The sequence below is a fragment of the Arenibacter catalasegens genome, assembly GCF_002909235.1.
GTDB classification, from domain to species: domain Bacteria; phylum Bacteroidota; class Bacteroidia; order Flavobacteriales; family Flavobacteriaceae; genus Arenibacter; species Arenibacter catalasegens.
Genome location: NZ_PHQQ01000026.1, coordinates 57,672 through 102,906, shown reverse-complemented (window position 1 = coordinate 102,906; position 45,235 = coordinate 57,672). Strand labels below are relative to the sequence as shown.

Sequence of the window (45,235 nt, the reverse complement as noted above, 5' to 3'; positions counted from 1 at the left end):
TGAACTCAAAGGAAATAGTCTTAGAAAAAAACTGTAATATTGTCATGTCTTATCTTTTGTAAACCAAAATAGCAAGAGGGGTCAACATCACTAGAATGGGGGGTCAGTATCTATAGAATATCCAATCACACAACGATTTTCTGGACTATTTATATTGAGAGGCACTTCATCTGCGGATAATGCCATAAAAATACGCTGTGTGCTAATTCGTTTGAGCGCATTTGCCAATGTACTTTTTACACCTGCGGTCTGCCGTTCAGAATCTTTTCCACTAATAAACGCATCTGCCATCGCTCGCGACGTAGTATTTGTCTCCAAAAACTTAATAAGGCTGTCGGTGTCCAGATATTGATAAACAGCTATTAAATGTGGTAAGGTGCAGAATTGAGAATAATCGGTTTTCAATTTCCAAATCAAGCCGCCAATCAAACCTTCCGCCGCATCATTAAAGAATTTGGTTGTTCCAGTCGTTCCAGATTCCCTTTGCTCTAAAAGGTTTTCGATTAGCACCCTTGAAACCTCGTTTACGCTTTCTTCATTCTCTAAATAGCGCGGTGCAATAGGATTTACTCGATGTATAATTCTATCAAAGGAAATGACCTTAAATGGGATATCGCGATCCTTGAAAAGTGGATATGCCATTTCAGTCAATTCAAAATCTTTGTAATCGTGAATAATCCCACAAAAGTTTTCTCTCCGGAAGTGTTTCAGGAAACCATAGACAACACTTTCAGTCTTTCCACTACCAGCAGAACCTATGACCGATGCGCCACGTTTAATATTATCCAATTTGAAGTTTCCTTTGGTGGTAGTGAAATTGACCTGATATTTACTATTGCCATTTTTAGGTTTTTCGGTTTTATGCAAAAAAACATACAGTCCTATATTATTTAATGTGAGAGGACAGACCAAATAGAGTGCTATTAAATTTAGTTGTGTATGTTCGTTTAGATAAAGCACGAGGACACCAAGCATCAGAAAATTGATTAGGAAGGCATATCTGTTTATCCGAAACATTCCATAGAAAACCGTACTGGTTAAACCAATAATTAAAAGAACCGTTAAGAGATTGTCTAACTGCATAATTTAGATTCCTATGGAACTTGATTTAATGGCCACTTCTGCACCACGTCGTAGCCTGTTAATTATTTTCATTGCCAATTGTGCTTGCGTAACTGGAATACTTGGCAGCATCGGAATGCCCGATTTGCCCATTATTTTGAACGCCAATGCTTTTTCGTTAGTGGGTAATTTCATCAATGATGCAAAATAGATTTTTGGGTTTTTGATAAAATCTTTCCTTGCCTTATAGGTCTCAGCAAAATTTCTTTGGTAGCCGAAAGTTTTATCAAAGGTTTTTTCGGCACTCTGAAAAAAATTATCACGGTCAAAACCACGTTTTACTTTATTACCGTGCATCTCCACTTCCGAAGCTTTGTGTTTACTCCCTGGCGAAAGGCTGAATGTATTGGATGCATCCTTTCGACTCACGATAATATGAATATGACTTTGATTTCCCGCCTTTGGCATTCCTTGAACAATACGTTTGCCATTTTGTTGGTGTGGTGCTTCACGTTCCAATTTTGCCATTTCCTTTTGTTTGGGTTTTATATTCCCTTTTAGTGTTCCACTTTCTATTTTACGGATGTCATTTTTGAGCTGAAGTATTTTTGTGGCGTAGGGTTGGTTTTCTTTAATCTGAAAGTCCGTTCCTTTAAAGGTTCGTTGATGTTCAATTTTCGCATAATATTTTATATCATCGATGGTAATAGGACGACCATTAATTTCCCGATTGAAAGATGCTACATAATCCTTCATCAGCTCACGAGTGTATTTTTTTAAATCTTCGCTGCTGTTTTGTAATCTGTTTAATTCATATTTTGAAGGACTGACCGTAATGGAATAAAACTTCGGTTCGGTCTTCTTCAATTTCGCACCATTTCCATCGATATCTTTTACCACTTCTTCGGCTGAAATCTCATCGCCATATTGATTGAAAAAGTGTTCCATTTGTTCCTGTTCCAAACCTCGGTTTTCTTTCTCTAGATAACCCACAAAATCCGCTGAACTTTGTGAGTAAGTACCTCCTGATTTTTGAGGTGTAATTGTGATATACATAGCTCAAAAATTTAAAGTTCGTTGTTGTGATTTTGCTTTTCTCTGAATCTCACTTTCTTCTTTTCTTCTACAAATTTCTTCTCTAAAATCAAAGGTTTCTTTGTTGGTGTTTCCGTTTGAAAAAGTGATTCTATCATTGCGACCGTCGGCTTGGTTTGGGTCTTTTCCATATCTCGCATTATAGCGATTACTGCATTGATACGTTTCTTAATAGAAGCTTCGATTGTCCGACCAGTCGGACCCAATTTTTCCTTTGGCGATATCTCGTTGTAGAAGAAAAAATCGAGCATCGTTGCCATCGCCTCAGTATGTGATTTGAAGTGTGTTCTTGAAAATTCCTGAAAACGTTTTGCTGTTTTCTTTTTGAATCTAATTCCGATAAATGAGTCCATAATTCGCCGATTTGTCGCAAAATCTTCTCTAAAAATGGGCGTTTCCAGCCCGTTTGTCGCAAATAGTTGATTGTAAGGAAATTAAAATATTTTCAAATGACTGATAATCAGTTGTTTGAACACGAAAAGGAATCCGAAACATCGCGCAGCGTGTTACCCTCTTGCTATTCCTTTTCGTTCGCCACAGGCGAACAAAAATCCATACAATCCAGCTCAAAAAGCTGATTGCCATTTTAGGAAAATAATTTTCCGATATGTTATTTTTCGATGTGTATGGTTATCGGCGAAAGTCGAAAAGTGGATAACCTTACTTTAATTTGTGTGCTGTATTTCCAGCGAAATAAAGATACGTTTTTTTATTGACTTGAGATTATCTCAACACAAAAGCACCTCCAAAATTTAGAGGTGCTTATTTCTTATTTCAAAAAAAATTAGATATTGAAAATGAATTTATAAGAGTATAAATTTCGCATCGCTTCTTCTTCAATCATCGTTTCAAAACAAGTGTAATTTTCGGTTACGTATTTGCGAATACTATCGCCAAATTTCCGTTCAACGTCTATTTTAGAATTTTCTAAAAGTCGGTTTTGAGCTTCTTCGCTCAGGTCCGTAAAATTGAGATATACCATAGCTTTAGATTTTAGTATTCGCTTGGTAACATCAGCGTATTATTTACAAAAAATAACCTTAGTTCATCAAGCGGAAAATCGGTTACTCTATATCCCTGTTTTTCGAGAATATTATCGTTCCCATCGGTATAAATAATTTCAGCTTCATAACCTGTATAATCCTGTTTTTCTTTGGACAATCTTCTAAAATCTATGGTTACAAATTCGCTTCTATTTATCAAACTTTTTGCAATTACGGAAGTGTCCGTAATTAGCCAAAAACATTCTGCGACCTCGGATAAATATTTAAGTCCGTCCGTAAATCGGGTTCGTAATAATGGGATTTGATAGAACATTTCCGTACCGTGAAAATGTTGTAATCCTTCTTTAATTTCGTTAACTTGTGCTTTCATTGTGAATATATTTAATGTGTGAATAATGAAAAAAAGAGGGCGCATCTTTAGACGGTTACGCCCTCTTTAATTTTTGAATCCTACTTATCGTTTTTACTACCAAGTAATAGGATTTCATTTGCTTCAACCTCTGTTACATAGCGTTCATTGCCATCATCGGTTGTATAGGTTCGGGTTTTAAGTTTCCCTGTAACACCTAGTTCTTTACCCTTGCTTACAAATTTTTCTATAATTTCAGCAGTCTTGCCCCAAGCAACTACAGTATGCCAATTGGTGTCCGTTTGTTTTTCGCCTTTGGCATCTTTGTAATACTCGTTTGTAGCCAATGAAAAGCGTGCTACTTTTTTACCGCTTTCAAGGTTTGTAATGGTTGGCTCTTGTCCAACGTTTCCGATTAACTGTACGTGATTTTTTAAAGTACCCATAATAAAATATTTAAGAATTAATTAAAATCTATCTGAACCATTCAGACAGTTTGCGTATATTTTTTTTGAAGTGATTTACTTATTATATCTTGAGCGTTTTCCTTTTTTGTTTTTTTTGGTGCCGCTTCCTTTTTGATGTTTTTGTAAGATTTCATAAGATTCATTTTAGATTTACTTCCCATAGCGCCCTCGCTGTTACCTTTTTTTGTTGCTGATACATTTTCAATATTTGGAATTGAGAAGGACTTATAAATAGTGAAGCGCAGCGAGAACGGTTTATGCAGTCCGTTCAACTTCAAAATGTTGGTATTTTGCTGTCGAAAAAAGGGTATAACGGCGAGGGTGCAGATGTAAGTCTAAAGGCTTTTGTGAAATACAAAAACATAGGAAGCGGTACCAAATGAATAATGGAATTCAGATTTGGCGGACGCTATTCACAGTTTTGGCTCTGTAATGAAGTGTTCCGTTCCAGCGAAGCGGATCGGGTTAGCGGAATGGAAAGCCAAAAATGGGGATTGTGTCCAAGACCTTTCCAGGGAAGCTCTTTTTCCGAAATGTAGTTTTTCGCGAAATGCAGGGGAATGTGCTTACCGGATTATGAAAATGGATTACTCTCGTTTAGTAGAGTGTTAAGCGGACTTGACTTTAAAGGTGTAGATTAAGAATGAAGCGATTCTGCCATTTTCTGGCAGGTTCAGCGCAATTGAAATCGGAAGCTTTGAAGTTGTGTCCAAGATTTCTAAAGTGAAGCGTATTTAACGAAATGAAGTTTTTTGCGTAATGTAGGGAAATGTGCTGAGCGGTTTGGAAAGTACGGGCATAGTATTCAAACCCTGTCCTATAAATGGAAGCTTAGCAATACTTTCACCAAACCCTTTTATTTCATAGTCTTAAACGATTATATAAAGGTTTACAAAAAAACATTTTTAGTGGTTCACTTTAACCGTTTTTTGCACTCAAGCAAGACAACTGGAATATATACGCATGTTGCCACTACCAGCTTTAAAAAAATAAAAAATCCTCTCGATTTTTAAAAATTTATATAACTTATGTAATATATATTTTATATTCGGTGCATATAGAACATATGTTCTAAATGCAATTCTTGGCAGTAATTTAAGAAAATGACCGAAATGAATAAAATTTTAGAAATAATAGAGAAAACTAAAAAAACAGACTCGACTTCGCGTTGGCTAGAAGGATATCCTGAAAGCCAATGGAAATTATTATGTAGTTTAGAAAATGGTTGTTTTTTGGAAAACGAGGAAGAAATTGCGTTTTTTACTACAGACAATCAAAAAATAGGGTTAACTAAAAATTTTATAACAGAACGGACAAGAGAAAAAGCTGTTTATGGTTCAATGGGAACGGTAACCATAGAAAAAAACCTAATTGAAAAAGACATTTTTAAAATTACTGACAGAGTTGGTAATTATTTAAAAATTAGAGTAGAGCCGATGTTCAATAGTGGAGATTTAAACGAACAGGTTTATTATACTCAAACATTCACAAAAAAACAACTTGCTTTGATTTCAGATGGTTTTGTAAATAATTGGTTTATTCCAAGACATTCAATTGGTAAATCTTATATAAGGAGTCTTTCTTCTAATGAATACAAATTGTATTTTGAAAGTATAGGTTTATTACAATCAAAATTGGGAGGTTATAAATTTAGCGGAGTAATTGCAAACGGTGGTCAATATCACAATTGGTTAGAAATAATGGATTTATTAAAGACAACTAAAGAGGAGAAAGGGCTTTCAATGGATTTTATTGAAAATTTGGAAGAATATAACCATCACAATTACATATGAAATTATTGAACCTATTAATACACAGCCACGCTACTATAATTCCCAAAATCAGTTGAAAATATGAATGATTTTAAACAAGAATGTAAAAATTGTGGTTTTGCAATAGATGAATTCGACGATGGTTGTAAAGAATGTGGTTATTCAGTAGAATATCAACGCTCATTCGATTTAGAAAAGTTTAAATCTTTGGTAAACCTAAACAAATCGAAATCAACAGATAAAGGATTTGACTTAAACAACGATTTACCAACAAAAATTCAGGAATTTCAAGTACTAAGTGGAATGGACACGACTATGGACATTACCAATCAAAGGGTATTGGTCTTTGAATTAGGTGTTGTAACAAGAAAAAGCATTGGTAATCCCGATATGGGTTTAGAGCAGTATAGTGCAAGTTTGACCAACCTTACAAAGTACATTGTAGCTCACGAATCATCATTAGGAATGTATATTTTAGAAAATTTCCAAAACGGAAGTTTTGTTAAATTAAACCTAAATGAATTTAGTGCTCAAAAGCATGGTGCTGAAACCGTTTACTTTCATCTATCAGTTCCTACTAAAATCGAGTTTCTATAACTATATGGATATAAATAAATCTTTAGAAATTTTTACCTTAAAAAATGAACACATATTTAATATCGCTGAAATTGAATGGTGGTTATTAAAATACAAGGAAGCTTATCATAAGTGCAAAAGAGATTATAAAAATTTATGTTCTTGTTTTGGAGATTTGCCCTGTTGTTGTGTATTCAATTCCCCCGAAAGTAAATTTATTGACTTTTATAACGAATTAGACAAAATTACAGAAGTACACAAATTTGAAGATTATGCAAAAAGAGAATTAATTAAATACAAAAATATAAGTTCCAACAAACCCGAAGTAAAAAAATGGCTTGTAAAAAATGAAAATATAGCTAGTAAGGTTTTAGCATGTTTTTTATTCGATTATTTAGATTATTCAGAAGATGAAAATGACATTTTGCATTTATTGGCTTATAGAAACCGTAAAAAAAAATTAGAGATTTTTGTTGAACGAGCAGACTTTATCCACTTAATAGAATATAAGGAACTATTTGATGACCTATATTATGTAAAAGAGCTTTATCCCGAAGGTCTAAAACGAATTCAAGATGAAATAGAAAAATTGCCTAAAGAATAAACATAATGGTAAGGACGGACATAGTATACCACCCCCGCCGGATTAAAGTGAGAATAGCAATATTTATTGCAAACCCTTTTATAGCATAGTCTGAAACGATTTTTAAATGGTTCAAAAAAATCCATTTTCAGTGGTTCACTTTGACCGTTTTTTGCATTCTAATAGGTTTTTTAAGTCAGTTGGCATTCAATAGTATTAAAATGCTTTCGCAAGCGATGCATATCATCACTCACCTTGCGCTCAATAACTTTCGCATAAATTTGAGTAGTAGCTATCTTTGAATGCCCCAATAATTTTGAAACGGTTTCTATAGGCATCCCGTTACTTAGGGTGACCGTTGTGGCAAAAGTATGCCTGGCGATATGAAAAGTGAGATTCTTTTCTATACCGCATACGTCTGCTATTTCCTTTAGATAAGAATTCAATTTCTGGTTTGATATTTTGGGAAATACTCTGCCTTGTAAAATCGCTTTTTGGTTATCCTTATACTTATCTATGATATCCAAAGCTTTTGGCAATAAAGGAATATGAATAGGCTTGGTTGTTTTTTCACGATTATAATAAATCCATAGTTCCCCATCAATACCAATTCGAATATTCTCAGCGCTTAGATTGATAGCATCGATATAACTCAAACTCGTATAGCAACTAAAGACAAACAAATCCCTTACCAATTGTAATCTTGGAATAGTGAAGTTCTTTTTCTCTATTTCCTGAAGTTCTAATAGACTTAAAAAGCCACGTTCAGTCTTAATTCGTTTCGCCTTAAAATTAATGAAAGGGTCGCGTTCCATCCAATCCAATTTACGTGATAGGTTAATTAGTTTTCTAAAGCGTTCTATATGCTTCATAACTGTATTGTTTCCCATACGTCTTTGATGGTCCTGAGGAATATAACCTCTCAAAAACTTCTCAAACTTTATGATAAAGTCATAATCCAGATCCCTCAACTGTATATCTGGACTCTTATAAGCTTTTGAGAGAAACCTAGAAATATAGCGCTGTGTTGTAAAATAGTTCTTTTGAGTTCCCCATTTTAACTTGCCCTTCATATCCTCATTATGATAGCTAATTATGTCCAAGACCGAACGGTTAATTGCATCCAAACCAAGAAACCTTGCTTTAATCGACCGCGCAGTTATCTGCTTATGTTCTGACTTTAAGTCTTGATAGGCTTGAAATAACTGATTATAAGTTTCGTCTAGATAGGTATTAAGGATACGTGATTTTTGTCCTGTGCCCTTTGCCCTATTTCTGTCACTATCCCAGTTGGTTATTGAAACTTTGCGATTTAAACTGATGGCAGCCCTATTTCCGTTTACGGTAATCCGCGCGTAAAGTGATGCCTCACTGTTCTTTGTTCTAGATAAGTTTACCCAAAACAGAATACTGAATGAAGAAGATGTTTTCATAATTTCGTCTTTTTGTTAACATTAAATGTTGTTATCAGACGAAAGTCAAATCACTTAAAGATACATTTATTTAGCCTACGTCAATGAATTTTAACAATTCGGTCAACACTTTTCTAAAAATTAATTTGTTAACCGAATTGTTGACGTGTTCTTTGGATATAATTGTTTTTTTTTGATATCCCTAAAAACATAAAAACCTGTTAATCATAAGATTAACAGGTTTTTAGTATGGATTGATATCCAATTTCGTCGGGATGACAGGATTTGAACCTGCGACCACACGGCCCCCAGCCGTGTACGCTACCGGACTGCGCCACATCCCGAAAATTACTTTTCGTCGAGATATCGTTTGATACCTCTTTTCTTTATCTTTCTTTCCAACTGCACCGCCTCGGTTCGATCGGCACAGGGATAAATCTTTATCAAAATCCAAGGTCTGCCCTTGGATGGATACTTTTTACCACCATTATTGTGGGTAACAAGCCGTTTTTCAACATTGTTCGTATGACCCACATAATACCTGTCGGCCGTTTCACTAAACAATATGTAAACTACATAATCCATTATTTCAAGCGACCATCACGCCCAGGGCGTGATACCCTACCGAGCCTGTCCCGCTCCTTTGCGGGAACTGCGCCACATCCCGAAAATTACTTTTCGTCAAGATATCGTTTGATACCTCTTTTCTTTATCCTTCTTTCCAACTGCACCGCCTCGGTTCTATCGGTACAGGTATAGACTCTTTTCAAAATCCAAGGTCTGCCCTTGGAAGTATACTTTTTACCACCATTATTGTGAGTAACAAGCCGTTTTTCAATATTGTTCGTCTGACCCACATAATACCTGTTGGCCGTTTCACTGAACAATATGTAAACTACATAATCCATTATTTCAAGCGACCATCACGCCCAGGGCGTGATACGCTACCGGTCTGTCCCGCTCCTTTGCGGGAACTAATCCACATCCCGAAAATTACTTTTCGTCGAGATATCGTTTGATACCTCTTTTCTTTATCCTTCTTTCCAACTGTACCGCCTCGGTTCGATAGGTACAGGGATAAACTCTTTTCAAAATCCAAGGTCTGCCCTTGGAAGTATACTTTTTACCACCATTATTGTGAGTAACAAGCCGTTTTTCAATATTGTTAGTCTGGCCCACATAATACCTGTCGGACGTCTCACTGAACAATATGTAAACTACATAATCCATTATTTCAAGCGACCATCACGCCCCGGGCGTGATACGCTACCGGTATGTCCCGCTCCTTTGCGGGAACTGCGCCACATCCCGAAAATGAGATTGCAAAAATAGGAAAGATCAAACAATTTAACCCTAACCTTTGTCAAAAAATTGAAACTTTTTTATACCGACCCTATAATACAATTTGTAAGGAATGATATTCCCTATTCTTCATCAATGCATAAGGCTGTAACAATCAAAATACGTTAGAAAAATTTGCAAAGTATTAAACGGTTGGTCAATTGAAAAATAAATCCTAATTTGAAAACTTTAATTCATATTCTAATCAATCCAATTAAAATAGTAAAATCTACCTATGATGCTTAAACGATTAATCACTTGCTTTTTCTTGACAAGCACTACCGTTTCCATTGGTCAAATCACTGATGACAACCTTATACGATTACAATACAAGGATACCACCTCCACCAAGGATCTTGCTGTGGGACTCTGGGCCAATCCCTTACCCATGGATTATGATCAGGATGGAGATCTAGATTTGGTTATTTCGTGTACAGACGTTCCATTTAATGGCACATTTTTGTTTAAAAACTCATCCAAAGACGAACAAGGCAACCCAATATTTGATACCCCCATTAAAATTGGTGACGGCATGCGGAATGTTTCCATCTCCTATGTGGAGGGGGAGGCTAGGGTTTTAGGAGTTGGTTTGGAATACGACAACTTTAGAAGATATGGATATACAAGGCCAGAAGGACTGTACCAGGCATCCGAGCTAATTGATCTTTATAAAGAACGTTTTAGCGATTGGAAATACGTTGATTATGACAATGACGGGGATATGGACCTCATCGTAGGAATAGATGATTGGAGTGAGTATGGTTGGGACAATGCCTTTAACGACAAAGGGGAATGGACCAACGGAGACCTTCGGGGATACCTTTATTTATTGACCAACGACAACGGAAAATATAGAAATGATGGGAAAATTCTAGCTGGCAACCAACCTATAGACGTTTATGGCAATACTACGCCCAATATGGCCGATTTTGATGGTGATGGTGATCTGGATATTATCTGCGGGGAATTCATTGATCGCTTTAGCTACTTCGAGAATACAGGAACTCGCGAAAACCCCATTTATGCCAAAGGAAGATTTCTTGAAAATAATAATGGAATCCTAAAAATGGATCTGGAAATGATGAGGCCGGTGGCACTTGATTGGAACAATGATTCTAAGATCGACCTTGTAGTTGGCGATGAAGACGGAAGGGTAGTATTTATTGAAAATACAGGGACAGTCACTAACAAAATGCCTGTATTTAAATCGCCCGAATATATCCAACAGAGAAGTCAAAATCTAAAATTCGGTGCTTTAGTTACTCCCTTTAGTATTGATTGGGACGATGATGGTGACGAAGATCTGATCTGTGGAAATTCAGCCGGCTATATTGGTTTCATAGAAAATCTTCATGGAGGCGATACTCCGGAATGGAAAGAACCCATCTATCTGGAAGCCGATGGTGAAGTAATGCGTATTATGGCAGGCAACAGCGGCTCCATTCAAGGCCCGGCCGAAAGTAAGTGGGGCTATACGACCCTGACTGTCGCGGATTGGGATGGGGATGGATTAAAGGATATTCTGTTGAATTCCATATTTGGCAAAGTGCAATGGTATAAAAACACAGGGGCAAAAGGTGATCCCAAACTAACTAAAATGGGAGGTGTTAAAGTAGCTTGGGAGAAAAACAAAGTTCCAAAACCAAAATGGAACTGGTGGAATCCAGAAAAAGACGAATTGGCCACACAATGGAGAACTACACCTTATGCAATAGACTGGAACAAAGATGGCCTTATGGATTTGGTAATGTTAGATCACGAAGGATATTTGGCGTTTTTTGAGCGATTTAAAAAGCGGGGCAAGCTTTATCTAAAACCAGGACAACGTATCTTCAAAAATGCCGATGGGGAAATCGGCAACGACCTATTACGTTTAAACGAGCGTGAAGCAGGTGGTAGTGGTCGAAGGAAAATAGAGTTTACCGATTGGGACAGCGATGGGGACCTTGATCTCTTGGCCAACAGCGAAAATATTGAATGGTACGAGAATTTAGGGGAAACTAACGGAATCACTGTTTTCAAGAAAAAAGGAAATCTGGTCAAAACCAAACTTGCAGGGCACACCACTAGCCCAACCATGGTTGACTGGGATAAGGATGGCAAGCCAAATTTATTGATCGGAGCCGAAGACGGACATTTTTATTATTTAAAGGATTAAGGACTTTTCAAATCTCAAAGGAAAGTGGGGTCTGTAGGATTTCTTATTTCTTTAACTTAATTTGTAGACATCACTAATTAATATAGGGGTAACCAAAGCAGAATGAAACGTTTATTACTATCCTTTTTTATGCTGCTGTTTATATTGATGGCATGTAAGAATAAATCGACATCAGAGGGAATCTCCCTTTTTAACGGGAAAACATTTTCTGGTTGGGAGGGAGATACTATTTCTACTTGGAGGATTAAAGATGGAACTATCATAGGTGGTTCTTTGGATAATACCGTCCCTCATAATGATTTCCTATGCACAAAGCGTCCGTATGCCAATTTCATACTTAAACTAAAGATAAAATTAATGGGGAAGGAAGGATTTATCAATTCCGGAATTCAATTTAGAAGTAAAAGGTTAATGGATCCATCCTACGAAATGACAGGCTATCAAGCAGATTGGGGAGAAAATTATTGGGCCAGTCTATATGATGAATCCCGAAGAAACAAAACCTTGATGGCTCCAGACTCACTAAAAATACAACGCTGGATAAAAATTGACGATTGGAACGATTATGAAATTAGGGCCGAAAATCGGAACATACGTCTTTACATCAATGGCAACTTAACAGTTGACTATACCGAAGAAGACATAACTATACCGCAATCCGGCTTGATAGGGCTTCAGATCCATGGTAACGGAAAGGCCCAGGTTGCCTTTAAAGATATATTTATAGAAGAATTAAACTAACTGTTTCAACATAACCAGGGCCTATGACCAATCCTCGTTTACTTTCCCATACTTTTTTACTACTGCTATTTATTGTTTTTTCGAGCTGCCGAACAAGTAACAAAAAAGAGGCCTCGGAACTTGCGGGAAAAGACACCACGATCATTGATCAAGACTATGCACTTGAAGCTACCATGTTGGGGTATTTCGCCAATGATGGAACCCGTAATCCAACCCTTCGGGCCAACCCTGGAGATCGTGTACGTATTACAATTACCAATGGTGAGACCATGACACATGATATTGCCATGGAGAAATTGGGAATAAAGAGTGGCACCCTATTGGAAAAGGGATCCAGTACGAGTATCACCTTCCTAGCAATGGAAAATGACACCTATTTCTGCACGGTTCCAGGACATCGTGCGGCGGGCATGGTGGGGAAATTTGAGATCGTGGAGGGAGACCTATCGGGACCATCCATTACAGGAGTTCTACCCACAAAAAATGGAAAACCGCTGAACCTCGGCTTTGAAACCGGTTCACTTCAAGATTGGACGGCCACCGGAAATGCTTTTAAAAATCCTATCTATAAACAAGACCCTTCCCCAGTACATGAGACTGATGCCCAAATTTCCTTTGATGGCAACTACTTTCTAACCAGTGGAGGCACCACTAATTATAAACTCACGGGTACTTTAATTTCTGTACCTTTCAAGGTAACCCATCCCTATGCTTCCTTTAAGATATCGGGTGGTGCATTGGCCGACACGCGTGTGGAAATAAAGCTCACCGAAACCGATCAAGTCATCTATAGTTCCACTGGACAAGGCAGGGCAACGCTGCAACCCGTAGTGATAGATCTTAAACCTTATTTACAAAAGGATATATTTATTCGTATTATTGATGACGAAACCGGTATCTCACAAATTCCATATATAAAGGATGATAAATGGGCACATATAAATTTTGATGACTTCCGGTTCTACCCCACTCGACCCTTTTTTCCCAATGAATTAAATAAGGATGACATTATTGTACTGCCTCCATTGGACCCTATAATCAATTCAGGCCTTTCAGGGAAAGAAGCAGCAAAGGCTATGACTTTGCCCGACGACTTTAAAATAACCTTGGCCGCCTCGGAACCAGATGTAGTTCGCCCAATAAGCTTTACCATGGATGCTCGCGGTCGACTTTGGGTCGTTGAAGCACACACCTACCCTACTCCCGCCCCTGAAGGACAGGGAAAAGATCGTATTCTCATTTTTGAGGATACCAATGGTGACGGAACTTTAGATAAGAGAAAGGTTTTTACTGAAGGCCTAAATCTGGTTAGCGGAATAGAAATAGGCATGGGAGGTGTATGGTTGGGGGCTGCCCCGTATTTGTTATATATTCCAATCGATACTGAAAAAGACAAGCCATCGGGACCACCTCAAAAATTACTGGATGGTTGGGGATTGGATGATACCCATGAGGTAATAAACAATCTGCGCTGGGGACCAGATGGATGGCTTTATGGCGTACAAGGAGTTTTCACCCATTCCAATGTAGGCAAGCCCGGAGTTTCTGACAAACAAAGAACTAAAATCAACGCAGGCGTCTGGCGCTATCACCCAACGAGACATGAGTTTGAAGTATTTGCCGAAGGAAGCAGCAATCCTTGGGGAATTGATTTTAATGACTACGGTCATCCGTTTATCACGGTTTGCGTAATTCCACATCTATACCACGTTATCCAAGGGGCCAGATACCAACGTCAGGCAGGGAATCATTTTAATCCCTATACCTATGATGATATTAAAACCATTGGGGACCATGTACATTGGTTGGGCGACCGTGGGCCTCATGCCGGTAATTTTAGGTCAGCGGCAGCTGGTGGGGGTCATGCCCATGCAGGCGCAATGATTTATTTGGGCGGAAATTCATGGCCCAAAGAATATCGGAATACCATCTTTATGAACAACATCAATGGATCTAAACTTAACAATGATCAACTTACTAGATCCGGGTCTGGATATGTCGGCTCCCACAATAAGGATTTTCTAGCCATGAACGATTCCTGGTCCCAATGGCTCAACTTCAAATATGACCCCAGTGGATCTGTATTTGCAATAGATTGGTACGACCAGAATCAATGTCACAGTTCCAACCCAGATGTGCATGATAAGACTTTGGGACGGATATTTAAGATCAGCCATAAAAATGATCAGTGGGTTAAGGTTGATTTGCAAAAAGCATCCGACCTGGAACTCGTCAACTACCAATTGCATCCCAACGAATTTTATGTGAGACAGGCTAGGACAATCTTACAAGAGCGAGGAGGTAATCCTGAAGTACATACTGCGCTTAAAGCTATTCTAGCCAATAATGAAGACGTAACCAGAAAACTACGAGCGCTATGGACCTTACACGTTACCCAAGGGCTAAACGAAAAAGAACTATATGATTTACTGAGCAACAACAATGAATATATTAGAAGTTGGGCTATACAATTGTTGACCGAGGATAAGAAGGTATCACCAACCACCTTAGAAAAGTTTGTAGGGATGGCCAAAAAAGATCCATCACCTTTGGTAAGGCTCTACCTAGCCTCTGGAATGCTTCGTTTGGCACCCGCAAAGCGCTGGGACGTTTTGGAGGCACTAGTTCAGAAAACGGAAGATTTAACAGACCACAATATCCCATTAATGTTATGGTACGCTACCGAACCCTTAATTCCCCTGGACCCTGACCGTGCGCTCCAATTGGCCGGAAAAACCAAAATCCCTAATATTCTAACGTATACGCTTCAAAGGATTGGCGCATTGAAAACCGCAGCATCCAAAAATTTATTAAAAAAGTACCATGGTCAACTAGACCCAGAGCAATCAGAGGAAGCTAGGTTACAATTAGTGCTCGTCGAAAAACTATTGAGTGAATAATAACCTAACATTGGCATTTATAAAAGTGTTAATTTTAATACCATAACAAAACCAAAAAATGAAAACGGGAATTAAAAATACTATTGGACAAGTTTTTTGTGGTCTTTTGATATATTTCGGTAGCCTCCAAACCTCCATTGGGCAGAGTAAAACCAACGAGAATTTTAAAAAAACAGTGCTCACAAGGGATTTTATTTCAGAAGGAGTTGCTGTTGGTGACTTAAACAAGGACGGTTTGATGGATATTGTAGCAGGCTATTATTGGTTCGAAGCACCTTCATGGAAGAGACACGAAATGGCACCATCCCGAACCTTTAACCCATGGAAGGAATACTGTGAATCTTTCTTGAACCTGAGTATGGATGTAAATTTGGACGGATGGCATGATGTAATCATAATAGACTATCCTGGAAAACCAGGTTTTTGGTTTGAAAACCCTAAAAACAAATCTGGAGATTGGAAGAAGCATATCATTGCGGACGGAATGGGTATTTCCAATGAATCGCCAGGTTTTGTAGATATTGATGGGGATGGTAGGTTGGATATACTCTGCGGAGATGTGGATAAAAATCAAATTGTTTGGCTACAGGCTCCCTTGAACCCGGGGGAAACCCAATGGAAGCGTTTTCCGATCAGCACTGAAAATGTGCCGGGAACGGAGCGGTTTTCCCATGGTATTGGCTTGGGAGATGTTAATAATGATGGTGTAGATGATGTAATGATTGCTGAAGGTTGGTTTGAAGGAAAAGCTGACAAAACCATTGGAAATTGGCAATTTCACAGCACAAATCTAAGCGATCCCTGCTCCCATATGCAGGTGCTGGATATAAATAATGATGGTAAAAACGATGTGGTCACTGCCTCGGCCCACGCATTGGGAATATGGTGGCACGAACAGCTAGATGGGCTAAACTTTAATACGAACCTAATTAGCAATACCACTTCCCAAACGCATTCAACTATTATGACGGACATCAATGGAGATGGTAGCAAGGAATTAATTACAGGCAAACGCTACTTGGCCCATAATGGCAACGATGCGGGGGACAGTGATGCGCCAATTCTTCTTTATATTGAATTTACTCCCGGCAAAAAACCTTATTTCAAAGAACATATTATCGACCACGATTCGGGTGCAGGCCTTAATATTGTGGTGGAAGATATGAACAAAGACCAGAAACCTGATATCGTGATTGCTAACAAAAATGGAGTCTTTCTTTTTGAGAATAAAATGAGGGATTAACCAACTGCAATCATCCCAGAAATGAACAGTATCGTTGATCAATAGCAAAATATATCAACTACAAGTTTACAACATAATGCAGAGGTTTGGACTGGGATTACCAATGATATTTATAGGTTCTAAAATCCAAAAATAAATACATCTCAATTTATTTTTATTTTATTAGCGGGGTTCGACCTATAAGCCATCCCGTAACAAGCTTTCGCCTAAAAGCCAGGATCAAGGTGGATATGGATCTATGGCGCGCCGTTCTATATTAAAACTTCTTAAATCGAATTGTCCGGCAGACTCTGCTACCATAATAAAAGCCCGATACTATAACTGTATCGGGCTTTATTAAAACAAAATTAAAACTAACTCAATTCCTTAGTTTACGTCCCAAAACAATTTGGTAGTCAAATTATCCTCAGAACTTACCGTATTATAATTATCAGTGTTATAAACACGCTCGCTATTTGGGTAAATCCAACGGTTAGGTGGCAATGTCTGTTCGTTAGCGTTATCAGGTTGAAATGAGAATTGAGGCAAATTCAATCTTCTTTGCTCAGCCCAGCTATCAGGCAATTGAAGAACGCTAAAATGTATCCATTTTTCAGTTGCAATCAAGGACAATTTTTCCGCAGCCGTTGTAGCGTTATCCCAATTTACATCGGCACTACCAATATAAGCCTGTACTTCTGCATCATTGGTAGGAACTAGATCAATAGAGGTTCCATCTGCACTTAATTCACGTAGGTCATAATAGAATTCCGTAGATTTTTCAATGGCGTCCTCATAACTAGCTTTAGCCATCGCGTCATTACTGGCCTTTAGATAATACTCGGCCTTATGTAGACTTACTTCAGCTGCAGTAAACAAAAGTCCGGGGAAATATTCATTTCTACTTAAGGTTGAACGGTTATATCTGGATAGAGTTCCTCCAGCTACCAATGTAGTTTGTACATTCTCGCTTAGTAAAGGATCTAAACCTAAATAGGTACCACCAGCTTCCTCTCCTGGTTCGTACATAGCTCTCAATCTAGGATCCGCATTATCCAACATATGATCGATCATTGCCTTTCCGGCCAAGTTGCCATCCCAATCTTCCAAACCACCCCTGAAGCCTTTGGAGTGAATAGGGGTATCCAAACTAACAACATCTATTTGAACGTTTTCAAGATTGGTCTCCACCAAAGGATATTGTCCTGGATTTGCCAAAATAGCACTAATCTCGGACTGCGCTCTAGATTGAAACTCCGAAACTCCAGAAACTCTGGTCAACATTCTTAATCTAAGTGAATTACAATACTTTTTCCAAGTAGCTATATCACCACCGTTAACAAAATCCTGAGTCTTAAAACCAATCATGATTCCAGGACTAACGTTAATGCTGTTCAATTCATCAGAAAAACCTTTTAAGCCATCCAACATGGTAGTATATATACTTTCGGCAGTATCATAAGCTGGTAATGAAGCCAAATAATCACCTCCATTTTGACTTAATCTACCCGCATCAGAGAAAGGAATATCACCATGCAGGTCAACTACCCTTTGGGTATGATCATAAAGGTAAATAGTAGCTGTAAGCATATACACCCTTAAATCAGCTTGATCCTCTGAAGAAAGATTATTGTAAATTTTCTCCAACTCCCTGTATTGCGACAAGAAATCATAGTAATTTCCCCATCGCCCACCAATACCGGCTTCACCGGGAACATATTGGTTTGAAGCGTTCACCCAACCCACTGCTTGGGTATATCGTGTTAATGTAGTTCTTAGAACTACAAAATAGTTCCAATAGGCTGGAAGAACATATTCCCTATTCGCAACGAACATTCCAGCAAATTGCTTTTCTACTGTAGCTGTCGATACTTTGGAAGGGTTTGCGTAATTCTCACTAAAATCTGCCTCAGTACACCCGCTGATGACCGTAGCCATAACAATACTGAGCATTATCGATAATTTTTTCATGAAATATCTTTTTAAATATTCTTATTTATATTATTATAAACTAGCTCTTACCATTAGACCGAAAGAACGAGTAGAAGGGTTGGTACCAACGTTATTAACGTTTTGGAACCATCTAGAGCCAGCTGTTGTCTGTTCTCCATCCATATCCTTAATTGTTCTGTACAGATAAAACAAGTTTCTACCAAAAACAGAAAACTGTAATTTACTAAGTCCGATCTTCTCCAATACTTTTGTCGGCATTTTATACCCTATGGATAATTCCCTCATTTTAAAATACGTATTCTCCTTTATATATAGTTCATATCGAGTGTTAGGACTATACTGAGGTCCACCCCAGTTATAAACCGTCCAATAATAATCAGCAGAAGAAGCTATTTGATCGTTAGGTTGACCATCATTGGTAACCCCTTCCAATAAAATACCATCATGGTATACTACCTCTCCGCCTGGACCAGCAGTTGCACTAGGAGTAGTCTGAATTCTTGTACCACTAACGTCCTCATAATAGCTAAGACCGCCATGTTCAGTATCCATGTAATTTAAGCTTTCCTCAGTAAGACCACGACTGATCATCCAATTCAACGCCGTTGGCATTACGTGACCACCAATACGGCCATCAACAAGTGCATCCAAAGTAATGTTCTTATAACTAAAGGAGTTCATTACACCACCTGTCCATTTGGGCATGGCATTACCGAATTTTTCCATATTATCAGCATCAACCTTATATAATCCATTAGGATCAACAATTCTTCTACCTTGGGAATCCGTAGCAACCGGATGCGCGTAAAGATCTCCCATGGGTTGTCCTACCAACGACTTCAACTGTGCAGCATTCCCGTCATAATCGGCATGCAATAATTCATCCAATCCTGGTGCCAATTTCTCAACTTTGTTTTCGTTCTTTGCAACGTTTACGATGATATCCCATCTAAAAGATCCAGTGTCTACAGGAGTACCTGACAAACCTAACTCATAACCTTTGTTCCTAAGTGTACCGATATTGGTAAGCACTGAATTTGCCCCTGAGCTACTTGGAAGCGTCAAAGGAAGAATCTGATCAACTACTTGGGCATTATAGTAGGAAGCATCAAGACCTAGCCTACCCTGAAAAAATTTAAGCTCCATACCAAATTCATACTCATGTTTCTCTTCAGGTCTAATCCCGTCATTTCCAAAACTGGAAGGTATAGTGGTATACAATACAGGGTTACCACCTTGAGAACCTAACGTATTCTGGTTATAAGCAATGTTGGCTCCATAAATATCAGGGTAGTTACCCACAATACCCCAAGATCCGCGAATTTTAAAATAGTTCATAAATAGTGGAAGATCAAAAGCCTCTGATAGCACAAAACTCGAGTTTACCGATGGGTACACAAAGCTATTGTTGTTTGGGTTCATCGTGGAAGTCTTATCCTTACGAATTGTACCCTCTACGTAGAAATATCCTTTGTAATCCAAATTCATAGTACCCAATATGGCATCTTTTACAATAGAGCTACGACTACTACCGGAATTAGGTGTGTTTACGGATGCAGAAATGTCGAACCAATTTTCTACACTTAGTCCACCATTTGTTCCTCTGCTTAAGTTAGACTCGTTTTGTTTGGTGGCATTGTAACCTGCCATCATGGCCAGCGTCAAATCTGTAGTAATTGGAGTTTCATATCTTAACAACAATTCACCGTACAATACATTGAAATTATCATTGCTCATACTAAACCCACCAGAATTACCAAAAGCCAAAGGTCTTTCTGTAGAACTACTGGCCTCAGTTTTTCTATTGGTGAAGTCACTAGAAATTCTTCCTCTTAGGTTTAGCCCCTTAGTAACGTCCCAGGTATTGGTAATAGTACCAATTACTCTATTGCTCTGTTCTTCCAACATATTCTCCTTTACCCTCCAAATAAAGTCTCCAATATCTCCTCTAAATCCAGGATATATAATGTTTTCCTCCGGAGTTAAACTCTGATCAGTTCCTTGAACATAACGATACCCTTTACTTGTTTTATATCTGTTCAAATACCAGTCGCCATGATCCCATCTGGTCATCATACCTCCAAAGTTATTGGTCAATCGGTCTACCGAATAAGGTCTATTGAAGACAGATTGATTAACATAATTCACGATTACATCTGTAGAAAAATCCTTTGCCCATTTGAATGTTGTATTCAAATTAAATACATTTTTTTTCTCCTCAGCACCTAAACTTATACCTTGATTATCCTGACGGGTATAAGAAAATCTTAAATTGGAATTGTCGGTCACATTGGTAATGGACATGTTAACACTGGTGTTGTGAGCTGTGTTGAATAGTCCAGAATAATTATCCTGTTGTGCTTCATAAGGCCTTACTATTCCATCCCAACCTATGGTTGGTTTACCGTCAAACTTAGGTCCAAAGTTAATACTATACCCCAATACACCCCTTGTTTCGGCAGTACCATTCCCATCTACATCATGATATATAAATCCTTCGGCATCCTGTCCGCCATTAGAAACGTTCAATGGAGCACCTGGCCCCCTTACGTTTTGATATCTTGGAAGATATGCCACTTTGTCAAAGCTATAAGAAGAACTTAAATCTACTTTCATTCCCTTCTTACTATTTTTACCGCTCTTTGTAGTAATCAATATAACTCCGTTCACCGCTTCAGAACCGTAAAGTGCTGCTGCAGATGCACCTTTAAGAATGGAAATGTTATCTATATCCTCTGGGTTAATATCCAAAAGACCATTACCTCTTAAACGTTGGTCTCCCCAATAATTATTGTTGGAAACTTCACCGTCCCTAATGGGCACACCGTCCAAAATAATTAACGGCTGACTTCTACCTGTAATAGAGGCTACACCTCTTATAGTTATGTTAGAGGCACTGGTAGACCCACCAGGAGTAGTGTTTATACTAACACCGGGAGCCTTTCCATACAATGCTGTTGCAAAGTTAGGTGTTGCCGTTTCGGTCAAAGCTTCTGCACTAATAGTCGCAGTAGCATAACCTAGGGACTTCTTTTCCCTTGTAATACCCAAACCAGTTACAACAACTTCTCCTAATTGCTCAGCATCCTCTGCAAGAACAACTTTAATAGAAGTTTGTGCACCCACTGCAACTTCTTTTTTGGTAAATCCTAAAGAAGACAGCACCAAAGTGGCATTGTTGGAAACTTTAATGGAAAAGTTTCCATCAAAATCTGTTGAGGTACCGTTTGTAGTACCTTTTTCTACCACGTTTACACCTGGCAGTGGAGTACCCAAATCATCGGAAACTGTCCCGGAAACAGTCTTGGTCTGAGCCGTCATTCCCTGTACTAAGAGAAATGCACTCAATAATAAATAGTAATGAAATTTTTTAATCATCCTAAGAATTTTTAGTTAGTTAATTAGAAGTTTACAGGGGGTTACCCTAATGTTAATTAATTACTAAATTTTCGCTTTCTTGGTAAGGAAAAGAAATTAATTCGACTAACAACTTTACGTAAAAGTCAAATGACTAACTATCAACTATGATTGTAAAATAAAAACCATACAAAATTGAATTATTTTGTATGGTTTTTATTTCTAGAGAATGTGCTATCCATATTAATTCACTCTACAAATTAAATGGACGCAAAAATTTATTTGTAGCGTATTTTCCATGACCTCTACCTTACCCCTCTAACCGTTCTCAGTCTCATTGAAGAATAGGACTTGACTTTGGATCATTTTTAACCCTCTCAATAATTTCACATAGATTGGAATGAGTAGTCTAGCCAATATTGTTAAAACAAAAAAAGGGCTGACCCATAAGATCAACCCTTTTTTCAACTAGCTTAATAATAATTAACTCTTAGGTCCTTCTCCGTAATTTGGATTACTAGCATCAAACCAAATTCTTTGCGTATTTAAAATACTTGGATCATTGGTACCTGTAGTAAATCCTTGCTCCTCTATGGATTTTTTTGCATTTGCAAAATTAACATTATCCTCTGTAGGAGTTCCAATCTCAAAACGTCTTGGAATCGTCAAGGGAGCACCTGCAGCCAAGAAAGGCTCCCGGGCCAAAACAGAACTACCAACCATAGGAATACCAGAGCGTCTAACAGTCGTATAGGTATCATGCGGGGTAATTGCAAAATTAACATACTGTTGAATATACACTTTTTCCAAACCTTTGGTGGAAAGATCGTAATCTGGCTGTGCCAACAAATCAGCAATTTCATTAGCCTTCAATTTGGTAGATGCCGTTGCTGCCATTGCCTCGTCTTGATAAACCGGGTCGTTTTCATAGTAATATGTACCCGAATTTTTAGCAAGAATATCCATTCTTTGAATAGATAACTCAACTCCTCGGTTAAAATATGCCTGAGCACTTCCTGGAACATTTGCTCCTAACAATTTAAATTCTGCCAAATAAAGGTTGGTTTCAGCTGATGAACCTAATATTACTTCTAATGCAGGATGGTTGCCGTTTTTTTGAATTAAACGCCCACCCGGACTTGTTGGGTAAGTAAAGTCGATTCCGGTACGCGTGTTCTTTTCAGCAAAAGAAGAAGTTGAAGTATACGATTTTTCCACACCACCTAAGGTAATTCTATTCCTTGATGCTTGTTGAAAATAATCATCATAAGCACCGTCCTGTTGCTTATCCGGTGAAACTGGAGCTCCATGATACCTTACCCAAGGTTCTCCTGGGCCAGACCAACTCTCAAAATTCCCACTACCGTTGAATACCACGTATTGTTCCACATAACTTGGAAGTTCTCTTCCGGCATCAATAAAGGCCTGAACAACCTCCGCATTAAAATCATTTTTATCGAACAAAAATCGTACTCTAGGATCCTTATTATCCCGTAAGAAATCTACAAGGTTTAATCCACCTGTACCTGGCTGTGTACCATTACCTGTTCCCCTGTAGTTTATTCCTCTTTTATATATAAAATCCTCGTCCAACGCATTCATAATACCAGCAGATGAATTAGCTACTTCTCCTGCAATACTTAATGCCTTGCTTCTGTCCGCATTTACAAGCCTAGCAGCAATCCTTAACTTTAAAAGATTACAAAATTTAGCCCATTTGCCATAATCGCCATTATAAACAATGTCTTGACTAGCTAAGCTAAATTGTTCTGAAGCCGTTAAATCTGCAATTGCGCCATCCAATTCTGCCAACCAAGTAGTAAACAAAAGTGCTTGTTGATCGTAAACAGGTGTAATTAATGGTGGTGAAGTATAAGGTGCCAAACCGGCTTCAGTATACACCATAGACCCTGTATAATCTGTTTGGGTCAACGCTGTTGCTACTTGAGTAGCAAATGTGATTCCTTTAATTGCCCGCATCGTGACCTTTTCCTCTTCAGGCAATGCGTCTATTTTGGCCCTAATATCCTTGGCGTTCGGAATTATACCATATACATTCTGTGACCCACCTTGGGCAGCCATTTCCACAAAAGTTTCAGGGTTACCTACTCCAGTGCCGGTAATCTGACTCCAAGGATATACATAATCAAAATTGGTATAAAACCAAATTACGTAATCATTGGTGTACATATCATTTATCACCTTGGCTGTCGAGTATCTAAGATCTGGTTCAGAGAGCGTAGATGGATCACTGTTCAACTTAGCAAACTCCTCCTTATCGCAACCTACGATAAAGACTGCCAAGAGAATTAAAATTATTTTATATGTTTCTTTCATCTTTATAATTATTTATTATTAAAAGTCAATAGCAATTGAAAAAGTGTAGCTAGCCATATATGGACTAAAAGAACGCTCACGGAAAGAATCCGAACTAGTGGTTCCCCTGAAACTTTCTGGATTGATATCGTTTGGCAAGGAGTTATACAAATACACAACATTTCTAGCATTTATGCCCAAATATACATTTCTAGCTCCCATTTTACTTGCAGCCATTTTTGGTAAATTATACCCCAAAGATATATTTCTTAATGCAATATATTTAACCTCAGAAAACCAGTCATCGTTAACTACACCGTTACCCCAGGAGTTTCGACGATAGTTATAATAACTTGCATGGGTTGGTTCTACATGTCCAGCATCGAATGCTTCTTGGTATGTCATTCCCCCAACATCAACAGATGTTCCACTTGGAGCCGTTACCATTTGGCCTTCGGCAAATACCCCATCGGGTATAACACCATCACTAAACTGTGTCCCCTGTACATCATCATATCCAGATGCCCATGATAAACCACCATGTTCCGGATCTCTACCACGTAATGACCTTTCAGTATAACCATAAGAGGTACCATATCTACTAGAATAAGAAGCCATATGACCTCCATAACGAGCATCCAACAATACGGACATATTAAAGTTTCCTATGTTAAATTCATTATTCCAAGATCCCTCGAAATCTGCCTGTGCCTTTCCAACTTTTTCAGGAACACCGCTTCTTTCATAATAAGCACCTCTTCTTGAATCTACCCAAATCAACTGATTTTTACCATTATTAGGGTGGTTTGGATCAGTGGATTCAAATTTCTTAGGGGCGCTATCCGAATATAATACGCCATATTCGCCACCTTCAAAAGCAACAGATCCCACGCGGAAATTACCGTAGCCAATGTCTCCACCTAAGCTCTTGTATTCTCCAAAATCTGGGTGAACCTCACTTATCTTTGTGGTATTGTCCCAATAATTGAAGGTCGTATTCCAACTAAAATTATTGCTTTTTATAGGTGTTCCAGTAACTGATACTTCCAAACCTGTATTGGTCAAAGTACCAATGTTAGTAAGGAGATTATTGTACCCAGATTCACTTGGCAATGGAACATTACCAATTTGCTCCGAAATAGTTTCATCATAATAAGCCACATCGATCCCTAAACGATTATTAAAGAAGCGTACATCCGCACCAATCTCATAGGAATCTTTTAGTTCAGGCTTAATACTTCTGTCTACTAAAGTAGTATTCACGGTGTTCGTGTAAACAAAATTTCCTCCGTTATCTATATTTCCCTGGCCATAACCTCTATTGATAGTGTATGGACTGGTATCAGAACCAACCTGTGCCCACGAAGCACGCAACTTACCAAATGTAAACCAATTAGATGTTCCAATGGCTTCACTAAACACCCAAGAACTGGATACAGAAGGATAGAAGTAAGAATTATTACCCGTACCATCTGTGTACACCAAGGCAGAAGACCAGTCATTACGCCCGGTAACATCTAAAAACAATTGATCTTTATACTCTAAATGAGCCAAAAAGTAAGCGGAATTAAGTTGTTTGGTATCAGAAATACCACCCTCACCTCTTTGCGTTCTTAAGGAGTTACCAATATAAAATCTACCAGGCACTATTAAACCACCATCGGTCCAAGCCCTTGTATATGATTGTTCATGGTCCCAGATTTCACCCCCCAACAACAAATTAGCCGAAAGCTCTGGAGTGATATCCTTATTAAAATTAAAGATTAATTTACCTGTTTTGGAAACATCCTTATTGTGTCTTAATTCATAATAACCACCTTCATTGGCAAAACCACTACCCAATTCTTTATTCTCGTATTCCGTAGTGTAATGGTTCATATTACCTTCAGCTGTAATAGTTAACCAATCGGTAACATCGGCAGCCAAGCTAACGATAGGCCTTACAACAGTTTCTTTATTGTAATTGTTGTTATTTTCATAGGCAAACCATAGCCCTCTGTTGGGTACATTGGTAAAATCGTCTCCAAAATTTGAATTAGGAACTCCACCATGGGGAGCTTGCCAGAACTGCTGTTGCTTGTATTTTGTGGTGTTGTAGTTCCTCTCAAAAGTACCATCAAAAAAGCCCTGAGAAATATCATTTCTTGGATTGTGGGAATTAGATTCAGTAAAAGAAACTGTAGCGCTTGCTCTTAACCATGGTGCCAAGTTATATGACCCCCTAAACATTAAAGCGTTTCTTTTAAAGGAATTGTTGGGCAAGGTCCCTGTTCTGTCATTGTACGAATCAGAAAGGTAAAAATTCCCCTTATCATTTCCTCCGCTTAAGGCAACAGAAGTATTGGTATTAACACCAGTATTATAGGCATCCAACATATTGCTCTTTTGCGCCTCATAAGGAACCATGTTTCCGTCATAATCCTCTATTAGCCTACCATCAAATTTTGGCCCATAACCAAGACCACCACCAGCATGATTGATCATAGATGGTTGCCCAGCGGCATTATATGAAAATTGTTGTGTATCCCAGTTGTAGTAATTATCACTACTATCTTGATTACCATAATCCACATAGCCTGCCAAAGTTCCAGGTCCGTACTCATTTTGCAAAGCTGGCCCCTTATATACGATATCAAAACCAACGGATTGTCTTACAGAAACACCAATACCTCTAGTCCCTGATCCATCTTTGGTGGTAATCAAAACAACACCATTGATACCTCTAGAACCATACAATGCCGTTGCTGCGGCACCTTTAAGAATGGATACCGTCTTATAGTCATCGGGGTTTAAGTTCTTTAGAATGTTTCCGTAATCGTTAGATGAACCATTCCAATCCGCACTAGCTCCTGACGTCCCATTTTCCAGTATAACACCATCTATTATAAAAATAGGTTGGTTATTGCTTGAATTTAAGGTAGATACACCACGAATTTGAATTTTAGAGTTACCAAAAAGCCCTCCATCCGAAGCACCAATACTAACCCCAGGCGCCTTACCTTGTAATGCCTGTACAGGATTCACAACGTTGATTCTTGCCAATTCCTCTCCTTGCACCTCGGTCATTGCATAACCAATAGCTTTAGTCTCTCTTTTAATACCTAAAGCAGTAACCACAACTTCACCCAATTGTTCCGAGTCTTCTTCCAAAGAAACGTTAATTGTGGATTGCCCGGAGACAGCCATCTCTTTGGTAGTAAATCCCAAAGACGAGAAAACCAAGGTTGCAGAATTGGATACATTAATAGAATAGTTACCATCAAAGTCGGTGGAGGCTCCATTTACAGTACCCTTCTCTACCACATTCACTCCAGGTAACGGAGTACCGATATCATCTTTAACCGTACCGGAAACGGTTTTGTTCTGAGCTACCACTCCCTGTACAACCAGGAACGCGGCCAGCATAAGATAGTAATGAAATTTTTTAATCATACTAATAATTTTAAGTTAGTTAATTAATTAAAGGTTTTGTTAAATATCACAGGGAGTTACCCTAATGTTAAATAATTACTAAATTTTCCTTTTCTTGATCGCGAACCGAAATTAATTCGACTGATAACTACTGTGACGGGACAGATGACATGATCACTAAAACGTTTTCGAAAATGAATAGATATGAAATTTCAATTTGTATTCAAAAAAATATCCTGACAGGTATAAAACCTATCAGGATAATGACTTTATTTGGATAATTTTATGTTAAAATTCCTATTCTTCAATAAGGCGACCTACCATTAAATTTATTGAACTTTGAGGGTTTTGGATATTTAATAAAGTTTAATTAACCTCAATTTCACACAAATATAACTGCAAAAATGGCCTTAATAATGTAGGATTGATTTGCCTAACCCCACGGATTATCCCCTATTTTATTTTAATTACGAAAGCCTCTTTACTCAACAGTTTAGCTTCTGCATATTTTGGCAGTTGAATTGCCATTCCATTACTTTTTTTGATCCATTTTAATTTTTGCCCAGAACTTAAAAGTTGTGCCTTAGTACCTCTTGAGGAAACATAGTCAGGAAACACAATTTCTGATGGCAACGCAGTTTGCCCTTTTTCAACCAAATAAGTCAGATACACAGTACCATCTGGTTTTGCCGTAACACATACATTATCAAACTTAAAGGGAGCCATAGATCGTGTTCCGTAAATTGCCTCCTTATTAACAGACATCCAATCCCCAATTTCATTTAATAACTTATAAGCACCGGCATCCCACTCCCCTTCAGGGCTTGGCGCAATATTCAACAGCAGATTTCCTCCCTTGGCCACTATATCCACTAAGGTGTGAATGGCCTCACGGCCAGACATATATTTGGCATCAAAAGAATAGGACCATCCCCCGCCAGCAATGATACAAGATTCCCAAGGATATGGTAGTGGCTTATCGGGCACACGGTTCTCTGGAGTTAAGTAATTTTGGTTTTTTCCATGAACCGCACGGTCCACCACAATTAATCCGGGCTGCTTTTCCCTAGCCTTGACTACCAATTCATCCATCTTAATATCTTGATTGATGATGCGATGCTTTATATAGCCATTGTCATTATTTACTAGCTGTTGCTCATACCAATTGGTAATTTCCGATTTTGGGGTTTTGGCTACCCAACCTCCATCGAGCCACAATATATCCACCTTGCCATAATCTGTTAACAGTTCCAAAATTTGATTGTGGGTAAAATCAACATATTCCTGCCATTTTTCAGGATTGGCCTCTGGTTCATAGTTGACATTTCTATCCCGTGGTGGATAATAAGGGTCCCAGTAAGTAGGAGTATTCCAATCTGGCTTTGAAAAGTATGCTCCTGCCCATAGTCCCTGTCCCCTAAAAGAATTGAATATTTCTTTAGTGATATTCGCTTTGGGATTGGTTGAAAATGGTGTTTTTGGATCTGTTATTTTATAATCCGTGTATTTGGAATCGAACATAGAAAATCCATCATGATGCTTGGTGGTGAACACCACATACTTCATACCTGCATTTTTTGCCGCCTTGGCCCACTTTTCGGGATCAAATTTCACTGGATTGAAGGTAGTCTGCAAACCTTCATATTCTTTTTTATAAGTGTTATAATTACTGGGATCAGACCCCTTAGTCCGTTCGCACCAGCCATACTCCTCAGGACAAAGCGACCATGATTCCACAATCCCCCATTGACTGTAGGTACCCCAATGCATTAATAAGCCAAATTTCATGTCTTGCCACTGTTCCAACTTTTCGACCACCAATGGATCTGTTTCCGGAACATACCTTTCATCCTCATAAATAGCCTGAGCGTTAATCCCTTGAGTAACGATCGTAATAATGAAAGCTATTAACAAAAATCTGTTTCCCATTATTTTCATGTTGTTCTAGTTTTAATTAATTATAATTTCATCAGCAAAAAGCCAGGAAGGCAGACCTGCCGCGTGATGCCAATAGGGGGTCTCTGTGTTTTTGGCCCTCACTTTTATATATCGGGACCTTTTATGATCAAAATCCAACTTAAAAAATTGAATGTCGTTCACCTTACTTTCCTTTGTTAAAGGCATTGGATTATTGATAGTTCCTAAATTAAAGAAGTGCTCATTATCCATAGAGCCCGAATAGGTGACTTTTGAAGGAAAGAATACTATGTGATTGGTAACCTGTAAAAAGGCCAAGGAAATTGTACTAATGGTTGTAGGTTCTCCCAAATCCACAACCACCTCCATATCATTACCCTCATAGCCCAACCAATTAGCATAAAAACTACTGCCCCCAAGTGCGCCATCAGTTAGAACCATTGGATCCTCTTTGGCATATTTCTTAGGTTTTGTATTCGTTACCACAGTTTGACCCATAGCCTTATTTGGCATTCTTGCCACTTCTAGAGCAGACATATAATTTGCCAAATATTCCGTTACGGTAAAACCCATTTCATTCATCAACACCACATTATTCTTGGCACAGGTTGCCTTAAAATTATCCAATAAGGTGATTACTAACGGATTTATATTTTTTTTACCATCGCCAGTGGAAATCAAAAGTCTATAAACATCCGTTAATCTCTTTCTACAGGCTTCCAAGACTGCGTAATCTACCCCTAACCGGGCCATTTTTAATCTGCCCACTATATCTGGTTTACCCGCAACCGCTTTTTCTGCTTCGTTAAACAGTTTAGAATAATCCGTTAATAGTTCAGGACTCAGATAGGAAGTAAATGCCTCGGATGGATCCCCATACAGAAACAAGAAGAAATCACTGTCCTCCTTTATTTTAGCATGAATTTTAGTAATGTATTTCTTTACAAATGGTCCCGCTTCTTCATAATAGCCATTTGTGAAGTCGGTCAGCAGGGCATCAAAATTTTGATCAGGATTCCAGAGGAGTTGGGCCGTAATATAAGATCTAAGTTCAAAAAGTTCGCTGGGATTATTACTGTGCTGCTCAAAAACCCATTTGGCATTGTTATCCCTAAACAATTTAATATTTGGCTGCAGTGTATAGATATTGGGAAATGGGGCCAAAAAATTGGTGAACTGAGTTGTATAATCCCAAATCCTTATATTATTGGTTAATTTACCCCATCCTTTTAAATCGTTTGAAAAATCGGTGCATTTCTCAGCAATGGGCGCACTTCTGTCACATTCTATAGAACAAAGTGTAATCAATACATTGTCTAAGGGTTTTGTCTTACAAGGCTTCCTTGTATATTGATAGGCTAAAGTAGATATCTTCTTATTTGGAAAAGTAGCTGCAACTTCATTGACAAACCTAATCATGGTACCGGACGGACTTCCCTCTTCCTTGTCTATTTTCATACAATTGTCACATTGGCAATGTTGCTGATTGTCATCTTGACTTACCGATAACACACTGGCCTTGGGATATTGTTGAAACAAAGAGGCAACAGAATCTTTTACAATTGCAAGGACATCAGGATTGGTTAAACACAGTTGGGTAGGCAGACGCTTATCGCCCCTCAAAGCATAGTATTCCGGATTGGATTGATAAAATTGTTCCTCAGGAAGAAAATAATGAAAGGTATGTACCCTGGCATTGGGAACATAATTGGGAAACGATTCATGTGTCACTTTATGCTTATCGGCAAAATCCGCATTATCATAAAACAATTTTGAATGTACCGTTCTAGTGGTTATAGGAGGGGTATATTCAAAATCAATTGCAGGCACATTAATTGTCAGCGTAGATGGAGTTTTTTCAACCCCTGGTGCATACCACCTACAACCCAGGTAGCGTTCCAAAAATTCGTAAACTGCGTATTTTGTTGCCTTGTCCGATCCACCAGAAATATACAAGTTCTTATTTTTTGACCTTATGGCGATTTCTTCCCTCTCCAGATTTTCGTCATTTATATTTCCTACGTATATCTTGTTCTTTTTTAAATTTTGCGAACTTTCACCTACCAAATTCAATTCTGCCCCACTAATTTCCTTAATATAATGCTGTAGTATTTCCGCAGATTTGTATTGGCTTTCAGTAGCACTGCCCATGAATACTATCTCATAGTCGGACTTACTCTCATGAACCAGTTCTAACCCATCCATATTACAAGATGAAAATATCAACAATACGAGTAAATGACTTAGAAATCTGATTTTAACCTTTAATATTTTCATTCTCAATTTGATTTATATCTAATTGTTCAATTTAAATTCCAACAATTGGCCGTTTACCAATTCTTCATGGCTTATAAAGTATCCTTTATGAGGTTTACCTTTAATACTGATATTTTCGATAAACTGGTTTTCTTCCGAAAGATTAGAAGTTATCGTCAATTTTTCCTGCTTGTAGTAATCGGTATCCAAATGAATGGTTATTTTATTGAATTTGGGTGATGTAATAGTGTATACCGGATTTGCTGGACTAACCGGGTATATTCCCATCATTGAAAATACGGCCCAAGCAGACATGGTACCCGTATCATCGTTTCCTGGTAGTCCATCTGGAGCATTCTTGTAATATTTATTGAGTAAATCCGAAACCATTTTTTGGCTTCGTTTTTCTTCACCTTTTACATAATTGAACAAATAAGGATAAGCAATATCCGGCTCATTAGCCATATCGTATTGACCCTTGTCAAACACATCCTGAAGGCGATTGGTAAAGGCCTTTGTTCCTCCCATAAGTCTTATAAGACCCTTTGTATCGTGGGTAACCATAAAGGAATATTGCCAGGCATTACCCTCTATAAAACCTAAATTCTTCTCAAAATTAGCTCCTGATTCTGGATTGTATGGCGTTAACCAAGTACCATCATCATTTTTTGGTCTTAACAAATTAAATTCCTTGTCGAAAAGGTTTCTATAGGAAATCGATCTTTTGGAGAATCGATTAAAATCTTCTTTTTTACCTAATTTTTTGGCCAACTGGGCAATGGCATAGTCTGAAATATTGTATTCTTGAGTGGTGGACACCGATCCGCTATTAATAGTATTTGTAGTTAAGTAACCCTTATCCAAATAATCCTTAAGTCCTGGGCGAAGGGGGTTACCTTCAATCTGATCTGCACTTTTTACCATGGCCGAATACGCCTTTTCCACATCAAAGTCCCTAATGCCTTTTAAATAGGTATCTGCAATTACAATTCCCGCAGGATCGCCCACCATAGTGGTGGTTTCTGTGGCATTTAGTTCCCATTTTGGCAACCAACCGCTCTCATCATAAATTTGGAGCATACTTTTCACCATATCGGATTGTTGCCGAGGATATACCAAGCTCATAAGTTGGTGCAAATTCCGATACGTATCCCAGAGGGAAAAAACGGTATAACGGGTATCTTCCGTTTTTAAGGTTTCCCGAGTTTTCATTTTCGGATAGTCCCCATTATAATCATTCAGGGTACTTGGATGTATTAAGGTATGGTATAGGGCGGAATAAAACTTGACTTTATCTTCTTCCTTACCTCCCTCAACCTCAATTTTAGATAGATATTTGTTCCAGTTTTCTTTGGCTTCCATTAAGATTTGATCGAAACTGCTTGCTGCTGTTTCCGCTACCAAATTTTCACGGGCATTTTCAATGCTCACATAAGAAACCCCAACCTTCATTTCTACAACCGTAGGCTCCTTAAATTGGTAACGCATATAGCTACCTATACTATCTCCTATAACTTCTTTGGTATAGTTTGGCATAATACGCGTTTTCCCATTATAGCCCATCCATTCTGCTTCTGTTCCATTGTACTTAGTTGGTTTTTTCCAAACTCCATACTCGTCGGCGGGCTTGGAGAATTGTGCTACAAAATATACAGGATATGCCTCCTCCGGTTTGTAATAACAAAATGACCCTACACTGCGCATGCCTTCTATTTCCGTTGGAGAAACTACCCTTACAGAAGCGCCTTGTTCATTTGTCAACCCTAAGCCTAGATTGATCAAAACATTGGCTTCCCCTTTTGGAAAGGAATACTTGCTTACCCCTACCCTAGTCGTTGCCGTGGCCTCTACCTTTATGTTATAGTTGTCCAAAGTATTGGAGTAATATCCCACTTCTGAGATTTCATTGGAATAGCCAGTTCCGTATTTTAAATGATCAACTTCCAAATCACCGGTGGTAGGCATGGCCAAAATCACCCCCAACTCGGGGCAGCCTACACCACTTAGATTAACATGACTAAATCCTGTTAAAAATGTGTTTTCCTGTACATATGGAGTGGACAACCATCTACTATCCTTTTCTAGAGGTAAATTTTTGGGCCCTGCCACGTTGAAAGGAGAAACACTAACCATTCCCCTAACCGCTATGGGCCCTGGGTTGGTGGTTCCAAAATTAGAGGTTCCAATAAAGGGGTTCACATAATCTACAGGCAGCTTTTGGGCGGAAACCACAAACGAATAAATACTGAATACTATTAAAAATTTGTTTTGTAAGTTCATTATTGTTCTTTAATTTACATGTACCTGGAACTGGATTCGACTCTTATATCACTAGCGAAATACTTCACCGACCTAATTACTATGACATTCTTTAATCCTTATATGAGTATTTAAATCTATTCCTCCTCGTCATATCTTTTTCTTATGGCCTGAATACATTCCCCTCTTGATAGGGCCTGTCCCGCTTTTTAGCGGGAGGTTAGGGGTGTGTTTCACCAAGTCTTCAAATTACTCTACCACCACCTCATCAACAAACATCCAAGAGCCTCCTCCTGAAGGTGAATTGCCTAAATTTGTTGCTATAACCTTAATATATCTTGCGGTTTGTTCCTCAATTTTTACCACAAAATCCTTTAATTCCGAACCATTATTGGCCACATATTCCCTTTTTACAATACCTGCACTTTTAAAGGTTCTTCCGTTTTCAGAAAGCAAAACCTCCACTTGGATAGGGAAGTAGATTCCGGAACCTTGATTTTCCATAGCCCCAACAGTGATTTTACTTAATTTCGTTTGGGACTCCATATCGATTACCAACTCCATATCGTCACCTAGCCAGCCTTGCCATTGGCCATCATGAAAATTTTTGGAACCACGAACTATGTTTACCATGCCCAATTCTTTGGCACCCTGATAACTGTCGTGGTATTTTTTAATATAGGTTACCGGTTTTCCAACAGCTTTATGATAGGTAATTGTTTTTTCAAATAAGGCACCTACCGGCTTGTCTTCTTCAAAAACTTGTGCATTGATAGTGGTCGTCTTTTTGATGTCTATTGGAGCAGTGTACTTTTCAGAGGCCGAAGTAATATCGCTACCATCTAGGGTAAACCGAATATCGGAGTCTGGAAATTCTGATTTAAGCGCTATCGATATTGCCGAACTTTTTGGACTGATCGAAATCTCAGTTGTTACCTGATAGGCACTTTTGGCATAATTAATTCCCATTTCACCATATCGCTCAAATAAGCTAGGAACTCTTTTGGAGAAATCGCCCCAATTTCTATTTGCTTTGCTACTCCAAACTGCTTCCGCCAAGGCAGCTAAACGAGGATAAGTCATATACTCCGCCTGGGCATTGGTCGGAACAAATTCCGTCCATAAATTGGCCTGTCCCCCTAAAACATGCTTCGCTTGGTTTGCTGTCATTTCCTCAACCACAGGATCAAATTGATACACCTTGCTTAGCGGTAAATTACCGCCCCAAGCCAAGGGTTCAACATCTTGGTCCCCTTGGTAATAATCGAAATAACAATGCGAATTTGGACTCATAACTACATCATGACCGGCTTCAGAAGCTTCCAGACCACCTTTTACACCCCGCCAACTCATGACGGTTGCTCCAGGAGCCAAACCACCTTCCAATATTTCGTCCCATCCCAATAAAATTCTTCCCTTGGAACTTAAAAAACGTTCCATCCGTTGAATAAAATAGCTTTGAAGTTCCTCCACATTGGCCAATCCATCTTCTGCCACCCTTCTTTTGCAATCAGGGCAGATTTTCCAGTTGGTCTTTGTAGCCTCATCACCGCCCATATGAATGTATTGCGATGGGAATAATTCCATCACCTCCAACAAAACATTCTCCAAAAACTCGAAGGTAGCTTCTTTACCAGGGCAATATATTTCAGTTATGGGCCACACCCCTCCGGAAGGTACCATGATTGGTTTTTGAAAACAGGATAGTTCAGGATAAGCCGCTATAGCACTCATTACGTGAGCTGGCATTTCTATTTCCGGAACAACGGTAACGCCCCTACTACTAGCATAAGCTACAATTTCCTTAATATCCTCTTGGGTATAAAATCCGCCATAGGTAGTTTCTGCTCCCAAATCAGGTGTAAGTCTTGCATTCCAAGGCATGTCTTCTTGATCGACCCTAAAACCACCAACTTCCGTTAATTTTGGGTATTTTTTTATTTCAATACGCCACCCTTGATCATCTACTAAATGTAAGTGCAGGGTGTTCATTTTCAAAAGTGCCAATTGATCAATAGTGGCCAAGACGTATTCCTTATCGAAAAAATGTCTGGCAACATCCAGCATATAACCACGCCATTTAAATCGAGGGCTATCTTTAATCTCCACATTGGGAATATCCCAATTTACATCTTCTACCAGCTCTTTGCTTTCTATCGCCACTGGAAGCAATTGTCTGATTGTTTCCAAACCATATAAAAAACCCTTAGGGCCATTGGCAGTAACCATGACATTATTATCTGTCACTTTTAGGGTATATTCCTCTTCTTTAAGGGTGGAATCCAAGGATAATTGAACAAAATTTTTGCTGGGAACAGTAGAAACCACCTCCATAGCCCATCCAGTCACAGCGGTAAATCTATCCTTCAATACCTCTAAAACCTCAACCTCATCATTGGCCACTACAAATTTAGTATCCTTGGTAAACCGAAAAGCGCCTTGGTTAAATTTCATTTCCAATGGCTTGGGAATAATATTTATATCAGTTTCCGTAAAAATGGTTTTACTTTCCTCTCTACAACCCATCAGGATAAGTAGCAGCATTATACTAAAGCCTTGAATTATTCTCTTTTTCATTTAACTCGCATTAACCATTTCCTTTAATAACCCCACAAGTTTATGAGATCATTTCATTTTTATTCATCAATACTCTGGAATCTCCCATCCTCGCTTATCTTCAATATTTTACCTGTAAATGGACTTTTAACCCAAATATTATATCCAAATCTGTGCTTGTCCAAACTAGGCTTAATAGACTTTCCTAAAATATTCTTGGGAATTGTCACTAACTTTTCAGCATCCTTTTTCCCCTGTAAAACTCCACGGTAGAGCTTATACAAATACCATTTTATATAATCGTCATGCGGAATTGAAAAACTGTCCTTTCCACTCATTTCATCGGAAGCAAAATAAACGTACCCCCAATGTTCCGGCTCATGCATATTAATAACTCCCTGTGGTGACCAGACCCAATTATATTCGGGAAGGAATTTACCATTATCATCCTTTTTCCGGGAATACCGCCCTTCCGTTAAATCAAAATGCCAGTTTACCCTTGAAAAATTAATCCTCCAAAAATCGTTCTCTGGAACATTATTACCATTGCCGGCTTCAGTAATCACCTTCCATGGAATAGCTATTTCAACCGTCCATCCTTTATCCATATCCGATGAATCATTTAATGTTCCATCAATACTTACGGCCGATTTTACTCCTTGAATATCCCAACTGTCGATTACTTTACCATGATTCCTATAGGGCTTGGTCAGAAGCAAGTCCCACAGTGTATTATGGGCATTCATCTCATATTCGTAATAATTATGAGTATCGCCGTCAGGGTCAATAAAGATTTCAAAATCATTGTTATAAAAAATAACGGTGTCCCTTTGTTTTAAAGTGGCCCACACATGCGGCTCTTCCATTTCTGCCATAACATAGAGGTAATCGTTGTCCCACAGCATTTTCATCCTGGTCTTATATTTAGGTGTTAATTTACCTTCAATATCAATATAATCCTGGGACCAGGTTGCTTTCTGCCATGAAACATCATCTCCTTTACCATCTATTACCAATGTTTCATTTGCCTTAACGGCTATATAACTCCGAGGTATTAACTCTTGGGCGTTGATTATGGTAGTGCCAATGCATAAAAGCATAAACACCAATGACCAGATTCTGGTTTGGCTGAAATAACTCGTATTCATAATTTTGGTTTTTTAGTTGCTAATCAAAATTCTATTTATTCCCAGAAAAATCGGGATTATAAACTATTCTCCTTCGTGAATTTTACAATTTCTGATATACGTCCGAAAGCCAAGCCGGTAACCGTATCTGCAGCACCATAATAAATGGCAACCTTGTCCTCTTCAATCGAATGTAGTGCAGCACATGGAAATACTACATTTGGCACATCGCCCACACATTCATAATTGGTCTGTGGGGCCAATAAATAAGGTTTGGTTCTATACAATACTTGATCAGGCCGCTCTTTATCCAAAATAGCAGCTCCCATAGAATACCTAAATCCGTTGCAGGTATTTATTACTCCATGATAAAATGTCAACCAACCTTCCTCTGTGAGTATGGGAATGGGTCCTGCACCAATCTTGGTACATTGCCAAGCACTATCAACAAAAGGGGTTACTTTCATGACACACCTATGCTCTCCCCAGAATTTCATATCTGGACTATAGCTAATGTAAATATCACCAAAAGGTGTATGTCCATTATCACTTGGCCTACTCAGCATAGCATACTTTCCGTTGATTTTCTCTGGGAAAAGCACCCCATTTCTATTAAAAGGCAAAAAAGCATTTTCACATTGAAAAAACTCTTTAAAATCAAAGGTATAGCCTATTCCTATAGTTGGGCCATTATATCCGTTACACCAGGTTATCCAATACCTATCTTCTATAAATACTACTCTGGGATCATACTTATAATCGGATTCGATCATGTCTGTATTTCCGGCCTGAAATTGAATAGGATCATGGTTAATATCCCAATCTATACCATTATTGCTAAAACCGGCAAAAATATTCATCTGGACCGCTTTGTTGTCACAGCGGAATACCCCGGCAAATCCATCTTGGAATGGCACTACCGCACTGTTAAAAATACTATTGGAAGTAGGAATTGCATCCCTCTTAACTACTGGGTTCTCTGAATATCGCCAAACTACATCTGCACTATTGGCAGGCCTTTCTTGCCATGGAATGTTACTCACTTTATCTTAATTTAATTATTATGATTCAACTTATTTTCTCTCTAATTTAATCGATCTATAATTTAGACCAAGGAACTCATCAATTTAATTCTAATTCGGTATTTTTCGAACTTTATCCAACCAGGTAAATTTTAAAATTGTCGAGGTGATACCAAAGACGACCAATGCAATAATAGCCTTAGGGTAATCTCTAATCATAAAATAAATAGGGAGTACGATCATACTGGATTGCCAAATTACCCCCACTGCACAGTTCATCATATCCCACCAAAATTCATTGTTTTTTTCAAATGTGGGATCTTCCTCCTTTAATTCCTTATATATCGGATTCCACCAACCCCATGGTTTTACATTTTTGTAAAAAGATTTTAAAACTTCCTTATCGGTCGCTGGGCTAAAATAGGTTCCCAAAAAAGAACCCAATAGAGAGACTCCAAAAATAATAGGAAAAAGATAAATGGCATGGACATGGGAAAGATCGTACAGTAAGGTGCCTTCCGTAAAATTGCCCTTATTGTTATCCAATACAAATTGTAACGAAGCAATAATTAACCCGGACAACATACCCCAAAAATACCCCCAGCCGTTAAATCGCCACCAAATCCATTTTATAAAATTTGCAGCAACATAACCCCCGAACAATGCACTTGTAATCCAAAGCGTCAGCGAATTGATGGAATCTGCAAAAAATCCCATAAAAACACCCAAAATTACTACCAAAAATGAGGCTATATGACTCGCCTTAATATAATGTTGATGCGATGCTTCCGGCTTAAAATACTTCTTATAAATATCATTCACCAAATACGCTGGACCGGCATTTACAAAGGCAGAAAAGGTGGACATAAAGGCAGCAAGTAACCCAGCCAACAGCAATCCCTTTATCCCAACCGGCACGTGAAAGTTGATTACCTTGGGCAGTAAAACCTCGAGCTCCGCTCCAGTAAGCCCAGGATTCCCAATCATTTCCGGCGCAAGCACCACCAAGGCAATTACAACAATCCCAGAAATCAGCAAATACCTTGGAATAAACAACACCAAATTGGTAAACCCACTCATATAGGCCGCCTCTTTCACTGACCGTGTAGACAATATTCTTTGAAGGTCGTAACTGGGAGTAGGGCCTGCAATACTGGCAAAAAAGCCCTTAAAAAGGGTCATACCTATTAATGCCCCAAACATCTTATAACCCTCCGAGTCTATCAATTTATTAAATGCATCAAAATCCCTATCCCAATGGGTACCCAATTCCCAACCAAAAAATACATTTTTCCACTCCGTGCTTATCACGGAATTGATCTCTGCATCGGTAAAAGCAAAAAAAGCATAACCTGCTACAAGAATTCCAGCAATTACCATGATGATATATTGAAGCACTTCCGTGGCTACTACGGAGAACATCCCGCCTTTTATGGTATAAATCGTTGTCAAAAATATGATGATCATGGCATACGACTGCTCCGAGGTCAGCAAAACCATCTCTCCTAAATGCATGGTCATATCCCAAGGTAGGATAATGGTCAAAAATTTACCTACCCCTTCAAAGAAATAAGCAATAAAGCCTACGGCAGCTACAATGGCAAATACAGCAACTATAATATGGGAAGCCCTCCCGGCCCTATCATCCCCAAAGCGAGTAAGTATCCACTCCGAACCGGTCATAATATTAGATCTACGGATCCAGACCGCCAAAAACATCATCACAAAAATCTGGTTCCAAATTGGCCAGAGCCACATGAACATAAAGCTTTTTACGCCATACAAAAAGAGAATACCTACCATCCAAGCCGTACCGGAAACATCGAACATACCAGAACCATTGCTGAGCCCCAGATAGTACCATTTTATATTGTTCCCTCCTAAAAAATAAGATTTGAGTCCCTTGGATGCTTTTTTCGAAACCCATATTCCAACAAAGAGGGTAAGCACTATATAGGCAATAATAATCGCCACATCAATTACGTTCATCAAATTATATTTTAGAGTTGTAGAAAATAGTCCGCCAATCAGAAATTTCCGCCTATTTAGGTTAAAAAAAGGCCATAGCCTTATGATTTTTAGCCACAATAGACATCTACTCTTATTTTTTTTATAATTTCCCCAAATTTTCATGGCTGTGCAGCCAAAATTTAGAAGTTACTCAAAAAAATAATTAGTGAGTTCTACTTAATATAATTAAATATTTAATTTTTTTTGAGGAAGGAGAATAAATTTAGACCAACAACCAACCCGTAAAGTCAAACGTCTATTTTTAGAATTAAAGACTGTAATCAACACCTATGCAAATTAATAAGCTGAATCATAAAATACTAGGTGAAAATAACTCTGGTGAATTTAACATCAATTACAAGCACCATATCATTTTTTGGGCCGTTTATATACTTTTCAATATTTTTCGTTGGGGAAATATACATCAGGATTTTGTCTATGCCGTTAAAACCAATTTATTGGGATTCCCCATACATATGGCACTGGCATATTTCAATATTTATTTTTTAATGCCCAAATTTGTATATACCAAACGATATTTCACTTATACTGTTTTATTACTTGCCACATTGTTTATTGGACTTATAATAAAATTCAACCTTACCTATTATTTAGTTAGTAATAATGTAATGCCAGAAGCAGGGGACGTGGAAAGCCTTACTTTAAATTATGCCATTGTCACTATGTTGGGCGAACTTTATGTGATGTCTTTTGTAACTGCTATAAAAATTACGGTGGATTGGCTAAATGAAAACAGCAAATTACATGAATTGGAAAAAAGGCAACTGACAACGGAATTGAAATTCCTTAGATCTCAAGTATCCCCTCATTTTTTCTTTAATACACTAAATAATATATATTCCCTAACTTTAGAAAAATCGGACCGAGCTCCAGAGATTGTACTTAGGTTATCAGAGTTAATGCGGTACTTGTTATATGCTACGGATAAACCATATCAAGATTTGACTAAAGAAATAGAATGCATCCAAAATTATGTCGATTTGGAACGTATTCGGTTTGACAATTCCCTGAAAATTGATTTGAATATTAAGGGAGATATCGAAGAAAAAAAAATTGCCCCAATGCTTTTAATGCCCTTTATTGAAAATTGCTTTAAACATGGTGCCAGTAAAAATATAGGCAATATGTATATTAAAATAAATTTGGAAGTAGTGGACGATATCCTAAATTTTGAAGTCCGTAATAATGTAACTTCTAAGAAAAATAATAAATTATTAAAACGAGATTATGGAATTGGACTTTCCAATGTAAAAAAACGATTGGAATTGGGATACGAACCAAAAGATTATAATCTTTCTATCTTTGAAAAGGACAAAATGTTTAATGTTATTCTTAAATTAAAAGTATAATGAGTTTTAAGGCAATAATAATTGACGATGAACCTCTGGCAATCAATATATTAAAAAACTACGTAGAACAAATTAAAGAATTGGCCTTGGTACAGACCTTCACCAATGCCATTGACGCTTCCACTTTTTTGCAGAGGAATGAGGTAGACATTATATTCTTGGACATCAATATGCCCATCATGAACGGCCTGGATCTCCTGGGCAGTATAAACTCAAAAGCTATGGTGGTAATGACGACCGCCCACGAAGACTTTGCCCTTAAAAGTTTTGAATTGGAGGCAATAGATTACTTGGTAAAACCCATTCCTTTTCCCAGATTTTTAAAAACAGTCCACAGAATAATAAACTTAAAGGAGGGGTTTTCTAAAAACGAAGCACACAGCACCAATGACAATCAGAGCATTTTTGTAAAGGTCGATAAGAAAAAATTACAAAAAATTTATTTGGACGACATTATCGTCATAGAAAGTCTTAAGGACTACATCAGGATAAAGACAAAAGCCAATAAATATATTATTCATAGAACCCTGAGCAGTTTTACTGAAGAACTCCCCTCGGATAAATTTATAAGAATTCACAGGTCCTACACCATAGCAATTGATAAAATCGAAGCTATTGAAGGTAACAGCGTAGAAGTGCAAGGTATAAGATACACCATTGGCCGAAGCTATCTAAACGACGTTAAAAGTAAAATTCTAGATGAGAATTTAGAATAAAATGTCGTTATTACGCTTAATCCCTTTTTTTAACAGCATTTAGCCTCCCTTAATAGTCATTTGTCGAAATTTACTGTTAAATAAATATAAAGACCTTAATTTAGAAGGTATTATTTTATTAAAAGTCCAATGTCTGTTAATTTCCCTAAATATTCCTCTACATGGTTCCAAACTGGGACTTGTACACTATTGGTTGTAATTCTGGTCTTATTTGCAGTAGGCTGTAATAGCGGAGGACCAACATCGGCAACAACCAGCAGCAATAAATTTAAAGGTAAGGTTCCAGATAAAATTGACTTTACTTTTGATGTAAAACCAATTCTTTCGGATAGATGTTTCAAATGCCATGGCCCTGACAAAAATGCCATTGAGGGCGGGCTTTCATTGAACACTGCCGAAGACGCTTATACCGCATTGGGAAAAAATAAAGACCATTACGCCATTGTACCTGGCGATGTTAAAAAAAGTGAACTGGTTAATCGGATATTCACCAAAGATGAATCACTGATGATGCCTCCGCCAGAATCCAACCTAATCCTTAGTGAATATGAAAAGGAAATCTTAAAAAAATGGATAGACCAGGGTGCTGAATTTAAGACTCATTGGGCATTTATTGCTCCTGTAACACCCAAACTACCAAAAACGAACAACACGACTTGGGTTCAAAATGAAATTGACCAATTTGTTTTATCAAAACTGGAACAAAATGGATTGGAGCCCAATGAAAAAGCTTCAAAAGAGAAATTGCTTCGCCGTGTATTTTATGACCTTACAGGACTACCTCCAAGTGTGGAGCAAATTGAAGGTTTCGCAAAAGACAATTCCCCTAATGCCTATGAAGTAATTATAGACTCCCTTTTAAATACAATGGACTATGCAGAGCATATGTCTTCTGAATGGATGGATATCGCCCGCTACGCGGACACTCATGGATACCAAGACGATTTTGAACGCATTATGTGGCCTTGGCGGGATTGGGTTATTCACGCCTTTAAGGAAAATATGCCCTATGACCAATTTGTTACCTATCAATTGGCAGGAGATCTACTTCCCAATGCCAATGCAGAACAGATTCTTGCCACAGGTTTCAATAGGAACCACAAGATTACCTTTGAAGGTGGAGTTATTCCGGAAGAATACCGCATTGAGTATGTAGAGGATAGAGCCGTGACCTTTGGTACTGCTTTTTTAGGACTTACTTTTGAATGTGCCCGATGTCATGACCACAAATATGACCCTATAAGTCAAAAAAACCATTTTGAACTGTTTAGCTTTTTCAACAATATTGATGAACTTGGGCTGACTCCTGGAGGTGCCGGTAAAATTCCTAAGCCTTTTATGACCATAACGGAAAAGGAAAAAAATGGCGTATTGAGTTTTGTACAACTACAAAAATCCAACATGAAGGAAGTTCCTGTCATGGTTATGAACGAGATGGAGGAAATAAGACCTTCTTATATACTGAACAGGGGCGTCTATGACCAACCTACAACACAGGTATACCCAAACACACCCGAGTCCATTCTCCCTTTTCCTGAGGACTATCCTAAAAACCGATTGGGCTTGGCAAAATGGTTGTTTCATAAAGACAATCCATTAACAGCTAGGGTTACGGTGAATAGGTTCTGGCAGCGTATGTTCGGTAGTGGACTAGTTGCCTCTTCGTTTGATTTTGGCAATCAAGGTTCTCTCCCTACACATCCGGAATTATTGGACTACCTGGCCATTAAATTCAGAAATGAAGGTTGGGACGCTAGAAAGATTTTCAAATACATTGCCCTTTCGGCAACCTATCAACAGAGTACTACCGTTTCCAAAGAATTACTAGAATTAGATCCTGAAAACCAACTTTTGGCTCGTGCCCCAAGATTAAGACTTACGGCAGAATTAATTAGGGATCAAGCCTTGAAAATTAGTGGATTGCTCAACAGGGAAGTAGGAGGACCAAGTGTTAAACCTTATCAACCAGCTGGTATTTGGGAAGCCACTACAGGTGGTGGTGGTGGAAGTACGGCCACATACATTACAAGTACCGGGAAAGACCTTTACAGAAAAAGTCTGTACACTTTTTGGAAAAGAACGGTTCCACCTCCCAGTATGATGACTTTTGATGCAGCATCTAGAGATCTTTGTTCAGTAAAACGCCAAGAGACCAACACACCCTTACAGGCTCTAGTATTGCTTAACGACCCTCAAATTATAGAGGCAGCGAGAATACTTGCCAAAAATGCCATTGATCGCCATAAAGAAACCAGTGACCAGATTAGCTATATTTTTAAGCTG

Annotated in this window: 31 protein-coding genes, 1 tRNA gene and 1 pseudogene (1 of these 33 running past the window's edge); 10 read left to right on the top strand and 23 right to left on the bottom strand. The window is 38.3% G+C overall.

What is annotated here, in order from left to right; all coding sequences use genetic code 11:
- Window positions 1–93: 93 nt before the first annotated feature.
- The 7 genes and pseudogenes from CWD90_RS18370 to CWD90_RS18340 all read right to left on the bottom strand — a co-directional run.
- A pseudogene (locus tag CWD90_RS18370) lies at window positions 94–1,083 on the bottom strand (type IV secretory system conjugative DNA transfer family protein); the annotation flags it as partial.
- Window positions 1,084–1,086: 3 nt separating this feature from the next.
- Window positions 1,087–2,118 (bottom strand): MobB family relaxase, encoded by a 1,032-nt coding sequence (mobB, locus tag CWD90_RS18365; RefSeq protein WP_103477528.1) that lies wholly within the window; start codon window positions 2,116–2,118, stop codon window positions 1,087–1,089.
- 11 nt (window positions 2,119–2,129) lie between these two features.
- On the bottom strand, window positions 2,130–2,510 hold the full coding sequence (locus CWD90_RS18360) for a BfmA/BtgA family mobilization protein (protein ID WP_103477527.1): 381 nt from the start codon (window positions 2,508–2,510) through the stop codon (window positions 2,130–2,132).
- Window positions 2,511–2,941: 431 nt separating this feature from the next.
- Window positions 2,942–3,139, bottom strand: a complete 198-nt coding sequence (locus CWD90_RS18355) for a hypothetical protein (protein WP_025613688.1) — start codon at window positions 3,137–3,139, stop codon at window positions 2,942–2,944.
- Between the two features lie 11 nt (window positions 3,140–3,150).
- Window positions 3,151–3,531 (bottom strand): DUF6876 family protein, encoded by a 381-nt coding sequence (locus CWD90_RS18350; protein ID WP_103477526.1) that lies wholly within the window; start codon window positions 3,529–3,531, stop codon window positions 3,151–3,153.
- 80 nt (window positions 3,532–3,611) lie between these two features.
- The gene (locus CWD90_RS18345; protein WP_103477525.1) at window positions 3,612–3,956 is read right to left on the bottom strand and encodes a single-stranded DNA-binding protein; all 345 of its coding nucleotides are present in this window, start codon (window positions 3,954–3,956) and stop codon (window positions 3,612–3,614) included.
- 41 nt (window positions 3,957–3,997) lie between these two features.
- The gene (locus tag CWD90_RS18340; protein ID WP_157941269.1) at window positions 3,998–4,255 is read right to left on the bottom strand and encodes a hypothetical protein; all 258 of its coding nucleotides are present in this window, start codon (window positions 4,253–4,255) and stop codon (window positions 3,998–4,000) included.
- An 834-nt stretch (window positions 4,256–5,089) separates the two neighbouring features.
- Here CWD90_RS18340 and CWD90_RS18330 point away from each other — a divergent pair.
- Genes CWD90_RS18330 through CWD90_RS18320 form a run of 3 tightly spaced genes read left to right on the top strand, consistent with a single transcriptional unit; the run spans window position 5,090 to window position 6,929 of the window.
- Window positions 5,090–5,770: a hypothetical protein gene (locus CWD90_RS18330; protein ID WP_157941268.1), complete on the top strand. Its 681-nt coding sequence runs from the start codon at window positions 5,090–5,092 to the stop codon at window positions 5,768–5,770.
- A gap of 60 nt (window positions 5,771–5,830) precedes the next feature.
- A complete protein-coding gene (locus CWD90_RS18325) occupies window positions 5,831–6,346 on the top strand; it encodes a hypothetical protein (RefSeq protein ID WP_103477521.1) in 516 nt (171 codons plus the stop codon).
- A gap of 4 nt (window positions 6,347–6,350) precedes the next feature.
- Window positions 6,351–6,929, top strand: a complete 579-nt coding sequence (locus CWD90_RS18320; protein WP_103477520.1) for a hypothetical protein — start codon at window positions 6,351–6,353, stop codon at window positions 6,927–6,929.
- Window positions 6,930–7,099: 170 nt separating this feature from the next.
- On the opposite strand, the gene CWD90_RS18315 is transcribed toward CWD90_RS18320, so the two are convergent.
- From CWD90_RS18315 to CWD90_RS18295, 5 genes are all read right to left on the bottom strand, one after another.
- Window positions 7,100–8,341: a site-specific integrase gene (locus CWD90_RS18315; RefSeq protein ID WP_103477519.1), complete on the bottom strand. Its 1,242-nt coding sequence runs from the start codon at window positions 8,339–8,341 to the stop codon at window positions 7,100–7,102.
- A 249-nt stretch (window positions 8,342–8,590) separates the two neighbouring features.
- Window positions 8,591–8,664 (bottom strand) — tRNA-Pro (locus CWD90_RS18310).
- Window positions 8,665–8,668: 4 nt separating this feature from the next.
- The gene (locus CWD90_RS18305; protein WP_103477518.1) at window positions 8,669–8,905 is read right to left on the bottom strand and encodes a GIY-YIG nuclease family protein; all 237 of its coding nucleotides are present in this window, start codon (window positions 8,903–8,905) and stop codon (window positions 8,669–8,671) included.
- Window positions 8,906–8,991: 86 nt separating this feature from the next.
- Window positions 8,992–9,228: a GIY-YIG nuclease family protein gene (locus CWD90_RS18300; RefSeq protein ID WP_103477517.1), complete on the bottom strand. Its 237-nt coding sequence runs from the start codon at window positions 9,226–9,228 to the stop codon at window positions 8,992–8,994.
- 85 nt (window positions 9,229–9,313) lie between these two features.
- Window positions 9,314–9,550 (bottom strand): GIY-YIG nuclease family protein, encoded by a 237-nt coding sequence (locus CWD90_RS18295; protein WP_103477516.1) that lies wholly within the window; start codon window positions 9,548–9,550, stop codon window positions 9,314–9,316.
- 346 nt (window positions 9,551–9,896) lie between these two features.
- Between CWD90_RS18295 and CWD90_RS18290 the strand changes: the two genes are divergently transcribed.
- From CWD90_RS18290 to CWD90_RS18275, 4 genes are all read left to right on the top strand, one after another.
- Window positions 9,897–11,819, top strand: coding sequence for an FG-GAP repeat domain-containing protein (locus tag CWD90_RS18290; protein WP_103477515.1), 1,923 nt, complete (start codon window positions 9,897–9,899; stop codon window positions 11,817–11,819).
- A gap of 102 nt (window positions 11,820–11,921) precedes the next feature.
- The gene (locus CWD90_RS18285) at window positions 11,922–12,560 is read left to right on the top strand and encodes a 3-keto-disaccharide hydrolase (RefSeq protein WP_103477514.1); all 639 of its coding nucleotides are present in this window, start codon (window positions 11,922–11,924) and stop codon (window positions 12,558–12,560) included.
- A gap of 23 nt (window positions 12,561–12,583) precedes the next feature.
- A complete protein-coding gene (locus tag CWD90_RS18280; protein ID WP_103477513.1) occupies window positions 12,584–15,460 on the top strand; it encodes a PVC-type heme-binding CxxCH protein in 2,877 nt (958 codons plus the stop codon).
- A 58-nt stretch (window positions 15,461–15,518) separates the two neighbouring features.
- On the top strand, window positions 15,519–16,703 hold the full coding sequence (locus CWD90_RS18275; protein WP_103477512.1) for an FG-GAP repeat domain-containing protein: 1,185 nt from the start codon (window positions 15,519–15,521) through the stop codon (window positions 16,701–16,703).
- A gap of 366 nt (window positions 16,704–17,069) precedes the next feature.
- On the opposite strand, the gene CWD90_RS18270 is transcribed toward CWD90_RS18275, so the two are convergent.
- From CWD90_RS18270 to CWD90_RS18220, 11 genes are all read right to left on the bottom strand, one after another.
- Window positions 17,070–18,653, bottom strand: a complete 1,584-nt coding sequence (locus CWD90_RS18270; RefSeq protein ID WP_103477511.1) for a SusD/RagB family nutrient-binding outer membrane lipoprotein — start codon at window positions 18,651–18,653, stop codon at window positions 17,070–17,072.
- Between the two features lie 33 nt (window positions 18,654–18,686).
- Complete coding sequence (locus CWD90_RS18265) at window positions 18,687–22,013, bottom strand: SusC/RagA family TonB-linked outer membrane protein (protein ID WP_103477510.1); 3,327 nt, start codon at window positions 22,011–22,013, stop codon at window positions 18,687–18,689.
- A 462-nt stretch (window positions 22,014–22,475) separates the two neighbouring features.
- Window positions 22,476–24,329: a SusD/RagB family nutrient-binding outer membrane lipoprotein gene (locus tag CWD90_RS18260; protein ID WP_103477509.1), complete on the bottom strand. Its 1,854-nt coding sequence runs from the start codon at window positions 24,327–24,329 to the stop codon at window positions 22,476–22,478.
- Window positions 24,330–24,347: 18 nt separating this feature from the next.
- Window positions 24,348–27,740 carry a SusC/RagA family TonB-linked outer membrane protein gene (locus CWD90_RS18255; RefSeq protein ID WP_103477508.1) on the bottom strand — a complete coding sequence of 1,131 codons (3,393 nt, stop codon included), beginning with the start codon at window positions 27,738–27,740 and terminating at the stop codon, window positions 24,348–24,350.
- A gap of 432 nt (window positions 27,741–28,172) precedes the next feature.
- The gene (locus CWD90_RS18250; RefSeq protein WP_239986557.1) at window positions 28,173–29,657 is read right to left on the bottom strand and encodes an alpha-L-fucosidase; all 1,485 of its coding nucleotides are present in this window, start codon (window positions 29,655–29,657) and stop codon (window positions 28,173–28,175) included.
- A 12-nt stretch (window positions 29,658–29,669) separates the two neighbouring features.
- A complete protein-coding gene (locus CWD90_RS18245) occupies window positions 29,670–31,913 on the bottom strand; it encodes a DUF4838 domain-containing protein (RefSeq protein ID WP_103477507.1) in 2,244 nt (747 codons plus the stop codon).
- Between the two features lie 18 nt (window positions 31,914–31,931).
- Window positions 31,932–34,172 carry a GH92 family glycosyl hydrolase gene (locus CWD90_RS18240; RefSeq protein WP_103477506.1) on the bottom strand — a complete coding sequence of 747 codons (2,241 nt, stop codon included), beginning with the start codon at window positions 34,170–34,172 and terminating at the stop codon, window positions 31,932–31,934.
- A gap of 228 nt (window positions 34,173–34,400) precedes the next feature.
- Entirely contained in the window at window positions 34,401–36,728 is a 2,328-nt protein-coding gene (locus CWD90_RS18235; RefSeq protein WP_103477505.1) for a glycoside hydrolase family 20 protein, read from the bottom strand.
- 59 nt (window positions 36,729–36,787) lie between these two features.
- Window positions 36,788–37,855, bottom strand: coding sequence for a carbohydrate-binding family 9-like protein (locus CWD90_RS18230; protein ID WP_192878043.1), 1,068 nt, complete (start codon window positions 37,853–37,855; stop codon window positions 36,788–36,790).
- Between the two features lie 56 nt (window positions 37,856–37,911).
- A complete protein-coding gene (locus tag CWD90_RS18225; protein ID WP_103477504.1) occupies window positions 37,912–38,877 on the bottom strand; it encodes a glycoside hydrolase family 130 protein in 966 nt (321 codons plus the stop codon).
- Between the two features lie 90 nt (window positions 38,878–38,967).
- The gene (locus tag CWD90_RS18220) at window positions 38,968–40,845 is read right to left on the bottom strand and encodes a sodium:solute symporter family protein (RefSeq protein ID WP_103477532.1); all 1,878 of its coding nucleotides are present in this window, start codon (window positions 40,843–40,845) and stop codon (window positions 38,968–38,970) included.
- Between the two features lie 311 nt (window positions 40,846–41,156).
- Between CWD90_RS18220 and CWD90_RS18215 the strand changes: the two genes are divergently transcribed.
- The 3 genes from CWD90_RS18215 to CWD90_RS18205 form a co-directional block, all read left to right on the top strand.
- Window positions 41,157–42,236 (top strand): sensor histidine kinase, encoded by a 1,080-nt coding sequence (locus CWD90_RS18215; protein ID WP_103477503.1) that lies wholly within the window; start codon window positions 41,157–41,159, stop codon window positions 42,234–42,236.
- The gene (locus CWD90_RS18210) at window positions 42,236–42,952 is read left to right on the top strand and encodes a LytR/AlgR family response regulator transcription factor (RefSeq protein ID WP_103477502.1); all 717 of its coding nucleotides are present in this window, start codon (window positions 42,236–42,238) and stop codon (window positions 42,950–42,952) included. Before CWD90_RS18215 ends, CWD90_RS18210 begins: the two co-directional genes overlap by 1 nt.
- Window positions 42,953–43,081: 129 nt before the next feature.
- A protein-coding gene (locus CWD90_RS18205) for a PSD1 and planctomycete cytochrome C domain-containing protein (RefSeq protein WP_103477501.1) crosses the window boundary here: on the top strand, window positions 43,082–45,235 show its 5' portion. The gene runs 219 nt beyond the window's last position; only the first 2,154 of its 2,373 coding nucleotides appear in the window; the start codon lies at window positions 43,082–43,084; its stop codon lies beyond the right edge, outside the window.

Bases quoted from the DNA above. Each gene is read 5' to 3' on its own strand.
- CWD90_RS18290 (WP_103477515.1), top strand. From the start codon at position 9,897: ATGATGCTTAAACGATTAATCACTTGCTTTTTCTTGACAAGCACTACC.
- CWD90_RS18330 (WP_157941268.1), top strand. From the start codon at position 5,090: ATGAATAAAATTTTAGAAATAATAGAGAAAACTAAAAAAACAGACTCG.
- CWD90_RS18285 (WP_103477514.1), top strand. From the start codon at position 11,922: ATGAAACGTTTATTACTATCCTTTTTTATGCTGCTGTTTATATTGATG.
- CWD90_RS18295 (WP_103477516.1), bottom strand. From the start codon at position 9,550: ATGGATTATGTAGTTTACATATTGTTCAGTGAGACGTCCGACAGGTAT.
- CWD90_RS18355 (WP_025613688.1), bottom strand. From the start codon at position 3,139: ATGGTATATCTCAATTTTACGGACCTGAGCGAAGAAGCTCAAAACCGA.
- CWD90_RS18250 (WP_239986557.1), bottom strand. From the start codon at position 29,657: ATGAAAATAATGGGAAACAGATTTTTGTTAATAGCTTTCATTATTACG.
- CWD90_RS18350 (WP_103477526.1), bottom strand. From the start codon at position 3,531: ATGAAAGCACAAGTTAACGAAATTAAAGAAGGATTACAACATTTTCAC.
- CWD90_RS18320 (WP_103477520.1), top strand. From the start codon at position 6,351: ATGGATATAAATAAATCTTTAGAAATTTTTACCTTAAAAAATGAACAC.
- CWD90_RS18260 (WP_103477509.1), bottom strand. From the start codon at position 24,329: ATGAAAGAAACATATAAAATAATTTTAATTCTCTTGGCAGTCTTTATC.
- CWD90_RS18360 (WP_103477527.1), bottom strand. From the start codon at position 2,510: ATGGACTCATTTATCGGAATTAGATTCAAAAAGAAAACAGCAAAACGT.
- CWD90_RS18270 (WP_103477511.1), bottom strand. From the start codon at position 18,653: ATGAAAAAATTATCGATAATGCTCAGTATTGTTATGGCTACGGTCATC.
- CWD90_RS18265 (WP_103477510.1), bottom strand. From the start codon at position 22,013: ATGATTAAAAAATTTCATTACTATTTATTATTGAGTGCATTTCTCTTA.
- CWD90_RS18325 (WP_103477521.1), top strand. From the start codon at position 5,831: ATGAATGATTTTAAACAAGAATGTAAAAATTGTGGTTTTGCAATAGAT.
- CWD90_RS18245 (WP_103477507.1), bottom strand. From the start codon at position 31,913: ATGAAAATATTAAAGGTTAAAATCAGATTTCTAAGTCATTTACTCGTA.
- CWD90_RS18305 (WP_103477518.1), bottom strand. From the start codon at position 8,905: ATGGATTATGTAGTTTACATATTGTTTAGTGAAACGGCCGACAGGTAT.
- mobB (WP_103477528.1), bottom strand. From the start codon at position 2,118: ATGTATATCACAATTACACCTCAAAAATCAGGAGGTACTTACTCACAA.
- CWD90_RS18300 (WP_103477517.1), bottom strand. From the start codon at position 9,228: ATGGATTATGTAGTTTACATATTGTTCAGTGAAACGGCCAACAGGTAT.
- CWD90_RS18240 (WP_103477506.1), bottom strand. From the start codon at position 34,172: ATGAACTTACAAAACAAATTTTTAATAGTATTCAGTATTTATTCGTTT.
- CWD90_RS18210 (WP_103477502.1), top strand. From the start codon at position 42,236: ATGAGTTTTAAGGCAATAATAATTGACGATGAACCTCTGGCAATCAAT.
- CWD90_RS18215 (WP_103477503.1), top strand. From the start codon at position 41,157: ATGCAAATTAATAAGCTGAATCATAAAATACTAGGTGAAAATAACTCT.
- CWD90_RS18345 (WP_103477525.1), bottom strand. From the start codon at position 3,956: ATGGGTACTTTAAAAAATCACGTACAGTTAATCGGAAACGTTGGACAA.
- CWD90_RS18315 (WP_103477519.1), bottom strand. From the start codon at position 8,341: ATGAAAACATCTTCTTCATTCAGTATTCTGTTTTGGGTAAACTTATCT.
- CWD90_RS18220 (WP_103477532.1), bottom strand. From the start codon at position 40,845: ATGAACGTAATTGATGTGGCGATTATTATTGCCTATATAGTGCTTACC.
- CWD90_RS18280 (WP_103477513.1), top strand. From the start codon at position 12,584: ATGACCAATCCTCGTTTACTTTCCCATACTTTTTTACTACTGCTATTT.
- CWD90_RS18275 (WP_103477512.1), top strand. From the start codon at position 15,519: ATGAAAACGGGAATTAAAAATACTATTGGACAAGTTTTTTGTGGTCTT.
- CWD90_RS18255 (WP_103477508.1), bottom strand. From the start codon at position 27,740: ATGATTAAAAAATTTCATTACTATCTTATGCTGGCCGCGTTCCTGGTT.
- CWD90_RS18230 (WP_192878043.1), bottom strand. From the start codon at position 37,855: ATGAATACGAGTTATTTCAGCCAAACCAGAATCTGGTCATTGGTGTTT.
- CWD90_RS18235 (WP_103477505.1), bottom strand. From the start codon at position 36,728: ATGAAAAAGAGAATAATTCAAGGCTTTAGTATAATGCTGCTACTTATC.